The sequence below is a fragment of the Pseudomonas putida genome (assembly GCF_002025705.1).
GTDB lineage: Bacteria > Pseudomonadota > Gammaproteobacteria > Pseudomonadales > Pseudomonadaceae > Aquipseudomonas > Aquipseudomonas putida_J.
In genome coordinates, this window is the sequence record NZ_CP018846.1 from 1334382 (window position 1) to 1392052 (window position 57671).

Genomic DNA, 57671 nt, shown 5'->3' on the forward strand with positions numbered 1-57671 from the left:
CCCCAAGCTGCGTGAAGCCGGCTGGCAGGGTTACTGGATCGATGCCGCCTCGTCGCTGCGTATGCAGGATGACGCGGTCATCGTCCTCGACCCGGTCAACCGCAAGGTCATCGACCAGCAGCTCGACGCCGGTACCAAGAACTACATCGGCGGCAACTGCACCGTCAGCCTGATGCTGATGGGCCTGGGCGGCCTGTTCGAAGCCGGCCTGGTCGAGTGGATGAGCGCCATGACCTATCAGGCGGCCTCCGGTGCCGGCGCGCAGAACATGCGCGAGCTGATCAAGCAGATGGGCGCTACCCATGCGGCCGTTGCCGATGACCTGGCCAACCCGGCCAGCGCCATCCTCGACATCGACCGCAAGGTGGCTGAAACCATGCGCGGCGAAGCGTTCCCGACCGAGAACTTCGGCGTGCCGCTGGCCGGTAGCCTGATCCCGTGGATCGACAAGGAGCTGCCGAACGGGCAGAGCCGCGAAGAGTGGAAGGCCCAGGCCGAGACCAACAAGATCCTCGGCCGCTTCAAGAGCCCGATTCCGGTCGACGGTATCTGCGTGCGCATCGGCGCCATGCGCTGCCACAGCCAGGCGCTGACCATCAAGCTGAACAAGGATGTGCCACTGGCCGACATCGAAGGCATGATCAGCCAGCACAACCCGTGGGTGAAACTGGTGCCAAACCAGCGCGAGATCAGCATGCAAGAGCTGACCCCGACCAAGGTTACCGGCACCCTGAACATCCCGGTTGGCCGCCTGCGCAAGCTGAACATGGGTTCCCAGTACCTGGGCGCGTTCACCGTGGGTGACCAGCTGCTGTGGGGCGCCGCCGAACCGCTGCGCCGCATGCTGCGGATCCTGCTGGAGCGTTGATCGTTCTTGCTGCACCGAAAACCCGCGCTGGTGACAGCGCGGGTTTTTTTATGCCGTGCTGGCCTCTTCGCTGCGGTTCGACGCCTCGATAAACCCGCTCCCACAGATAAAGCGCGATCGTCTGGCGCTGTGATTTCCCTGTAGGCGCGAGTTCATCGAGGCGTCGAACCGCCGCGAAGAGGCCAGCACAGACAAAAGCCTACAATCCAAGTAAAGTGCCGCCCCCGCCGTTTCAGCAAAAGGATCTCTACCATGACCACTCCCCTGGACATCGCCATCGTTGGCGCCACCGGCAGCGTTGGTGAAACCCTCGTACAGATCCTCGAAGAACTGGCCTTCCCGGTCGGCACCCTGCACCTGCTGGCCAGCATGGAATCGGCGGGCAGCAGCGTGATGTTCGCCGGCAAGAAGATCAAAGTGCGTGAGGTCGACAGTTTCGATTTCGCCCAGGTCAAGCTGGCCTTCTTCGCCGCCAGCGCGGCCGTCAGCCGCAGCTTTGCCAGCAAGGCCGAGCAGGGCGGTTGCACGGTCATCGACCTTTCCGGTGGCCTGGAAGATGCCCTGGCCGTGGTGCCGGAAGCCAATGGTGACAGCGTTGCCACACTGAAACTGCCGGCGCGCATCACCAGCCCCAGTTGCGCAGCTGTTGCCTTGGCGGTTGCCCTGGCACCGCTCAAGGGTCAACTGGACATCGAGCGGGTGCAGGTCATGGCCGCCCTGGCGGTCTCTGCGCAAGGTCGCGAGGCGGTCAGCGAACTGGCAAGGCAAACCGCCGAGCTGCTCAATGCCCGCCCGCTGGAGCCAAGGTTCTTTGATCGGCAGATGGCATTCAACGTGCTGGCCCAGGTCGGCGCCGTCGACGAGCATGGCCATACTGCCGTGGAGCGCCGCCTGGTTGGCGAGCTGCGTGTGCTGCTGGGGCTGCCGGAACTGAAGATTTCCGTGAGCTGCATTCAAGTCCCGGTGTTTTTCGGCGATAGCTTCAGTGTGGCGGTGCAGAGCCGCAACCCGGTCGATCTGGCGCAGGTCAACCAGGCACTGGAACATGCCGATAGCGTCGAGCTGGTGGAAAACGATGATTATCCGACCCCGGTCGGTGACGCAGTCGGCCAAGACGTGGTCTATGTTGGTCGTGTACGCCATGGAATTGACGAAAACCAGCAGCTCAACCTCTGGTTGACCACCGACAATGTGCGCAAGGGCGCTGCGTTGAACGCCGTGCAGGTGGCGCAATTGTTGATTAAACACATGGCGTAAAAGATACTGGCGAGCACTTTTGTCCCGCGCCGCACGCAGGTTTTTGGGACGATTCATACAAGGGAAGAGGTCATGCTTCGAATTCGCAAACTGGTTCTGGCCATGGCGGCAGCGTCTGCGCTGACGTCGGGCATGGCGAATGCCCTGGGGTTGGGTGAACTGACATTGAAGTCGGCGCAGAACCAGCCTCTGGATGCAGAGATCGAACTGCTCGACGTGCGCGACCTCACCGCAGCCGAAGTGGCGCCGAGCCTGGCGCCACCGGAAGAGTTCAGCAAGGCCGGGGTGGAGTTTCCGAGCTACCTCGAAGACCTGACCTTCACCCCGGTGATCAACCCCAACGGCAAGAGTGTGCTGCGAGTCACTTCCAGCCAGCCGCTGCCCGGCACGGTGGTCAAGTTTCTGGTCCAGGTGATGTGGCCCCAGGGCCGCCTGTTGCGTGACTACAGCGTGCTGCTCGACCAGGCCAAGGCCCAGGGTCAGCAGCCCGCAGCAGGCAATGTCAATCCGGCCACCAGCAGCGCAGGCAGCTACACCACCAAGCGCCGCGACACCTTGTGGCAGATCGCCGCCCGCAATACCCAGGGCGGCGGTTCGGTGCAGCAGACCATGATCGCCATCCAGGCGCTCAACCCGGATGCCTTCATTGGCAACAACATCAACCAGCTGAAGGTTGGCCAGGTTTTGCGCCTGCCGGACCAGCAGCAGGTCCAGAACATTCCCCAGGGCGAAGCCAATCGTGAAGTGGCCGAGCAGTATGCGGCCTGGCGTGAAGGCCGGCGCTTGGGGCCGCGTGCGCGACAGCTCGATGCCACCCGCCGCGGTGCCGCCGACGCCGCGCCCGAGCGTATCGCCCAGGGCGATAACCTGCGCCTGGTCAGCCCCGGCAACCAGGCTGGCGGTAACAGCGCCAAGGCCATCAACGACAAGCTGGCCGTGGCCCAGGAAAGCCTGGATACCAGCCGCCGTGACAACGACGAGCTGAAGAGCCGGGTGAGCGACCTGCAGAGCCAGATGGACAAGCTGCAGAAGCTGATCCAGCTGAAGAATGACCAGTTGGCGCGCCTTGAAGCCCAAGGCGCGGCACCTGAGGCGCCGCCTGCGGCCGCCTTGCCTGGCGAGCCGGCCCCTGCACAGCCCCCAGCAGCCGATGCTGCCCCGGCCGAGCCTGCGGTCGCGCCAGCACCGGCAGCTGTCGATACCGCGCCTGCCGAGGCTCCCGCTGACGAGGCTGCTGCTGCGCAACAGCAGCCAAGCGCCCTGGACGAAATGCTGGGCAATCCGGTCGTATTGGGCCTGGTCGCCGGGTCCGCGTTCCTTGTGTTGTTGCTCCTGCTATTGCTGCTGGCGCGCAAGCGCAAGGCCCAGCAAGAGGCGGAAAAACACCTGCGCATGGCCCGAGCGCTGGCCGAGGAGGGCGAGCGCAGCCCGGATCTCGACTTGCCGCCAAGCAGCTTCGATCAGCTGGAAGTGTCCGCGCCGAGCGTGACCCTCTCGCCTGCCGTGGTGGCCGCCTCGGCCGCCGCCGCCGTGGCCGCAGAAAAACTGGATGCCCCTGCGTCGCCGATTGTCGAGCCCGAGCCGGTTCAGGACCCTAATGCCGAGTTGCTGGCCGAAGTCGACCTGAGTGTGTCGCGTGGTCGCCTGAACCACGCAGCTGACCTGTTGGAAACGGCCGTGGCGGCGCAGCCGGAAAATGACACCCTGCGCCTCAAGCTGATGGACGTCTATGCCCGTCAGGGCGACCACAGCGCCTTCGTCGAGCAAGAGCGCAAGCTGCCTGGTAGCGAAGCGAATACTGCTCAGGTCAGCAACCTCAAAGAGCGCTACCCGGCCATGTTGGGTCTCGCTGCCGTTGGCGTGGGTGCTGCGGCCCTGGCCGCCGAAATGGACGAGCAATATGTACAGGAGTTGCTTCAGGAAGAGCCGCAAGCGCCGGCTGTAGCCGAAGCCGAAGCCGAAGCCGAAGCCGAAGCTGAACCAGAGCCCGAAGCAGAATCAGAGCCGCAGGCGGTCGTCGAGCCAGTGGCAGAGCCAGCGCCTGAATCTGAGCCCGAGCTTGAAGCCGCCGCCGAGGCCTTCACCGAGACCTCGGTGCTCGATGACAACGAGTTGGACAGCGCCTTCGACCTGAGCCTGGGTGATGATCTGCCGGCTGATGATCAGCTCGAGCCGCCGATGCTGGGTGAGGTTCCGTTGGCCGAAGCACAGGCAGTGGCCGAACCTGAAACCGATGCCGATGACGATTTCGAAGCCTTGCTGGCCCAGGCCCAGGCCGAGCCGCAGAGTGTCGACGACCTGGCCGATTTCGACCTGTCCGATTTCGATCTGGATGGCGCTGAAGCGGCAGCCCCGGCAACCCCGGTTGTCGCGGATGAAGAGCCGGTGGATGTCGCCGCCGAGCTGGCAGCCTTCGACGCCATCCCGGAATTCGACCCGATTTCCGAGCTGGAGCTGCCTGAAGACTTCGACCTGTCGCTGTCGCTGGATGACGACTCACCGGCTGCCAAAAGCTTCGCCTCGGAGCTGAGCGACGTCAACGCCGAGCTCGACAAGCTGTCGCAGAGCCTGGAGTCGCCATCGCTGGAGCCGCACTTCACCGCTGAGGACGCCGCCGCCGAACCTGCACCACTGGACGACCTCGACTTCGACTTCTTCTCCGGTGCCGACGAGGTGGCAACCAAGCTTGACCTGGCACGTGCCTACATCGACATGGGCGACCACCAGGGCGCCCGCGACATCCTTGACGAAGTGGTCAAGGATGGTGATGACGGCCAGCGTCAGGAAGCCGAAGAGATGTTGTCGCGCCTGGTCTGAGGCTGCCCTCCCGGGGCTCTTCGCGGGTGAATCGGTTCGGCGCCCCGATTCACCCGCGAAGAGGCCATCGAAGCTCATGCAAAATCAATGGCAGCCCTACATGGCTGCCGTTGTCGTTATAATCCCCGCCAATCCGTACCACCCACAGGTTTCACGCTCTTGGACATCATCGACACTGCCGCCACCGAATCGGCCGCCGAAGGCTTCACCCGCATTGCCCTGGGTGTGGAATACAAAGGTTCACGCTATCGTGGCTGGCAGCGCCAGGCCAGTGGTGTGCCCAGTGTTCAGCAGGCCCTGGAGCAAGCGTTGTCGAAGGTGGCCGACGAACCGATCAGTGTCATCTGCGCCGGGCGCACCGATGCTGGCGTGCATGGCTGCGGGCAGATCGTGCATTTCGACACCCGTGCCGTGCGTGATGAGCGTGCCTGGACCCTGGGTACCAACTTCAACCTGCCCCACGACATCAGCGTGGTCTGGTCGCGGCCGATGCCGGCAGACTTCCATGCGCGTTTCAAGGCCTGTGCCCGGCGCTATCGCTATGTGATCTACAACGACCCGATCCGCCCCGCGCATCTGGCCGAAGAAGTCACCTGGAACCACCGCCCGCTGGACGTCGAGCGCATGGCCCAGGCCGCCCAGTACCTGCTTGGCACTCATGACTTCAGCGCTTTCCGTGCCAGCCAGTGCCAGGCCAAGTCGCCGATCAAGCACATCCACCACCTGCGCGTGACCCGCCATGGCCAGATGATCGTGCTGGACGTGCGTGCTACCGCTTTCCTGCACCACATGGTGCGCAACATCGCCGGTGTGCTGATGACCATCGGTGCCGGCGAACGCCCGGTCGAGTGGGCGCGCGAAGTGCTGGAGGGGCGCAACCGGCGAGAAGGCGGGGTTACCGCGCACCCCTATGGCCTGTACCTGGTGCAGGTGGAGTACCCGGAAGAATTCCAGCTGCCGCAGCGTTACATCGGCCCACACTTTTTGACCGGTTACGAGGCGCTGGCCGACTGACGCGTCGGTAGTCATTTGCTACCATCGGGCCTTTCACCACTCACTCAAGGTTTGCTGTCCATGAGCAACGTTCGCAGCAAGATCTGCGGGATCACCCGCATCGAAGACGCGCTGGCCGCCGCCGAGGCGGGGGCCGATGCCATCGGTTTCGTCTTCTATGCCAAAAGCCCGCGTGCCGTGGACGTGCGCCAGGCGCGGGCGATCATTGCCGAGCTGCCACCGTTCGTGACCACTGTGGGGTTGTTCGTCAACGCTTCGCGTTGCGAGCTGAACGAGATTATCGAGGCGGTGCCGCTGGACCTGCTACAGTTCCACGGCGACGAAACCCCGGCCGATTGCGAAGGCTATCACCGCCCCTGGATCAAGGCCCTGCGAGTGCGCCCGGGCGATGACCTGGAAGCGGCCTGCAAGCACTATGCCGGCGCTCGCGGCATTCTCCTCGACACCTACGTGGCCGGTGTGCCTGGCGGTACCGGCGAGGCCTTCGACTGGTCGTTGGTGCCGGCGCGTCTGAGTAAGCCGATCATCCTCGCGGGCGGGTTGTCGGCTGACAATGTCGGCCAGGCGATCGCCCAGGTGCAGCCGTATGCGGTCGATGTCAGTGGTGGTGTTGAGGAAGCCAAGGGCATCAAGGACGCGGCGAAGATCGAAGCCTTCATGCGTGCGGTGAAGCAGGCGTGACGGCAGATGTGACGGCTGGCGGCGCGCCATCGTCCATAGGTTTCGCAGCCCTGCGGGGCGGCCAGCGGCATGCCGTTTGGCCAAACGACAGATTGAAGACGGCGCGGCACGCAGGCAGCCCCTGTGGCCGGGCCGTCATCGTTTCATAGAAGAATTTGAGCTCAAGGGCAGGGCATGGCCGGCCAGTCCGGTCCCCGTCCGCCAATACTGGAGAAAGAAAGCATGAGCAACTGGTTAGTCGACAAACTGATCCCTTCGATCATGCGTTCCGAGGTGAAGAAGAGCTCGGTGCCGGAAGGCCTGTGGCACAAGTGCCCGGCCTGCGAGGCCGTGCTGTATCGTCCGGAGCTGGAAAAGACCCTGGATGTCTGCCCCAAGTGCAACCACCACATGCGCATCGGCGCACGTGCCCGCATCGACATCTTCCTCGACCCGGAAGGCCGCGCCGAGCTGGGTGCCGACCTGGAGCCGGTCGACCGCCTGAAGTTCCGTGACGGCAAGAAATACAAGGACCGCCTGGTCGGTGCGCAGAAGCAGACCGGCGAAAAAGACGCCCTGATCTCCATGAGCGGCACCTTGATGGGCATGCCGATCGTGGTCAGCGCCTTCGAGTTCTCGTTCATGGGCGGCTCCATGGGTGCCATCGTCGGTGAGCGCTTCGTGCGCGCCGCCAACTACGCCCTGGAAAACCGCTGCCCGATGGTCTGCTTCTCGGCTTCCGGCGGCGCGCGCATGCAGGAAGCGCTGATCTCGCTGATGCAGATGGCCAAGACTTCGGCCGTGCTGGCGCGCCTGCGCGAAGAAGGCATTCCGTTCATCTCGGTGCTGACCGACCCAGTCTACGGCGGCGTTTCCGCCAGCCTGGCAATGCTCGGCGACGTCATTGTCGGTGAGCCGAAGGCGCTGATCGGCTTCGCCGGCCCACGCGTGATCGAGCAGACCGTGCGCGAAAAACTGCCGGAAGGCTTCCAGCGCAGCGAGTTCCTGCTGGAGCACGGCGCCATCGACCTGATCATCTCCCGTGGCGACCTGCGCCCGCGCCTGGCTCGCCTGCTGGCACAGATGACCGGCCAGGAAACCCCTGAGCAGGCCCGTGAGGTCGCTGCGGTCGCGTGATGAAACAACGATCCCTGGGCGAGTGGCTCGCCTACCTCGAGCAGTTGCACCCCTCGGCCATCGACATGGGCCTGGAGCGGTCGCAGAAGGTGCTTGCCCGGCTGGCGCTGGGCAAGCTGGCGCCACGCGTGGTAACGGTGACTGGCACCAACGGCAAAGGCTCGACCTGCGCCTTCGTGGCCTCGCTGCTGCGCGCCCAGGGGCTGAAGGTGGGCGTGTACAGCTCGCCTCACCTGCTGCGCTACAACGAACGGGTAGTGATCGATGGCCGTGAAGCCAGCGATGAGCGCCTGTGCGAAGCCTTCGCCGCCGTCGAGGCGGCGCGGGGCGAAATTTCCCTGACCTACTTCGAGATGGGCACGCTGGCGGCGTTCTGGTTGTTCTACCAGTCGCAGCTGGATGCCGTGGTGCTCGAAGTGGGCCTCGGTGGCCGCCTGGACACCGTGAACGTGGTAGATGCCGACCTGGCGCTGGTGACCAGCATCGGCGTTGACCATGTCGACTACCTGGGCGATACCCGCGAGCTGGTGGCCTTCGAGAAGGCCGGCATCTTCCGCCAGGGCAAACCGGCATTGTGCGGTGATCTCGATCCACCACAACCGCTGCTGGACAAGGCCGCCGAACTGGCTGCGCCGCTGTTCCTGCGCGGCCGTGATTTCGATCTGGCAAGCAGCGAAGCTGGCTGGGACTGGCGCGGGGTCACGGTAGACGGCAAGCCGGTCGAGCTGCATGGCCTGCCGCTGCTCGACCTGCCTATGGAGAACGCTAGCCTGGCCTTGCAGGCCTACCTGCTGATGGGCTTGCCGTGGGATGCCCGGCAGATCCGCCAGGCCTTGCTCGACACCCGCATCACCGGGCGCCTCGATCGTCGTCAGTTGACCTGGCAGGGCCGGGCTGTGGAACTGCTGCTGGATGTCGGGCATAACCCGCATGCTGCGGAGTATCTGGCCCGGCGTCTGGCCGCGCGCCCGCTGAAAGGTCGTCGCCTGGCGGTGTTCGGCCTGCTTGCCGACAAGGACCTGCAGGGTGTCATCGCGCCGCTGCATGGGCTGGTCGACGACTGGGCGGTTGCGCCTCTGCACACGCCACGCAGCCGTCCGGCTGCCGAATTGGCCGCTGCCTTGACGAACCACGGCGCTGCGGTGAAGTCTTACGCCAGCGTCGACGCCGCCCTTGAAGGGCAATGCGCGCAGGCGACGGCGGATGACCAGATTCTGCTGTTCGGTTCGTTTTTCTGTGTCGCCGAGGCCCTGGAATGGCTGGAGCGGCAGGCCCTGGAGGGGTGACTAGATGGCAGTGCTGGACAAAGGGATGAAACAGCGCATGGTGGGTGCGTTGGTGCTGGTGGCGCTGGCGGTGATCTTCCTGCCGATGCTGTTCACCCGCCAGGACGAGATGCGCCAGGTGCGTGTCGACGCCCCGCAGGCGCCGGCCATGCCGAGCCTGCCGGAGGTCAAGGTCGAGCAGGTGGCAGTGCCTGAGCCGCAGCCGCTGCCGGAGGAGCCCCAGCAGCAGCCGGTGGTGGTCAACGAGTCGACAGCGCCGGTGAGGACGCCGAGCCAGCCGATCACGCCGTCGCCGCAGACCCAGCCTCAGCCCCAGGTGCAAGCTCAGCCCAAGCCGCAGACGCCTGTGCCGACGCCAGCGCCCGCGCCAGCACCTGCAGCCAAGGCGACTGCGCCGGTAGCGTCTGCACCTGCGCCGTCGAAGATCGACGTCAATGGCTTGCCGGTGAGCTGGTCGATCCAGCTGGCCAGCCTGTCCAGCCGGGCCGGCGCCGAGAACCTGCAGAAGACCCTGCGCAGCCAGGGCTACAACGCCTATATCCGCTCGGCTGGTGGCATGAACCGGGTGTATGTCGGCCCGCTGATCGAGCGAGCCGAAGCTGACAGGCTGAAAGACGTGATCAACCGCCAGCAGAAGCTCAATGGCTTCGTGACGCGATTCCAGCCTGAAAAAGGCTGAGGCTGCGCACTGCCGCCATTGTAGGAGCGGCCTTGCCGGGGCGCCGGACCGGTCGGAAAGGGGCGCGAAGCGGCCCCAGGATTTCAGCGAAAACTCGCGAATTGCCGGGGCTGCTTTGCAGCCCTTTCCGACCGGTCCGGCGCCCCGGCAAGGCCGCTCACAAAAGGGCGCCGCAGGCCTGAAAACCTGACCCGCCGATCCACCTGACATTCCGCTTACTCCCAGCCTTTCGCTCTGGTAAAATGCGCCGCCTCAAACGTCTGCAGGCAGCACCGTGGCCTTTACCCTGGTTGATTGGGCGATCATCGCGATCATCGCCGTCTCCACACTGATCAGTCTCAAGCGCGGCTTCGTCAAGGAGGCCTTGTCCCTGCTCATCTGGATCGTTGCGGGGGCGGTCGCCTGGATGTTCGGCGGGTCGCTTTCGGTGTACCTTGAAAGCTACATCCAGACACCGTCGATGCGCATCATCGCCGGCTGCGCCATTCTTTTCGTCGCCACCCTGCTGGTGGGGGCCATGCTCAACTTCCTCATCGGCGAGCTGATCCGCGTGACCGGGCTGTCCGGTACCGATCGTTTCCTCGGCATGGCCTTTGGCGCCGCGCGCGGGGGCTTGCTGGTGGTGGTGGCCGTCGGGCTGCTCAGCCTGGGGCCGGTGCAACAAGACACCTGGTGGCAGGAATCACGCCTGATACCACAGTTTCTATTGGTCGCTGACTGGTCGAAAAACCTGATCCTGGGTTTCACCGGGCAGTGGACTTCCAGTGGGCTGATCAGCGCTCCGGCTGATCTTCCATTCAAGGAGCAGTTGCTCGGGCCGGCAAAGCCCTGAGCGCTGTTCGTTCTAGTTTCATCAAAGTAGGGGTTGCGTCGCATGTGTGGCATCGTCGGTATCGTCGGTAAGTCGAACGTCAATCAGGCGCTGTATGACGCGCTTACGGTCCTCCAGCACCGCGGCCAGGACGCTGCCGGTATCGTGACCAGCCACGACGGCCGGTTGTTCCTGCGCAAGGATAATGGCCTGGTGCGCGACGTGTTCCAGCAGCGCCACATGCAGCGCCTGGTCGGCAGCATCGGCATCGGCCACGTGCGCTACCCGACCGCGGGCAGCTCGACTTCGGCCGAAGCCCAGCCGTTCTACGTCAACTCGCCATACGGCATCACCCTGGCGCACAACGGCAACCTGACCAACGTCGAGCAGCTGGCCAAGGAGATCTACGAGTCCGATCTGCGCCACGTCAACACCAATTCCGACTCGGAAGTGCTGCTGAACGTGTTCGCCCATGAGCTGGCCGTGCGTGGCAAGCTGCAGCCGACCGAAGAAGACGTGTTTGCGGCAGTCTCCCACGTGCACAGCCGCTGCGTCGGTGGCTATGCGGTGGTCGCGATGATCACCGGCTACGGTATCGTCGGTTTCCGTGACCCGCATGGCATTCGCCCGGTAGTGTTCGGCCAGCGCCACACCGACGAAGGCGTGGAGTACATGATCGCCTCGGAAAGCGTTGCCCTGGATGTGCTCGGTTTCACCCTGATCCGCGACCTGGCGCCAGGCGAAGCGGTATACATCACCGAAGAAGGCCAGCTGTTCACCAAGCAGTGTGCCGACGCGCCGAAGCTGCAGCCGTGCATCTTCGAGCACGTCTACCTGGCTCGCCCGGACTCGATCATCGACGGTATCTCGGTGTACAAGGCCCGTCTGCGCATGGGTGAAAAGCTCGCCGACAAGATCATGCGCGAGCGCCCGGAGCACGATATCGACGTGGTCATCCCGATTCCGGACACCAGCCGTACTGCCGCGCTGGAACTGGCCAACCGCCTGGGCGTGAAGTTCCGCGAAGGCTTCGTCAAGAACCGCTACATCGGCCGTACCTTCATCATGCCTGGCCAGGCTGCGCGCAAGAAGTCGGTGCGCCAGAAGCTCAACGCCATCGAGCTGGAGTTCCGCGGCAAGAACGTGATGCTGGTGGACGACTCGATCGTGCGCGGCACCACCTGCAAGCAGATCATCCAGATGGCCCGCGAAGCCGGCGCCAAGAACGTCTACTTCTGCTCCGCAGCCCCTGCGGTGCGCTACCCCAACGTCTACGGCATCGACATGCCGAGTGTTCACGAACTGATCGCCCACAACCGTACCACCGAACAGGTGGCCGAGTTGATCGGCGCCGACTGGCTGGTCTACCAGGACCTGCCAGACCTCATCGACTCGGTCGGTGGCGGCAAGATCAAGATCGATCACTTCGATTGCGCGGTGTTCAACGGTGAATACGTCACCGGCGACATCGATGAAGCCTACCTCGACCGCATCGAGCAGGCCCGTAACGACTTGGCCAAGGTCAAGAACCAGGCGGTCAGCGCGATCATCGACCTCTACAACAACTGATTTGGGAGCGACGGCATGACGGATCAATGGGATGCCGGACGACTGGACAGTGACCTCGAGGGTGTCGGTTTCGACACCCTGGCGGTGCGCGCCGGTCAAAACCGTACACCGGAGGCCGAGCACAGCGAAGCGCTGTTCCTGACCTCCAGCTATGTGTTCCGCACGGCGGCCGACGCCGCTGCGCGCTTTGCCGGCGAAACGCCGGGCAATGTCTACTCGCGCTATACCAACCCGACCGTGCGTGCGTTCGAAGAGCGCCTGGCGGCCATGGAGGGTGCAGAGCAGGCCGTGGGCACTTCCACCGGCATGGCGGCGATCCTTGCCGTGGTCATGTCTCTGTGCAGCGCTGGTGACCACGTGCTGGTGTCGCAGAGCGTGTTCGGCTCGACCATCAGCCTGTTCGAGAAGTACTTCAAGCGCTTCGGCGTGCAGGTGGACTACGTGCCACTGGTCGACCTCGCTGGCTGGGAAAAGGCCATCAAGGACAACACCAAGCTGCTGATCGTCGAATCGCCGTCCAACCCGCTGGCCGAACTGGTCGACATCCGTGCGCTGGCTGAAATTGCCCACGCCCGTGGCGCCATGCTGGTGGTAGACAACTGCTTCAGCACCCCGGCCTTGCAGCAACCGCTCAAGCTCGGTGCCGACATCGTGTTCCACTCGGCCACCAAGTTCATCGATGGCCAGGGCCGTTGCATGGGTGGCGTGGTTGCCGGCCGCGCCGAGCAGATGAAAGAAGTGGTGGGCTTCCTGCGTACCGCCGGGCCGACCCTCAGCCCGTTCAATGCCTGGATCTTCACCAAGGGCCTGGAAACCCTCAAGCTGCGCATGCGTGCGCACTGCGAGAGCGCCCAGCTGCTGGCCGAGTGGCTGGAGCAACAGGATGGCGTGGAGAAGGTGCATTACGCCGGCCTGCCGAGCCACCCGCAGCACGAACTGGCCAAGCGCCAGATGAGCGGCTTTGGTGCGGTGGTCAGCTTCGAGGTCAAAGGCGGCAAAGAGGGCGCCTGGCGCTTCATCGATGCGACCCGGGTGATTTCGATCACCACCAACCTCGGCGACAGCAAGACGACCATCGCCCACCCGGCCACCACCTCCCACGGCCGCCTTACGCCGCAAGAGCGTGAAGCGGCGGGCATTCGCGACAGCCTGATCCGGGTTGCCGTGGGCCTGGAAGACGTGGCTGACCTGCAGGCGGACCTCGCCCGTGGGTTGGCGGTGCTGTGATGGAAATCCGAGGCGGTGTGCCAGGCCATAACGGTCGGGTTGCCCTGGTCACCGGTGCCGCCCGCGGCATCGGCCTGGGCATTGCCGCCTGGCTTATCTGCGAAGGTTGGCAAGTGGTGCTCAGCGACCTTGACCGCCAGCGCGGCAACAAGGTTGCCAAGGCCTTGGGCGAGAACGCCTGGTTCATCACCATGGACGTGGCCGACGAAGCCCAGGTCAGTGCCGGTGTGTCCGAGGTGCTCGGCCAGTTCGGGCGGCTGGATGCGCTGGTGTGCAACGCGGCAATCGCCAACCCGCACAACCAGACCCTGGAAAGCCTGAGCCTGGCGCAGTGGAACCGGGTGCTGGCGGTCAACCTCAATGGCCCCATGCTGCTGGCCAAGCATTGTGCGCCGTACCTGCGTGCGCACAATGGCGCAATCGTCAACCTGACCTCGACCCGTGCCCGGCAGTCCGAGCCGGACACCGAGGCCTATGCGGCGAGCAAGGGCGGCCTGGTGGCCTTGACCCATGCCCTGGCCATGAGCCTGGGCCCGGAGATCCGCGTCAATGCGGTGAGCCCGGGCTGGATCGATGCGCGTGACCCTTCCCAGCGCCGTGCCGAGCCGTTGACCGATGCCGATCATGCCCAGCATCCGACCGGCAGGGTAGGGACCGTGGAAGATGTTGCGGCCATGGTCGCCTGGCTGCTGTCGCGCCAGGCCGGGTTCGTTACCGGCCAGGAGTTCGTGGTCGACGGCGGCATGACCCGCAAGATGATCTACACCTGAGCAGGCAGCCATAAGGCAAGGGGACCGAAAGGTCCCTTTTCCGTTTTTGCCTTTTTTGAAAAAAAATCAACGGGGCTATTGACTTAGCTTCGGTACCTGCGTAAATTTCGCGGCCTCAGCGAAGCAAACGCAACAAGCAACATCGCGAGGGTGATTAGCTCAGCCGGGAGAGCATCTGCCTTACAAGCAGAGGGTCGGCGGTTCGATCCCGTCATCACCCACCACTTCCTGAGATTGTTTCTAGCGCTGGACGCTTCTGATGAAGCCGATAGCCGGAGAGAAACGCACTGCGCAGCGGTAGTTCAGTCGGTTAGAATACCGGCCTGTCACGCCGGGGGTCGCGGGTTCGAGTCCCGTCCGCTGCGCCATTTTTCAGTAACAGATGGGTGCCTGGCACCGGTCTGAAGCCGAAGGCAAAACGCCTGAGGCTGATCCCAGTTTCAATCAGGCGCAAGCCTGAACGATACGCAGCGGTAGTTCAGTCGGTTAGAATACCGGCCTGTCACGCCGGGGGTCGCGGGTTCGAGTCCCGTCCGCTGCGCCATCTTCGTTTCGAGGTCCCTAGAACACCTTGAAGCAAACACAAATGAAGCGATCTGATGTCGCTTTTTTTGTGCCTGCCCTGAGGCCATCGCGCCGGAAGGGTAGACCCAGGTTTCAATCGGGCGCAAGCCTGAATGATACGCAGCGGTAGTTCAGCCGGTTAGAATACCGGCCTGTCACGCCGGGGGTCGCGGGTTCGAGTCCCGTCCGCTGCGCCATCTTCGTTTCAAGGCCCCTTGAACGCCTTGAAGCAACGAGAAAGCGACCTTCGGGTCGCTTTTTTCGTTTCTGGGCCTCGGCGATGACCAGATTTACACGAACCTGACAGACTCTTCACCGATCAACGGTTCCTGTGCTTGCCTGCTGTGATGCACAATAGGCCTCTTTTTGACTTACCCGGAATTCGCAATGACCAGATCATCCGTCTTTGGTGCGCTCGGGCTGGCCCTGGTGCTGGCGGGCGTGACCGGTTGCTCCTCGAAGAAAGCCGCCATCTACGAGCACGAGAACTTCGACGATTCGGGGACCTATTCGCGCAGCTTCCCGGTGACCGATGCCGGCTCCTGCGAAGCGGCCCGCCGTGCGTTGCTCAGCCAGGGTTACATCATCACCAGCAGTGGCGCCAACCAGGTAATGGGCAACAAGAGCTTCCAGCAGAACAGCGAAAACCACCTGCAGATCAGCTTCAACGTGACCTGTGCGCCAGATGTCAACGACGACAAGCGTTCGACCATGTTCGCCAACGCCCTGCAGGACCGCTACAGTCTGAAGAAGTCCAACAGCTCGGCCAGCCTGGGTGTCGGTGTGCTCGGCTCGGTATCCATGCCGATTGGCTCCAGCGACGACTCGATGGTCAAGGTCGCCAGCGAGACGGTGACGGCGGCCCAGTTCTACGACCGTTACTTCGCCCTTGTCGAAAGTTTCCTGCCCAAGCCGAAGAAGGTCGCCAAGGCCAAGGTCGAGGCGCCTGTCGTCAAGCCCGAAAAGCCCGCGCCAGACCTGGGCTTGCCGGAGCAGGCAGCGGTGGCGCCTGCAGCCGCACCGCCAACGGCTGCCCCCTTGGTTGAAACCACTCCCGCACCTGCGGCGGTTGCCCCTGCCAGTGAAGCAGTTGCCAAGCCGGTGGTCGATGACAGCCAGGGTTCGCAACCGGTGGCGCCGCCAGCGGAGGCTGCACCGATTCAGGTGCAGCAGGACGCGCAGCCTGCTGCGCCGGCACCGTCGTCGCTTTAATTAGCTGTTACAGATGAGCGGCGATAAGTTCCTGAACACCTGCTACGTTTACCACTCATGAGCTTGTCATCAATCCTTCACCCGGTTCCCTTAGGTTGAAGGCATGACCAACGAAGACAGATGAGTAGAGGACGCAGGGCGATGGATGATTATCAGGAAGAGCTGCTCGAATTTCAGGCTTACGAACTGGACCCGCCAGAACCGGCAGACGACGCCACAGAGCTCTAACCTGCCCGCCGCTGATTGCGGCGAAACTCCCCCGGCGTAAGGCCCGTCCAGCGCTTGAATGCGCGCTGGAAGGCCTCTGCCGATGCAAACCCCAACAGATAGGCAATTTCGCCAAAGGCCAGCTCTGTATCGCGGATATAGGCTTCGGCAAGGTCGCGCCGTGTGTCATTGAGCAGGTCGCGAAAACGCGTGCCTTCTTCAGCCAGTTTGCGCCGCAGTGTCCAGGTGGGCAGTTGCAGGTGCAATGCCACCTCTTCCAGGTCGGGTTCACGGCCGCCATTGAGCAACGGCCCGAGCAGATGGGTTATACGCTCGCCCAGGCTGCGTACCCGGGTGCGCTGGAGCATCTGCGCTTCACACAACTGCAGCAGGTGGGCGAAGGTGCTCGGGCAGTGCTGTGGGTTGGCCAGCTCGAGCGTGCTGCGGCTCAGGCGCAAGCGGTTGGCGCTGGCAGCGAACTGCACGGGTGTGCTGCAAAGGGGTTGATACCTGGCGGCGTAGCCGGGTGCATCGAATTCGACTTCCAGGCGCTCGGCCTGCAAAGGGGTGCCAGCCAGGGCGGCGAGCTGAGCCAGCCAGCCGGCCAGCAGCGAATCGACCACAAAGCGGTTGTAGTCGTTGTAGGGGCTGATCGAATAAAAGCGCAGCCATGCGCCCTGGGCGTCTTCCTGGTAGCTGGAATGGCCACGATAGTTGGCGGCGTAAAGTGGCTCGAAACGCAGCAGCGTGCGTGCAGCCTCTCCCAGGGTCGGTGCCTGACCTGCTGTGACGCCCGCCAAACCGGCCTGGGCCAGGCGACTGAGTTGCCCCATGCGCAAGCCCAGCGCAGGCTCGCCACACAGCGCGATGGCCGCATGCCCCAAGTGCATGTAGCGCGGGATCGACAGGCGCGCACCGGCTTCGGCCAGGCGTGCGGCATCAAGCCCGTACTGCTGCAACAGCGACTCCGGATCATGGCCCAGTTCGCGCAGCGCCTCGGCAAGAGGCTGGACGAAACCTACCGAAAGGTCGCCCAGGCGCACGCGGGGGCGGCTCATGTGCCTACAGCCACACGTTCAGCAGGCGCGCGCCGTGGCTGGGGGGGCCTGCCAGCAACTCACCTGACTGATGGGCGAAGCCCTGGCCGTCGCTGCCCTGTTCCCAGAACTGCCCACGCATGAACACGCTCATGCTGCTGACACTGTTACCTGCGGCCTGGGTCAGGCGTTGCCAGGCGGTCTGTTCGCTGACCTCGCCGCGTTGCAGGGCCAGCTCGGCAGCGGCGTCCTGGTGGCGATTGCCGCGCCAGGGGGCATCCCAGCTACCTTTGCCGCTGAGGAACACCGGGTTGGCGATCAGCTGGACCTGCTGCTGCTGCAATTGGCGCTGGTTCTCGGGGTACCAGCTGTCACTGCCGATCAGTACGCCGAGGCGGCCGGCGGGAGTCTGCACTACCTGCAACGGGTAATCCCGGCCAGGGTGGATGTAGCGCCGTGTTTCGCTGTCGGGGTATTGCTGGTGTTGGGGTTGGCCCAGCAGCGAGCCATCTGCAGCGAACACCATGCTGCTGTTGAACAGCGGCCCGTGGCCAATGTGCAGCACGCCCTGATCGACGTAGGGCGCAGGCAGTACGATCGAGCCTGCCACCAGGGTCACGCCGAACTCCTTTGCCAGGCCGCCGAACAGTAGCTGGTAATCGCTGGCCATCTGCTGGGCTTTCATGCGCAGGTGGGCATCGGCGCGCCGATCGTCGCCATTGGCGCTCAGCATCGCCAGGCCATAGCGCAACGGATTGCTCAGCTCCAGCCACTGCTCGGCGTCACGGTTGCGGGTGACCTGGTACAGCTCGTTTTTTTCGCCTCGCGCCCACAGCCAGGTACCGATGTGCTCGGGCAGCACCACGACCGTGCGTGGGCCAACCAGGCCCTGGGCGCGTGCCTGCTCCAGGTAGGCAGAAAGCTTGCGGTGCAGACGTTGCAGGTTCTGGTAGTCGCTGGGGAACAGCAACGGCTCGACACCCAGCAGATTGCCATGCTCGCCAGGCACGCCGTGGTTGAGCGCCAGTTCGATGCGCAAATCGGAGAGGTAGTGGCCTTCCGGGCGCTGTTGGGTCCAGAAGCCGTAACCGCAGAGCGCGGCAATCGTCACCAGCGCCAGGGCGCCTGCCAGGAGTTTTCGCATGAAGCGGTGCAGCGCCTTGGATAAGAGGGTTACCTAGGGTAGTACTGCTGTGCGTAAGGATCAATAAGTTGTCAGTTTCGATCATTGAGCGCGTTCAAACGGCTGTTTAATGTCGCAGGCAGACAAACGACGGGCACCCGCAGAGGTACTCGCATTCCGTGATCACGCCACCTGGGGAACCGTACCATGGCTGCCGACCGCTACCCGCATTTGCTGGCCCCGCTGGATCTGGGCTTCACCACCTTGCGCAACCGCACCCTGATGGGCTCGATGCACACCGGCCTCGAGGAGCGCCCGGGCGGTTTCGAGCGCATGGCGGCGTATTTTGCCGAGCGCGCCCGGGGTGGTGTCGGCCTGATGGTCACGGGTGGCATTGCCCCGAACGATGAAGGTGGGGTGTACTCCGGCGCTGCCAAGCTCAGCACTGAGGAAGAAGCTGACAAGCATCGCATCGTCACCGAGGCCGTGCATGCCGCGGGTGGCAAGATCTGCCTGCAGATCCTGCATGCCGGGCGCTACGCCTACAGCCCGCGCCAGGTGGCGCCGAGCGCGATCCAGGCACCGATCAACCCGTTCAAACCCAAGGAACTGGACGAAGCGGGTATCGAGAAGCAGATCGCCGACTTCGTCAATTGCGCCGTGCTGGCCCAGCGCGCGGGCTACGACGGTGTCGAGATCATGGGCTCGGAAGGCTACTTCATCAACCAGTTCCTCGCCGCCCACACCAACCACCGCACTGATCGCTGGGGCGGCAGCTACGAAAACCGCATGCGCCTGGCGGTGCAGATCGTCACCCGTGTGCGCGATGCGGTGGGGCCGAACTTCATTATCATCTTCCGCCTGTCGATGCTTGACCTGGTCGAGGGTGGCAGCACCTGGGACGAGATCGAGCTGCTGGCCAAGGCCATCGAGCAGGCCGGCGCAACATTGATCAACACCGGCATCGGCTGGCATGAGGCGCGCATCCCGACCATCGCCACCAAAGTGCCGCGTGCGGCGTTCAGCAAGGTCACCGCCAAGCTGCGCGGCGTGGTGAGCATTCCGCTGATCACCACCAACCGCATCAATACCCCGGAAGTGGCCGAAGCGGTGCTGGCCGAGGGTGACGCGGACATGGTGTCGATGGCCCGGCCGTTCCTGGCCGACCCGGACTTCGTCAACAAGGCTTCAGAAGGGCGTGCCGACGAAATCAACACCTGCATCGGCTGCAACCAGGCGTGCCTGGACCACACCTTCGGCGGCAAGCTGACCAGTTGCCTGGTCAACCCGCGGGCCTGCCACGAGACCGAGCTCAACTACCTGCCGGTGCGCGCCGTGAAGCGCATCGCCGTGGTTGGCGCCGGCCCGGCAGGCCTGGCAGCGGCCACTGTGGCGGCCGAGCGTGGCCATGAGGTGACGTTGTTCGATGCCGCCAGCGAGATTGGTGGGCAGTTCAACGTGGCCAAACGGGTGCCGGGCAAGGAGGAATTCCACGAGACCTTGCGCTATTTCCGCAACAAGGTGAAAAGCACCGGTGTCGACCTGCGCCTGAATACCCGGGTCGACGTGCAGGCGCTGGTAAGCGGTGGTTACGACGAGATCATCCTGGCCAGTGGTATTGCGCCGCGTACCCCGGCCATTCCCGGTGTCGAGCATGCCAAGGTGCTGAGCTACCTGGACGTGCTGCTCGAGCGCAAACCGGTCGGCAAATCGGTCGCGGTGATTGGCGCGGGCGGCATCGGCTTCGACGTTTCCGAGTATCTGGTGCATCAGGGCGTGGCCAGCAGCCAGGACCGCGAAGCGTTCTGGAAAGAGTGGGGGATCGATACCCACCTGGAGGCGCGCGGTGGGGTTGCCGGTGTCAAGGCCGAGCCACACGCGCCGGCGCGGCAGGTGTACCTGTTGCAGCGCAAGAAGTCCAAGGTCGGCGATGGCCTGGGCAAGACCACTGGCTGGATTCACCGTACCGGGTTGAAAAACAAACAGGTGCAGATGCTCAACAGTGTCGAGTACCTGCAGATTGACGACGCCGGCCTGCATATTCGTGTTGGCGACGGCGAGCCGCAGGTGCTGGCAGTGGACAACGTGGTGATCTGCGCCGGGCAGGAGCCGTTGCGTGAGCTTCATGAAGGGCTGCTGGCGGCAGGGCAGTCGGTGCACCTGATCGGCGGCGCCGATGTGGCAGCCGAGCTGGATGCCAAGCGGGCCATCAACCAAGGGTCTCGATTGGCCGCTGAACTTTGAGATCACCGGGGCCGCACAGCGGCCCTTTCCGACCGGTCCGGCAAGGCCGCTCCTACAGGCGACACGTTCCCTTGTAGGAGCGGCCTTGCCGGGGCGCCGGACCGGTCGGAAAGGGGCGCACAGCGCCCCCAGGATTTCACTGATAGACTCCGCACCATGTACCTGCCTCTACCCCAAGCCCCGCTCCAGCATCTGGCTCTGCCTTGGCTCCAGCAAGCTGAAATCCAAGCCGCGATTCTGCGCCTGGACCTGATCGACCCACTGATCAGCGGCAACAAGTGGTTCAAGCTTCGCCACCACCTGCAGCAAGCCCATCAGTCCAGTGCCCCCGGCCTGATCAGCCTGGGCGGCAATCATTCCAACCACCTCCACGCCCTGGCTGCAGCCGGCAAACGCTTCGGCTTCGCCACTGCCGGGCTGTTGCGCGGCCACCCTCAGGACACCCCCACGGTACGCGACCTGCAAGCATTGGGCATGGAACTGCACTGGCTGGGTTATGGAGGCTATCGGGCACGCCATGAGGCGGGATTCTGGCAGCCTTGGCAGGCGCGTTATCCAGGCTGGCACTGCATTCCCGAGGGCGGTGGCGGTGCAGCAGGCGCCGAGGGTTGTGCGCTGATCGTCGAGCAGGCGCGTGCGCAACTTGCGACACAGGGCTGGCCGGGCTACGACGCCTGGTGGCTGGCCGCAGGCACCGGCACCACGCTGGCAGGGCTGGTGCTGGCTGAGGCAGGGGCGCATGCAGTGCATGGCGCGTTGGCGGTGCCGATGGATCATGGCGTGCCGGAGACAGTCGCTGAACTGGCCGGCACGCAGGGCTACCAGTTGCACGATGCCTGCCGTGGCGGCTTCGGCAAGTTCGATGATGAGTTGCTGGCCTTCGTCGCCGAGAGTGAGCAGCACACTGGCGTGCCACTCGAGGCTCTGTACACCGGCAAGGCCTTGCTGGCCCTGCGCGATCAGGTCGAGGCCGGGCTGTTCGCGCCCGGTACCCGCCTGATCTTCCTGCACACGGGCGGCCTGCAGGGCCGTCGTGGTTACTTGTAGGGCAGCATGCGCAGCAGCGTGTTGTCGCGCTGCACGTAGTGGTGGTAGAGCCCGGCCAGCGCATGCAGGCCGATCAGCCAGTAACCCCAGGTCGCCACCCGCTCATGCCAGCCCTTGATGAACTTGGCCTGGTCCGGGTTTGGGCCGATCAGGTGCGGCAGTTCCAGGCCGAAGAACGGCACCGGTTTGTCGGCGGCACTGAGAATCAGCCAGCCGGCCAGGGGCAGGCCGATCATCAGCAGGTACAGCGCCAGGTGCATCAGGTGCGCAAGGCCGGTCTGCCAGGCTGGCGGCTTGGGCACGATAGGCGGGGTCGGGCGGCTCAGGCGCACGGCCAGGCGCAGCCAGACCAGCACGAACACACTCAGGCCGAGCATGAAGTGCAGGTCCTTCATCAGGTTGCGTTCTGCGCTGTCCTTGGGGAACAGGCCGCGGAACTCGATGCAGGCGTAAACAGCGGCCAGCAGTACCAGCATCAGCCAATGCAGGGCGATGGACAGGCGTGCGTAATGGGGCGCGGGGGTGGATGAAACCATGATCGGTCCTCGTCATCAGGTCGGAATGGCGCTCTTGCTGGCGCTCTGGGGTAACTGTAATCGCAATCTGGGAAGAAAGTTTTGCGCCAGGTCGGTGAAATTTGTGTTGTCAGTCTCGGCCCTTTCGCGTCGAACCGCCGCGAAAGGGCCGGTGCAGGCAACCTCAATTTCCGGGTAGGTGTGGCCAGCTGTCAGCCACCAGAAACACGCGCTCGGCTTCCTGCCAGGCACCATCGCCACCCAACTCCAACCTCACCAGCAGTTGCGCCGGTGTATGTTCGTCCAGCTGCTCCAGCCAGTCTGCAAACAGCTGCACCGTCCAGCATTCATCCGTCTCGACCCGCGCGGGCGCCAGCCAGGCATGCCGCGCCAGTGGTTGCCAGTGTTCATCCGCTGCAACGCGCCAATCGCTTCGCCGTACCCAGCGCCCGCGCAAATGCCGGGGGTTGGCACCTGCAGGCGGCTCGGCATGCCCTGGCCATGGGTAGAACAGATAGCCGCTCAGCCACAGGTGCGCCTGCACCTGGGCAACCCCCAAAGCAGCCAGTGCTTCGCGGCTCTGTGCGTCTGCCGACATGGGCAGCTGGTGCCCGGCGACGTGGGCCAGCTTGCTCCCCAGGCGGTCATGGCAGCCTGGCCCGAGCCATTGCACCGGGTCGCGCCCGTCGTCCACGGTCGGCCCAAGGTAGAGCTTGATCGCCAGCTCCAGATGATGAGTGCCTTCGCCATCACGCATCAGAATGTCCAGCTCGCCCAAGGTTCGCCCGCCTGCACGAATCGCCAGGTTGGACGCCAGCAACTCGACCCCGGGCGCTTGCGCCAGGGCAAACTGCCACAGACCTTCGTAGTACAACCCCAGGCGCCGGCTGGTGAGCTTGGCCAACCAGTCGCGCAAGGGCCGGTCATCTGCATCCAGGGCACGCAGCCAGTCCTGCAGGCGTTGCGGATCACCCGACCAGGCACTGCCCGCCAGCGGGTGGCGCTGGGGGCAGGGCGGGGCGCTGAGCAGCGCAGGCGACAGCAGGGTCCAGGCCAGGTCGCGCACGGCAGGGCGGCGCAAGTGGCGGGGCAGCTCATGGAGCTCGGCAAATGGCATCATGTTGCGAGCATAGCCGGTTTGCCGCTGCCCGGTCGTTTCGCCCATAATCGCGACATCGTCACCCCGCCGCAGAGCCTCGCAGGAGCCCCATGGAGCAATTTCGCAATATCGGTATCATCGGCCGCCTTGGCAGCTCGCAGGTGCTCGACACCATTCGCCGACTGAAAAAATTCCTCCTCGAGCGCCACCTGCACGTGATTCTCGAGGACACCATCGCCGAAGTGTTGCCTGGCCACGGCCTGCAAACCTCGACGCGCAAGCTGCTCGGTGAGGTCTGCGACCTGGTCATCGTCGTCGGTGGCGACGGCAGCCTGCTCGGCGCTGCCCGCGCCTTGGCCCGGCATAATGTTCCGGTGCTGGGTATCAACCGCGGCAACCTGGGCTTTCTGACCGACATCCGCCCGGACGAGCTGGAGCAGAAAGTCGCCGAAGTGCTCGACGGCCACTACCTGGTGGAAAACCGCTTCCTGCTGCAGGCCGAGGTGCGCCGCCATCACGAAGCCATCGGCCAGGGCGACGCGCTCAACGACGTGGTCCTGCACCCGGGCAAGTCGACGCGGATGATCGAATTCGAGATCTACATCGACGGCCAGTTCGTCTGCAGCCAGAAGGCCGACGGCCTGATCGTCGCCACCCCGACCGGCTCCACCGCCTACGCGCTGTCGGCCGGCGGCCCGATCATGCACCCCAAGCTCGACGCCATCGTCATCGTGCCGATGTACCCGCACACCCTGTCGGGCCGGCCGATCGTGGTCGACGGCAACAGCGAGCTGAAGATCGTGGTGTCCAAGGACCTGCAGATCTACCCGCAAGTGTCGTGCGACGGCCAGAACCACTTCACCTGCGCCCCGGGCGACACCATCACGGTCAGCAAGAAGCCGCAGAAGCTGCGCCTGATCCACCCGCTCGATCACAACTACTATGAGGTGTGTCGCACCAAACTCGGCTGGGGCAGCCGCCTGGGAGGCAGGGACGACTGATGCTCGATCCGGCGCGCAGTTTCGACATCATCGGCGACGTGCACGGCTGTGCACTGACCCTCGAACGCCTGCTCGACGCCCTCGGCTACAAACGCGTCGCTGGCGTGTGGCGCCACCCGCGGCGGCAGGCATTGTTCCTTGGCGACATCGTCGACCGCGGCCCGCGTATTCGCGAGGCGCTGCATATCGTTCATGACATGGTCGAGGCCGGCCAGGCGTTCTGCATCATGGGCAACCACGAGTACAACGCGTTGGGCTGGGTCACCCCGGCACTGCCCGGCAGCGGCAAGTCGTTCGTGCGCGAACACACGCCGCGCCACGCCCGGCTGATCGACGAAACCCTGACCCAGTTCGCCCACCACCCCGGCGACTGGCACGACTTCGTGCAGTGGTTCTACGACATGCCGCTGTTCGTCGACGCCGGGCGCTTCCGCCTGGTGCATGCCTGCTGGGACCCGCAGTTGATCGCACCGCTGCGCCAGCAGTATCCGGACGGGCGCATCGACGAGCACTTCATCCAGGCTTCGGCGGTTTCCGGCAGCTTTGCCGCTACCGTGTGCAACCGTCTGCTGCGGGGCACCGACATGCGCCTGCCGGATGGCCTGACCCTCACCGGCGGCGATGGCCTGACCCGAGCCTTCTTCCGTACCAAGTTCTGGGAAGAAGACCCGCAGACCTACGGCGACATCGTCTTCCAGCCCGATGCGCTGCCCGATGACGTTGCCCGCACGCCACTGAGCCACACCGAAAAGAACGCCCTGCTGCGCTATGCCGAGGGTGAACCGATGCTGTTCGTCGGCCACTACTGGCGCAGCGGCCGCCCGGCGCCGATCCGCGCCAACCTGGCCTGCCTGGACTACAGCGCGGTGCTGTATGGCAAGCTGGCGGCCTACCGGCTGGATGATGAAACCCGCATCGACCCGCACAAGTTCGTCTGGGTCGACGTCGAACGCCCACAGGCCAACCAATGAATATCATCGAAGTAATGCGCCTGCCGCTGTCGGTCGACCTCAGCGGCTTCGTCCACCTGCTGCAGCGCCTGAAATTGCCGCACCGGGTCAGCGAAGAGGGCGATGAGCAAGTGCTCTGGGCCCCCGACAGCCTGGCCGCTGACGTGCGCGAGCTCTACCAGCGTTTCCCCGATGGCAACGCGGATGTGCAGCTTGCGCAGGCCCCTGTAGGCGCGGATTCATCCGCGATAGCCCCCACACAGCCCTCCCTGGCCGATCAGGCCAAAGCCTGCAAAGTCACCGCCACCATCCTCGTCCTCTGCCTGGTCGTCGCCGGCCTCACCAGCCTGGGCGACAACCTCAACGCCATCAGCTGGTTCACCTTCCTCGACTTCCGCGTCCAGGGGGAATACCTGCATTTCACCCCGCTGGCCCAGGGCCTGGCCGAGGGCCAGTGGTGGCGCCTGGTGTCGCCCATGCTGTTGCACTTTGGCGTGCTGCACCTGGCCATGAATGGCATGTGGTACTGGGAGCTTGGCAAGCGCATCGAACTGCGCCAGGGCCCTTGGCTACTGCTGGGCCTGACCCTGCTGTTCAGCCTGGTGTCCAACCTGGCCCAGCACTACACCAGTGGCCCTAGCCTGTTCGGCGGCCTGTCCGGCGTGCTCTACGGCTTGCTCGGCCACGTCTGGCTGTACCAGTGGCTGGCGCCCAACCCTCACTTCAACCTGCCCAAGGGCGTGCTGGTGATGATGCTGATCTGGCTGGTGATCTGCCTGACCGGCGTGGTCGGCCAGCTCGGCTTCGGCCAGATCGCCAACGCCGCCCATGTCGGCGGGCTGCTCATCGGATGCCTGACCGGGCTCTTGGGCGGGGCGCTGGCCCGGCGTAAACTGTCGGCTTGAACCAGGAGACACTATGTCCACTTTCGCGCAAATGATCGAAAACATTACCCCGGAAATCTACGAGAGCCTGAAACTGGCCGTGGAAATCGGCAAATGGTCGGACGGGCGCAAGCTCACCGCCGAGCAGAAAGAACTGTCGCTGCAGGCGGTAATCGCCTGGGAGATGAAAAACCTGCCCGAAGAGCAGCGCACCGGTTACATGGGCCCGCAGGAATGCGCGTCCAAGTCCGCACCCATCGCCAACATTCTGTTCAAGTCGGACTCGGTACATTGATCGAACTCGCTCGTGGCTCTTTGAGCAAGATGGCGGTCAGCCTGCAGGCGCCGGTGGTGCAATACAGCTTCCGCCTGGACGACACCCAGGTGCCGGTCAACCCGCTGATCGGCCAGCGCCTGCGCCTGGAATACCTCGGCGCCATTCACTGCAGCCATTGCGGCAAGCGCACCAAGACCAGCTTCAGCCAGGGTTACTGCTACCCGTGCATGACCAAGCTGGCCCAGTGTGACGTGTGCATCATGGCCCCGGAAAAATGCCACTACGACGCTGGCACCTGCCGCGAGCCGTCGTGGGGTGAGCAGTTCTGCATGACCGACCATGTGGTGTACCTGGCCAACTCGTCGGGGATCAAGGTCGGCATCACCCGCGCCACCCAGCTGCCCACCCGCTGGCTCGACCAGGGCGCCAGCCAGGCGCTGCCGATCATGCGCGTGGCCACCCGCCAGCAATCGGGCCTGGTCGAGGACGTGCTGCGCAGCCAGGTGCCGGACCGCACCAACTGGCGCACGCTGCTCAAGGGCGACGCCGAAGTGCTCGACCTGCCGGCCATTCGCGAGCAGATCTTCGAGGCCTGTGCCGACGGGCTGCGCGAGCTGCAGGGCCGTTTCGGCCTGCAGGCGATCCAGCCGCTGCCTGACGCCGAGGTGGTGGAGATGCGCTACCCGGTCGAGGCCTATCCGAAAAAGATCGTCAGCTTCAACCTCGACAAGGACCCGGTGGCCGAAGGCACGCTGCTGGGTATCAAGGGCCAGTACCTGATCTTTGACACCGGCGTGATCAATATTCGCAAGTACACGGCCTACCAGTTGGCCGTGCTCCAGTAAAAAGGACCTGCACATGCGTACCGAACAACCGCAAGTGATCTACCTCAAGGATTACCAGGCGCCCGAGTACCTGATCGACGAGACGAACCTGACCTTCGAGCTGTTCGAGGACCACACCCTGGTTCACGCGCAACTGGTCATGCGCCGCAACCCGGCACGCGGTGCCGGCCTGCCGCCACTGGAGCTCGACGGTCAGCAGCTGGAGCTGCTGCGCGCCTCGTTGGACGACCAGGAACTGCAATCAGGCGAGTACCAGCTCTACGCCGACAGCCTGACCGTGCAACCCAAGGCGGAGCGCTTCACCCTCGACACCAGCGTGAAGATCCACCCGGAGAGCAACACCGCGCTGGAAGGCCTGTACAAGTCCGGCAAGATGTTCTGCACCCAGTGCGAGGCCGAGGGCTTCCGCAAGATCACCTACTACCTCGACCGCCCGGACGTGATGAGCACGTTCACCACCACGGTGATCGCCGAGCAGCATCGCTACCCGGTATTGCTGTCGAACGGCAACCCGATCGGCAGCGGGCCGGCCGAAGACGGCCGCCACTGGGCGACCTGGGAAGACCCGTTCATGAAGCCGGCCTACCTGTTCGCGCTGGTGGCCGGTGACCTGTGGTGCGTGGAGGACAACTTCGTCCGCCAATCCGGCCGCGACGTGACCCTGCGCATCTATGTCGAGCCCGAGAACATCGACAAGTGCGACCACGCCATGGTCAGCCTGAAGAAGTCCATGCGCTGGGATGAAGAAGTCTACGGCCGTGAATACGACCTGGACATCTTCATGATTGTCGCGGTCAACGACTTCAACATGGGCGCCATGGAAAACAAGGGCCTGAACATCTTCAACTCGAGCTGCGTGCTGGCCCGCGCCGAAACCGCCACCGACGCCGCTCACCAGCGCGTCGAGGGCGTTGTCGCCCACGAGTACTTCCACAACTGGTCGGGCAACCGCGTGACCTGCCGCGACTGGTTCCAGCTGTCGCTCAAGGAAGGCTTCACGGTGTTCCGCGATGCCGAGTTCAGCGCCGACATGAACTCGCGCACGGTCAAGCGCATCGAGGACGTCGCCTACCTGCGCACCCACCAGTTCGCCGAAGATGCTGGCCCCATGGCCCACCCGGTGCGCCCGGACAGCTTTATCGAAATCTCCAACTTCTACACCCTGACGGTGTACGAGAAGGGCGCCGAAGTGGTACGCATGGTACGTACCTTGCTGGGCGCCGAAGGCTTCCGCAAGGGCAGCGACCTGTACTTCGAGCGCCACGATGGCCAGGCGGTGACCACCGACGATTTCATCAAGGCCATGGAAGACGCCAACGGCGTCGACCTGGCTCAGTTCAAGCGTTGGTACACCCAGGCCGGTACCCCGCGCCTGGACGTCAGCGAAGCCTATGACGCAGCTGCGCAGGCCTACAGCCTGACCTTCCGCCAGAGCTGCCCGCAGACCCCGGACAAGGCCGAGAAGCTGCCGTTCGTGATCCCGGTGGAACTGGGCTTGCTCGACGCTCAAGGCAACGACCTGCCGCTGCAACTGGCCGGTGAGGCCACTGGCGCTGGTACCAGCCGGGTGCTGTCGGTGACCGAAGCCGAGCAAACCTTCACCTTCCAGGGTATCGCCGCCAAGCCGTTGCCTTCGCTGCTGCGTGGTTTCAGTGCGCCAGTGAAGCTGAGCTTCCCGTATGACCGCGACCAGCTGATGTTCCTCATGCAGCACGACAGCGACGGCTTCAACCGCTGGGAAGCGGGCCAGCAGCTGTCGGTGCAAGTGCTGCAGGAACTGATCGGCCAGCATCAGCGCGGTGAAGCGCTGAAGCTCGACCAGCGCCTGATCACTGCCCTCGGTACTGTGCTGGGCAACGAGTCGCTGGACCCCGCCATGGTCGCCGAGATGCTCTCGCTGCCAGGCGAAGCCTACCTGACCGAGATCAGCCAGGTGGCCGATGTGGATGCCATCCACGCCGCCCGTGAGTTCGCCCGGCAACAGATCGCCGAGCAGCTGTTCGACGCCCTGTGGGCGCGTTACCAGGCCAACCGCGAGGTGTCGCGTAACACCCCTTACGTGGCCGCCGCCGAGCACTTCGCCCGCCGCAGCCTGCAGAACATTGCCCTGTCGTACCTGATGCAAAGCGGCAGGCCGCAGGTGTTGGAGGCGACCCTGGAGCAGTTCGAAAAGTGCGACAACATGACCGAGCGCCTGACCGCGCTGGCCGTGCTGGTCAACTCGCCGTTCGAAGCCGAGCGCGCCAAGGCGCTGGAAAGCTTTGCCGAGCACTTCAAGGACAACCCGCTGGTCATGGACCAGTGGTTCAGCGTGCAGGCAGCCAGCACGCTGCCGGGCGGGCTGGCGCGGGTCAAGGCGCTGATGCAGCACCCGGCGTTCACCCTGAAAAACCCGAACAAGGTGCGGGCGCTGATCGGTGCCTTTGCCGGGCAGAACCTGGTCAATTTCCATGCGGCCGATGGTTCGGGCTATCGCTTCCTGGCGGACCTGGTGATCGAGTTGAATGCGCTGAATCCGCAGATCGCTTCGCGTCAACTCGCACCGCTGACCCGCTGGCGCAAGTATGACGATGCGCGGCAGGTGCTGATGAAGGGCGAGCTGGAGCGGATTCTCGCGTCCGGTGAGCTGTCCAGCGATGTCTATGAAGTGGTGAGCAAGAGCCTGGCGTAAGCTGGGTAGATCCTGGGGCTGCTGTGCAGCCCTTTCGCGACACAAGGCCGCTCCCACATGGAAATGCAAATCCCTGTAGGAGCGGCCTTGCGTCGCGAAAGGGCCGCACAGCGGCCCCGGTTTTTTCCGGTTAACAAAACATAACGCAGCGTGCGTTGTGTTCGCGCAACCTTCCCCGATACGATCCCCACAAGCCTCTAACACAGGCGTTCCACAGCACAGACCCACCAAAAAGAACACAATAGGGGATGGTCATGAAGGAGCGGGTGATGACGCAGGCCAGGCGTGGTGCCTGGCCGTTGGCGGCCGGCGCGATGCTGGCGCTGGCACTGGGCATGTGGGCTGACAGCGCGCAGGCCGCTGCTGCCGATGAATACTCGACCGAATCAGCCAAGGCCAGCCAGAGCCTGCTGATCGGCGCCGCCCATGCCGGCAAGCGCCTGGTGGTGGTCGGTGATCGCGGCCACATTCTGTTCTCCGACGACCAGGGCAGCACCTGGACTCAGGCCCGGGTGCCCACCCGGCAACTGCTCACCGCCGTGTTCTTCCTTGACGACAAGCGCGGCTGGGCGGTCGGCCACGATGCGCAAATCCTCGCCAGCAGCGACGGTGGCGCCACCTGGAGCAAGCAATTCGAAGACCTGTCCCGCGAAGCGCCCTTGCTCGATGTCACCTTCCTTGACGCCCAGCACGGCTTTGCCGTGGGCGCCTATGGCGCGTTGCTGGAGACCAGCGACGGCGGCCAGCATTGGCAGGACATCGCCGAACGCCTGGACAACCCCGACCAGCTGCACCTCAACGGCATCGCCCGGGTGCGCGACGCTGGCCTGTTCATCGTCGGCGAGCAGGGTGGCATGTACCGCTCCAGCGACAACGGCCAGACCTGGGCCAAGGTCCAGGGCCCTTACGAGGGCTCGCTGTTCGGCGTGATCGGCACTGCCAAGGCAAATACCCTGCTGGCTTACGGGCTGCGCGGCAACCTGTTCCGCTCCAGCGACTTCGGTGACAGCTGGCAGCCGATCGAACTCAAGGCCGCGCGCGGCGACCTCGAATTCGGCCTGGCAGGCGCTACGCTTGTCGAAGATGGCAGCCTGGTACTGGTCGGCAATGGTGGCAGCGTGCTGCGCAGCACCGATGATGGCCAGACCTTCAGCGTCTACAACCGCAGCGACCGCATCGCCCTGGCCGGTGTCACTGGCCTGGCCGACGGTGGCTTGCTGCTGGTGGGGCAGGGCGGCGTACACCTGGCCAGCGCCGAAGGCGCCGAGCAAGCAGCCAGGGAGGTGCGTCCATGACCAGCAGGGAGAGCATTACCATGCACCCGCATCATCAGGACAAGGCCACGCTGCTCGAACGCCTGATCTTCAACAACCGGCCGGTGGTCATTGCCCTGTGCCTGCTGGTCAGCATTTTCCTGTTCTGGCAGGCCACGCAGATCCGCCCCTCCACCAGCTTCGAGAAGATGATCCCGCTGCAGCATCCGTTCATCGAGCAGATGATGGAGCACCGCAACGACCTGGCCAACCTGGGCAACACCGTGCGTATCTCGGTCGAAGCGGTCAATGGCGACATCTTCGACAAGGACTACATGGAAACGCTGCGGCAGATCCATGACGAGGTGTTCTACATTCCGGGTGTCGACCGGGCCGGGTTGAAGTCGCTGTGGAGCCCCAGCGTGCGCTGGAGCGAGGTCACCGAAGAAGGCTTCTCCGGCGGTGAAGTCATCCCCAACACCTACAACGGCTCCCAGGACAGCCTCGACACCCTGCGCGATAACGTGCTCAAGTCTGGCCAGGTCGGGCGCCTGGTGGGCAACAACTTCAAGTCCAGCATCGTCGACGTGCCACTGCTGGAAAGCTTCCCTGACCCGCAGGACCCCGGCAAGCAGGTCAAACTGGATTACCAGCAGTTCTCGCACCAGCTGGAAGAGAAGATCCGCGACAAGTTCCAGGCGCAGAACCCCAACGTGAAGATCCACATCATCGGCTTCGCCAAGAAGGTCGGTGACCTGATCGACGGCCTGGTGATGGTGGCGATGTTCTTCGGCGTGGCCCTGGTGATCACCTGGGCCCTGCTGTACTGGTTCACCTGGTGCATCCGCAGCACCATCGCCGTGCTCATCACCACCCTGGTGGCGGTGGTCTGGCAGCTAGGCCTGATGCATGCGGTGGGTTTCGGCCTGGACCCGTACTCCATGCTGGTGCCGTTCCTGATCTTCGCCATCGGTATTTCCCACGGCGTGCAGAAGATCAACGGCATCGCCTTGCAGTCCAGTGACGCCGACAATGCGTTGACCGCCGCCCGGCGCACCTTCCGCCAGTTGTTCCTGCCGGGGATGATCGCCATCCTCGCCGACGCCGTGGGCTTCATCACCCTGCTGATCATCGACATTGGCGTAATCCGCGAGCTGGCCATCGGCGCATCGATCGGTGTGGCGGTGATCGTGTTCACCAACCTGATCCTGCTGCCGGTGGCGATTTCCTATGTCGGCATCAGCAAGAAGGCCATCGAACGCAGCAAGAAGGACGCGACCCGCGAGCACCCGTTCTGGCGCCTGCTGTCGAACTTCGCCAGCGCCAAGGTGGCTCCGGTATCCATCACCCTGGCACTGATCGCCTTTGCCGGCGGCCTGTGGTACAGCCAGAACCTGAAGATCGGCGACCTCGACCAGGGTGCGCCGGAACTGCGCCCGGACTCGCGCTACAACCAGGACAACAACTTCATCATCAGCAACTACTCGACCAGTTCCGATGTGCTGGTGATCATGGTCAAGACCCCGGCGGAAAGCTGCTCGATCCACTCGACCATGGCGCCGATCGACGAGTTGATGTGGACCATGCACAACACCCCCGGCGTGCAGTCGGCGATCTCCCTGGTGACCGTGTCCAAGCAGGTGATCAAGGGCATGAACGAGGGCAGCCTGAAGTGGGAGACCTTGTCGCGCAACCCGGACATCCTCAACAACTCCATCGCGCGCGCCGACGGCCTGTACAACGCCGACTGCTCGCTGGCACCGGTGCTGGTGTTCCTCAACGACCACAAGGCCGAGACCCTGGAACGTGTCACCGCTGTGGCCAAGGCGTTCGCCGACAGCCATGACAAGGAAGGCCTGCAGTTCCTGCTGGCGGCGGGCAACGCCGGGATCGAGGCGGCTACCAACGAGGTGATCAAGTCGGCCGAGCTGACCATCCTGATTCTGGTCTACCTGTGCGTGGCGGTGATGTGCATGATCACTTTCCGTTCATTCGCCGCGACCCTGTGCATTGTCCTGCCGCTGGTGCTGACATCGGTACTGGGTAATGCGCTTATGGCGTTCATGGGGATTGGCGTGAAGGTCGCCACCCTGCCGGTGGTGGCCTTGGGTGTGGGCATCGGCGTGGACTACGGCATCTACATCTACAGCCGGCTGGAAAGCTTCCTGCGTGCCGGCCTGCCGTTGCAGGAGGCTTACTACCAGACCTTGCGCTCGACCGGTAAGGCCGTACTGTTCACCGGCCTGTGCCTGGCGATCGGCGTGTGCACCTGGATCTTCTCGGCGATCAAGTTCCAGGCCGACATGGGGCTGATGCTGACCTTCATGTTGCTTTGGAACATGTTTGGCGCGTTGTGGCTGCTGCCGGCGCTGGCGCGGTTCCTGATCAAGCCGGAGAAAATGGTGGGTAAGCAGGGCGGCTCCATTTTCGCCCATTGAATCGCCGGGGGCCGCTTTGCGGCCCATCGCGACACAAGGCCGCTCCTACAGGGAAACGCGAACCCCTGTAGGAGCGGCCTTGTGTCGCGATGGGCTGCAAAGCAGCCCCAGAGGTTATAATGCCGGCTCATTCAAAACCGGTATCCCCATGTCCCCCCTCGCCACCGCCCTCGCTTCCTGCGACATGCTCCTGATCGACGGCCTGCACGCCTTCGATTTCACCTGCGACGAATCCGGCCTGACCATCGAATGCATGGATGGCCGCCAGCACCGCCGCTGGTCCTTCACCCCCGAGCAGCTTGCTGCCGCTGTCGGCGCCGGTGATGAGTGGCAACTCAGCGATGCCCAGGGCGAGCATCGTCTAGTCTGTATGAGTGCCTTTCGCGCCCCGGATGAAGACGACGATGAACCGGATCTGGACGAGCCTGCTGACCGCTAGCCTGATGAGCCTGACTATCACCGCCCACGCTGCCACCTTGCTGGTGGGCAGCTACACCGATGGCCAGAGCCAGGGCATCTATCGTTACCAGTTCGACAGCAAGGCGGGGAAAATCGACCCCACGCCGCAGCAGGTGGTCAAGAGCGTCAGCCCGTCGTGGCTGGTGCTGTCAGCCGACCAGCGCCAGTTGTTCACTGTCAATGAAACCCCCAATGGCCATGTCAGCAGCTTCAGCGTCAGCACCAAGGGCGAGATCAAGCCGCTGAACCAGGTGAGCAGCCGTGGCGATGAGCCCACCCACGCCAGCCTCAGCCGCGACCAGCGTTACCTGTTCGTCGCCAACTACGCCGTCGCCCCCGACCCGGGTGGCAGCCTGGTGGTGATTCCGGTGGCCAAGGACGGCAAGCTCAAGGACGTGATCCAGCAGCTGCGGCACAAGCCCAGTGGCGTCAACCCCGAGCGCCAGGCCGGGGCCCATGTGCATTCGCTGGTGCTGTCGCCGGATGGCCAGCATGTGTATGCCTGCGACCTGGGAGCCGACAAGGTATTCATCTATCGCTACGATGGCGCCAGCGCCGATCACCCGCTGACCCCGGCAATCCCGGCGTCGGTGGACCTGCCGCCTGGCAGCGGGCCGCGTCATCTGCTGTTCGATGCCAAGGGCCGGCATGCCTACCTGACACTGGAGATGAGTGGCGAAGTGGTGATGTTCGACGTCAAGGACGATGCCTTGCTGGAGCGTCAGCGCCTGCCGCTCACCGAACAGCAGGATGCCGCCGCCAAGGCCTCGGGTGGCCTGCATCTGTCGGCAGACGGGCGCTTCCTGTATGTCAGCAACCGCGGCACGGCGAACGAGATCGTGGTGTTCAGCGTGGGCAAGGACGATGGCCAGCTGACCTTCCTGCAACGCCGTTCGGTGGAAGGCGACCACCCGCGCGAATTCGCCCTGGACCCGAGCGACAACTTCCTGCTGGTGGCCAACCAGAAGAGCAACCAGATTGTGGTCATGCGCCGCGACCCGCGCAGTGGCAAGCTCGGCGAGACAGTGCAGACCTTCACTCAGGATGCGCCTTCGGACCTCAAGTTCATCAAGTGAGGCTCGCTGGAGGGACTATCGATACGGGTAATAATCCTTACCAGCGCAATGAATTTCTGCGGGCGACCTCGGCGGCGTAAGTTTGACCCAAGGCCCAAGCGGCTGAACGTCAAACCACTCAAGTCGAGGTCAGCCACCATGAACTTCAATCTCTTCCCCGTGATTGCCGCATCCGCCATTTCCGCTTCCGTCGTGCTGCCGGCCCATGCCCATGCCGACAGCAGCAAGCCCACGGCCACCCACAGCTACACCGAGCAGTACCTGCGCCAGAGCGCCAACTTCCATGCGGCCTTGAGTGGCAAGCACAGCCACTGAACGGTACTCGGTCTTGTAGGAGCGGCCTTGCGTCGCGAAAGGGCCGCGAAGCGGCCCCGGCAATCTCGGCGGTGACGCAAAATACCGGGTCCGCTACGCGGCCCTTTCGCGACGCAAGGCCGCTCCTACAAGGGACCGCGCACGCTACTTGGCCATCACTGACTTGAACAGGTCCGAAGCCAACCATCCCTCCAGCCAGCTCCGCAGCCGCGGATAAGCTGCCTCGGCGAACCACTGCGGTTCGACCCCGGCAAACTGGCGCATCAGGGGCAACAGGGCGGCATCGGCCAGGCTCGGGTGGGTGGCCAGCAAGTACGGCCGGCCTTCGAGCAACTGCTCAAGCTCTGCCAGCCAGGCTTCAGCCTGCTGGCGATAGTGCTCGCGTGAGTGTTCGGGGTAACGCTCGGCGTACTTGTACAGGTTCACCTGCGCCTTGAACGTGCTGTCGTTGCGGGCCATCAGGGCTTCGGCGTGCTGTGCTGCGGCCGGGTCGGCCTGCAGGCGCCAGTCCTGCGGGTCGTGCTGTTCAAGCGCCCAGCGCATGATGTCCAGGCTCTCTTCCAGTACGCCGGCACCGGTATCCAGCACCGGTACCGTACCCTTGGGCGACAAGGCCAGCAGTTCTGCCGGCTTGTTCTTCATCGCCACCTCGACGATTTCCACCGCACAGCCGGCATAGCGCAACGCCAGGCGCGCACGCATCGCCCATGGGCAGCGGCGGAACGAGTAGAGGATCACCCGCACACCTCCACGTCGCTCAAGCCATTGCCCTGGCGGCGTACCTGGATCTGCACCGGGATGCGTTCGTGCATTTCCTGCACGTGGGAGATCACCGCGACCTTGCGACCCTGCGCCTGCAGGCCGTCGAGGGCATCCATGGCCAGTTGCAGCGACTCTGGATCGAGGCTACCGAACCCTTCGTCGATGAACAACGACTCGATGCGCAAGGTGCTTGAGGCCATCGACGCCAGGCCCAGGGCCAATGCCAGCGAGACCAGGAAAGTTTCACCGCCTGACAGCGAATGCACCGAGCGCAGCTCGTCACCCATTTCGGTGTCCAGCACCAGCAGGCCCAGGGCGCTGCCACCGCGCTTGAGGCGATAGCGACGCGCCAGCTGGCGCAGTTGGGTGTTGGCGTGGTGCAGCAGCAGGTCAAGGTTGTAGCCTTGGGCGATCTTGCGGAACACGTCGCCCGAGGCCGAGCCGATCAGCGCATTCAGCCGCGCCCAGCGCTGCCATTGCTGGTAGGCCTGCTCGATCTCCCCGCTCAGGGCCTGGCTCGCCTGCTGGCGGCGCTGGTCGTCGGCCTGCTGCGCGCGCAGTTCGGCGCATTGCTGTTCATGCCCGGTCAGCCGTTCGCGCAGCTCGCCCAGCGCTTGCTCAAGGTCTTCGACCGAAGCCTCGACGCTCATCTGCCCGGCGTGTTGCTGCAGGCGCTGTGCGCGTTCCTGGAGCAACACGCGGCTCTGTTCGATGGCCTTTTCGGCGCTTTGCAGGCGCTGGCGCAGCGCATTCAACTGGGCATCGTCGATGGCCAGCAGACGATCCAGCCCGGCGTCGTCCAGCTCCGGATGTTCGGCGCGCCACTGGGCGATGTCGCCTTGCAGCTGCTGGTACTCATGCTCCAGCGCCTGTTGCTGCTGGATATTGGCCTTGAGTTCGCTGGCCAGTTGCACGCCCTGGGTGCGCAGGTCTTGCAGCTGCTGGGCAGTGTCTGCATCCGCGGCGCGGGCCTGTTCCAGCTGGTTGTCCATGTGCTGCTGCCAGGCTTCGGCGCTGGCCTGCTCGCCGAGCAACTCGGCCAGCGCGGCCTGGGCTTGCTGGCGCTGCGTGTCGAGTGCAGCGAGCTGTTGCTGCGCCTGCGCCAGGGCCTGCACGCGCGCCTGTTGCTGGTCACGCAGCTTGTCCAGTTGCAGCTGGCGCGCCTGCTGTTCTTCCTGTTCGTCCTTGCGCTGTTCCAGTTGCTGCAGGCGCTGGGCGATCTGCTGGTCGAGGGCGAGGAAGGCATTGGCCGGGTCATCGCCGAGGGCTTTGAGTACATCGCCCGGGAGTACATTGGCCAGGTCATTGAGACCTTGCTCCAGTTGCTGCTCATCATTGGCCAGCGCCTGGTGTTGCTGGTCGAGATGGCGCTGGGCCTGCTGCTGGGCATCCTGCGCCGCCTGTAGTTGCTGGTTGAGGCGAGCAGCATCCTTCTGCAGGGCGAGCAGGGCACTCTGGCGTTTCTCGTCCTTGCCGATTTCTTCGTCCAGGCGCCGCAGCTGGCTGTCGAGCCAGGCACTGCGGGCCTTGTCATCCTGCGGGGCGAGGGCGGGCCAGAGGCTGTGCGCCTGCACCTGTGCCACCAGCGGCTGCAGCTGCTCGCCCAGGTGCTGCTGTTGCTGCTGGTAGTCCTTGAGCTGGGCATTGACCACGCCGAGCTGGGTGCGCAGTTCGACCAGCTTGCCGTTGAGGGTTTCGACCTGTTTCTGCGCCGCTTCCTCTTCGGCCTGGTCATGGCGACCGAGGCTCTGCAACAGTGCTTCGGGTTGGTGGAACGGGTGTTCGGCGCTGCCGCAGACCGGGCAGGGCTCGCCATCGCGCAACTGGCCGCGCAGTTCTTCAACGCTGGTGTTGCGCGCCAGGCGCTGGCGTTGCAGCAACTGGCGGGTGAGGTTGAGCGCCTGTTCGGCGGCTTCCAGTTCAGCCTTGGCCGCAGTCCCTTCGCCGATCAGTTGCTGGCGTTGCTGCATGGCTTGCAGCTGGCGCTCACGCAGGGCATCGAGCTGCTGGCGCAGTTCCAGTTCGCGGCCGTGCAGGCGTGACAGTTCCTCGACGGCGCGTTGCTGTTTGCGGTTATCCTGCAGCATGTTGCCGAGCAAGTCGATCTGCTCGGCCAGGGCCTGGGGCTCGGCCTTGGCTTCGCGGAACAGCAGCTCGAAGTTGTCGCGCTGGGCCTGCAGCTGGGCATTGGCCTGGCTGGCCTGGGCCTGCAGGCCTGGCAGCTCTTCACGCCCCTTGGCCAGGCGGCCACCGATCAGCATCACCTGCTTGAGTTGCGGCAGGTAGGCCTGCCAGGCATTGGCCAGGCCGGCCAGGTGCTGGCTGTCGGCCAGGGCGGTGTCGATCTGGGCCAGTTGCTGCTGGCTGCGCTGCTGGTTGTGTTCCGTTTGCTGTAGTTGCTGCTGACCTTCGGCAACTTGCTGTTCGGCTTGCTGGCAGGCCGTTTGCTGTTCCACCTGTTGCTGGTCGAGGCGCGCCAGGTTGTCCTGGCCGGCGAAGGCCTGGCGCAGGCGCGGCGCATTTTCGCTGTGCAGGGTCTGGCTTTGTGCCAAGGCTTCGCGAGATGCCAGCAGCGCCTGTTCCAGCGCTGCGGTGCGCGTTTGCAATGCGTCTTGCTGGCGCTGTTGCTCGGCGATCTGCGCCGCGACTGGTGCCAGTTGCGCGGCGAGCATCTGCTGGCGGTGGAACTGGTGGCGCTGCGGCGCCAGGCGTTCCAGGCGCTGCAGGTCGAGGCGTTGCTCGGCCAGTTGCTGCCATTCCTGTTCGGCGGCTTGCAGGGTGGCGCCGGCTTCGGCGTGCTGGGTTTGCAGCTGGCGTTGTTCATCGAGCCAGTTGCGCTGCTGCTCCAGCTGACGCTCGCCGGCCTGGTCGGCCTTGAACTGCTGCAACGCCTGTTCCAGGCGCTGGTCGAGCTCGGCGCGGGCTTCGCTGGCCATTGGCAGCAAGTGACTGGCGCGATCCTTGAGGGTGTTGTGGGTTTCGGCAGTTTCCCGCGCCTTGCTGAACGCGCGCTGGCCGAGGCGGGTGTAGATGGCGGTGTTGGTGAGCTTTTCCAGCAGCTCGCTGCGCTCTTTGTCGTCGGCCTTCAGGAAGGCGCCGAACTCGCTCTGGGCCAGCATCACCGCACGGGTGAACTGCTCGAAATTCAAGCCCAGGCGGGCTTCGATCAGTTGCTTGTATTCGCTTTTGCCGCTGCCCAGCACTTGCTCGCTGTCCAGGTCATACAGGCTCTGGCGGCTGAATTGCAGCTTGCCGTTGGCCTTGTCGCGGGCGCGGTTGGCTTCCCAGCGGGCGCGGTAGCGGTGGCCGTCGATACCGACGAAATCGACTTCGGCAAAACCGCTGCCGGTGCCGCGGCGCAGCAGGTTGCGCGGGTCGGATGTGGGAATCTCACCGTCGGCGTCTGGCACTTTGGCTTCGCGGCCGATGTCGTTCAGGCGCGGCACGGTGCCGAACAGGGCCAGGCACAGGGCATCGAGCAACGTGCTTTTGCCGGCGCCGGTCGGCCCGGTGATGGCGAACAGGCCGGCGCTGGCCAAGGGCTCGGCGGTGAAGTCGATGTCGACCGGGCCGGCCAGGGATGCCAGGTTCTTCAGGCGGATGGCGAGAATCTTCATGGCTGTTCCTCTTCCAGCTGAACGTCCTGCAGCAGCAGGGCGAAGTCGGCCAGGGCCTGTTCGTCGACGGGGTTGCCGTAGGCCTGTTCCCAGGCACGGCTGAACAGGTCCTGCGGGGTCATTTGCGACAGCTCGACGAATGCCAGGTCATCGTCTTCGCCACGGCCAGCGCCGGCATACTCGGCGCTGATGCGGATCAACCGCACCGCCTTGCCGTGCAGGGCGGCTTCGATCTGCTGGCGCAGGTCCGGTTGCGGTTCGTCCAGGTGTACCCGCACTTCCAGCCAGGGCTGGCGGTTAGGGTCTTCGAGCAGGTCGATCACGGGCAGCTCGGCCAGTTGTTCGAGCAGTTCACCCAGCGGCGCCGGGCCGACCCGCTGCAGGGCCACCGCACGCGGTACCGGGCGAGGCTCGACGCTGACCAGCTCGCTGCCGTCGAGCTCGACTTCCAGCACCTGGTGCGGGTAGTTGATTTCGGCGAACGACAGCGGGATCGGCGAGCCACTGTAGCGGATGCGGCTTTCGCGGTTGACCTTCTGCGGCTTGTGCAGGTGACCGAGCGCCACGTAGCTGATCGACTTGTCGAACAGCTTGGCCGGCAAGGCCTCGGCATTGCCGATGATCAGGCTGCGCTCGGAGTCTTCGGACACCGCGCCACCGGCCATGTGCGCATGGCTGATGGCAATCAGCGCCTGGTCCTTCTTGCGCTTTTTCTGCGCCGCGCCAATCAGCTGCTGATGCACCTGGGTGATACCCTGCAGGTAGTCGTCACCCAGCTGCGGGCCGGTCACTTCGGCCGGGCGCAGGAAGGGCAGGGCCAGGCACCAGGCGGCGACCTTGCCACGGCCGTTGGTCAGCGGAATGAGCAGGCGCTCGGCATCCAGCTGGCCTTCGTCGAGCCAGTGCACCCGGCCCAGCGCGTGGGTGCGCAGGCGGCGCATGAGCGCGGCGGGCAGCTCGATGCGCGAGCCGGAGTCGTGGTTGCCGGCGATCATCACGATGTCCAGCTTCGGCTGCTGCTCGTGGGCCTGGACGATGAAATCGTAGAGCCGTTCCTGGGCTTTGACCGGCGGGTTGACCGTGTCGAAGATGTCGCCAGCGATCAGCAGCGCATCCGGCTGGCGCAGGCGCAGCTGGCCGAGCAGCCAGTCGAGGAAGCAGGCGTGTTCGAAGTCGCGTTCCTGGCCGTGCAGGCTTTGGCCCAGGTGCCAGTCGGAGGTGTGAAACAGACGCATGGATGACCTGTTGGTGTCGAGTCAGCAAGCCGGGGGCTTGGCGTGAATGATGGGCTTCGCGGAGCCGGGTATGGTAACCCAACCCCGGGTTACACGGCAGTCACGCCTACTATGACTGCGCCAGGCCAGGCGTTTTGCCCATTCCGTGACTTGGTTCGCGCTCTGCCGGCATTTCTGGAGTTGATGGCAAGCCAATGCTGACCTACCCTCCGAACCGGCCAAACTCATGGCCATTTAACACCCACGGACGATCATCACGGAGCTCCCCATGGAAGGCATCCCGCAATCCCAATCTACCTCTGGCAACCTCAAGCCTAAATGGCAAGAGCGTTTCGCCTTCTTCGATCAGTACGGCGCCCCAACTTCCGAGGCTTACAAAGCCGCTTTCCGCGCCTTGCCATTTCGCAAGAAGCTGCTGATCAACAATAACTTCATCGGCTTTTTCTTCGGCCCGATCTACTGGTTCGTGCTGGGGTTGTGGAAGAAGAACCTGGTCATGCTGGCGATCATGATTGCCCTAGGGTTGCTGCTGGGCGTCGTCGAGGCGGTGACCGGGAGTGAGATCCCGCGGCCGGTGGATAACGGGCTCAGCATGGCGTTTGCATTTCTTTATAGTTTCCTGAGCAACCGGGCTTACTACCTGAAGCAGACCAAAGGGCTGAATGGCTGGAACCCGTTTGAGGGGCAGCGGTTTATTTGAGTTGGTGATTGTCTGAGGGCCGCTATGGGCCTGGCGTGAGGTATTCAGCGCCTGTGAGAACGAGCGCCGCCCGCGCGGCGCATCGCGGATAAATCCGCTCCTACATCTGTTGCAACGTGCCGAACCTGTTATGCCATGGTCGCCTGCCTTGGTGCATGACTTGAGCCGTGCAAACCGGCTGACAACTATGGCCTTACAGGCATGGTCACGTTGCAACAAATGTAGGAGCGGATTTATCCGCGATGCGCCGCGCGGGCGGCGCTCGGTCTCAAGGGCGCTGAAAATCCAAAGGCATGCACCTCTCGGCCACACCCCTCACTTCGGATAAAGCGGCGGCAAACTCCCACTTTCCCCTGCCGGCAACAACACCTGTTCCGCCGGCGGAATCGTCCCGATCGCCCGCCACAGATCCTCACCCTGCCAATACTGCCCGCTCTCGCTGTACAACGCCCCGTTCAACCCATCCAGCGCATCCGACAACGGCACGAAACGCGCCGCCATCTCGGCCAGGGTTTCCGGCTGCTGGCGTGCCCAGGCATCGAGCGCCTGGCGTGTAGCCTGCGGGTCGTTGGCCAGGCATGCGCGCTTGAGGTCGTCCAGCAAGGTGCGCGGGCTAGGACCGTTCTGGGCGGCGCGCAGCACTGCCGGTTGCGAGCGGGCGCGCCACCACAGGGCGAAGCCGAGCACCGTGGTCAGGGCAAACAGCAGGGTGGCCAACTGCCAAGGCCAGAGCAGCTGGCTGGCGCCACTGCTGTCACTGACCGGGGTGTCCGCGCTCAGCGCCGGGTTGTCCTGAACGTCCAACATACGCGCCGGCAGGCTGCTGTGTTCCAGGTGGTCTTCGCGGGTGTTCCACCAGGTGACTTCCACCGCCGGCAGGGCCAGATTGCCGCTGTGGGTCGGCACCAGGGCTTCGCGCTCCTCGCGGTTGGCGGTCATGCCGCGTTCGCTGATTTCGTTGCGCAGCACCGGTTGGTCCGGGTAACGGCGCAGGCCGACGATCTCGGTGGCGGGCAGCTGCGGCAGCTGGGTGCTCGACAGGCCCTCGGCGCGCAGGGTGATGCTGCGCGTCAGCGAGTCGCCGATCTGCGGCTGCTGGCTGGCCGGGTCGGGGTTCCAGTGTTCTTCCAAGGTCAGGCTGCGTGCCGGTAACCAGGGTACGTTGGCAGGCCAGGCGCCAGGGATGGGGCGCACGGCCAGGCGCAGCGGCAGCGAGCTGACCTGCACCTGGCGGCCGGCCCGGGTGGTAGCGGCGGGTTGCTGACCATTATCGGCGGCGGTGGCGGTAAAGGTCAGCGGTGGAATCCCCAGGCTGCCGCTTTGCTGCGGGTACACCGCGTAGCGGGTTTCGATCACCCCGTGGCGCACGCCGTTGATTTCTTTCTCGTAGGTGCGCGATTCACCGAGCGGTTCGACCTTGGCGTTTTCCAGCTGCAGCGGGCTCAGGCTGCTGTCGTCGTACAGCGACACCGAATGGTAGATGCGCAGGGTCAGCACGGCCTGGGCCTGGACGTACACCTCGTTGCTGTCCAGGGTGGCTTCGACGAAGACTTGCGAGGCGATCTCCGGGCGACTGGCGTCGGCCTGCAGCACTTGCAGGTCGATGGCCTGGCTCTGCGATTGGCCCAGTTGCAGCTCGGGGATGCGCAGGCTGCCGCTGCGCCTTGGCAGCAGGGTGATGATCCAGCGGGTGCTGGCGCGGGTCTCGCCGTCGAGGGTGTGCAGGCTGTTCAGCTGGCGTGTGCCGCGCACTTCGAAGTCGCTTTCCAGGGCGCGCAGGTCGGGCTTGCCAAACTGGGTCACGTCCTGGCTTTCGAGGGTCAGCTCAAGGGTTTCGCCGGCCTCCAGGCGCGTGCGGTCGACGCTGGCCTGCAGCGTGGGTAGGGCTTGGGCCATGGCGGCCCACAACAGGCCGAGAAGCAAGACGCCGAAGCGACTCATCGTGTTTTTTCCTGATGCAATTGCTGTTCATACCAGAATTTGCGCCGCAACAGCTCCGCCGGGTTGTCGGGGATCTCGCGCAGCCATTGTTCCAGGGCCTGGCGCTGCTCGGCATCGAGGCTGGTCGATACCGGGCGCTGCGGCGGCTGGGTGATGCTGTCGTCATCGCCACCCTGGTTGCCAGGCGCTGCCTGGCTGTTGTTGCTGCCTTCACCGGGTTGTTCGGCGTTGGCCTGTTCTTCACTGCCTGGCGTGCCTTGGGCGGGGCTGCTGGCCGAGCTGCTGTTGCCTTCGGTTTCGCTGCCGGGGGGGCCTTGGGCATCGCTGTTGGCCGGTTGTTCCTCGGCCTGGGCATCACGTTGCTGCAGCAATTGCTGCACCAGCGCCTGGTTGGCCAGCGCCGGTTGCAGGTCGGGCTGGCGCTCCAGTGCCTGTTCGTAGGCGTCCAGAGCGGCTTCCAGCTCGCCGCTGCGGGCCAGGGCATTGCCTCGATTGTAGTGGGCCGCGGCGCTGTCGCCCTGGGCGAAGGCTTCGGCGGCACCGGCGTAGTCGCCGGCCTGGTACAGCGCCATGCCGCGCCACTGCGGGTCCTGGAAGTGCCGGGCGGCATCTGCCGGGTGTTGCTTGCGCAGCAACATCTGGCCCTGTTGGTCGGGGCGCAGCCACAGGTCGTTGAACTCGAAGGCCTGGCTGGGTTGCGGCAAGGCCAGCAACAGCGGCAGGCAGAACAGCCAGCCGCGGCGCCCGGCACAGGCGGCCAGCAGCAACAGCGGAAGCAACAACCAGTAACCCTGGTCAGCCCAGCTGTCCAGTTGCAGGGTCTGGCCGGCGTCGCGCAGATGGCGCGGGTTGTCGAACAGGCCAAGGCCGCGCAGGTCGAGGTCGTCGATGCGGGCATGGCGGTAGCGCCCGCCGGTACCACTGACGAAGGCCTTGAGGCTGGCACTGTCGAGCCGCGGCAGGAGGATGCCGCCCTGGTCATCCTTGAGGTATTCGCCATTGGCCTGGCGCACCGGGGCGCCGTCGCTGGTGCCGATGCCGAGCATCAGCAGGCTCGGGCCCTGGCGGCCGAGGGCCTGGGTGATGCCCTGGCGTTCTGCTGCACTCAGTGCCGAACCGACGAGCAGCAGGCGACCCTGGCCGAGGCCGCTCTGGGCCAGCAGGGCCAGGCCTTTCTGTACGGCCAGGTCGGCGCGCTGGCCGGGTTTGGGCATGATCGACGGGTCGATGGCCTCCAGCAGATTACGCGTGGTGCCCAGGTCATCTGACAGCGGTACCAGGGTGTGCGCGCTGCCGGCATAGACGATCAGCGCGGTCTGGCTGTCGTTGCGGTGTTCGAGCAGGTCGAGGATCTTGCGCCGGGCCTGCTCCAGGCGATTGGGGGTAACGTCCTCGGCGAGCATCTGCGGGGTCAGTTCGAGCAGGATCACCAGCGGGTCGGCCGGGCGCTGGCGGGTTTCCTCCAGGCGCTGCCAGCTCGGCCCGAGCAGGGCCAGCACCACCAGCAGCCAGGCCAGGCCGAGGGCTACCCAAGGCAGCTTGCTGTTGCTGCCGCTGCCACCGCCGAGCAGCACCGGGTGGAAGGCCGCTGGCAATATCATCTGCCAGCGCCCGGCGCGCTTGCGCCGGTGCCACAGTTTGAACAGCAGCCAGCCGAGCAGGGGGACGACAAGCAGCCAGAGCGGGCGCAGCCATTGAGGCCAGAGATCGATCATCGCCGTTTCCTCAGGCGCAGGCGTTTCAGGCGTTGGCGCCATTCCGGATGGGGCTGCAGGAAACGCGGTTTGCGCAGCACCTTGTGCAGCAGGTTGTCGGGCCATTGCACCGCCACCACCAGCAACACGCTGAGCAGCAGGGCCAGGGCCAGCGGCCAGGCATACAAGGCCTTGGCCGTGCGCGCCTGGGTTGGTTGCTGGGCCACCGGCTCCAGCTGGTCGAGGGTGTCGCCGATGGCGTTCAGCTCGGCGCCGTCATGGGCGCGGAAGTAGGCGCCGTGGGTGATGTCGGCAATTTCCTTGAGCGACGCTTCGTCGAGGTCCAGGCTCGGGTTCAGGCCAAGCAGGCCGGGCGTGCCGCTGGCCTCGGGGTTGGCGCCGATGCCGATGGTGTAGATGCGCACGCCTTCCTGGGCGGCCAGGCGGGCGGCGGTCAGCGGGTGGATCTGCCCGCCGTTGTTGGCGCCATCGGTGACCAGCACCAGCACCCGGCTTTGTGCCGGGCGTTGGCGCAGGCGCTTGACCGCCAGGCCGATGGCGTCGCCGATGGCGGTGTTCTTGCCGGCGATGCCGATTTGCGCCTCGTCGAGGAAGGTGCGCACGGTGCGCCGGTCGAAGGTCAGCGGCGCTTGCAGGTAGGCCTGGCTGCCGAACAGGATCAGGCCTACACGGTCGCCTTCGCGGTCCTGCAGGAAGTCGCCGAGCAGTGCCTTGACCAGGTCGAGGCGGCTGATGTCTTCGTCTTTCCATTGCATGTCGGGGAAGTCCATCGACCCCGAGACATCCACCGCCACCAGCAGGTCGCGGCCGCTGGCGGCCACCGGTACCGGCTCGCCGAGCCATTGCGGGCGCGCGGCGGCCAACAGCAGCAACAGCCAGATCAGCACGTACGGCGCCTGTTGGCGAAGGGTTGGCAGGTTCAGGCGTGCGCGGCGCCCGGCCAGGCCTTCCAGTTCGTCGAGGAAGCCGACCTTGAGCACCGGCTCGCCACTGTCGGCGGCGGGCAGCAGCAGGCGCGCCAGCCACGGCAGCGGCAGCAGCACGAAGATCCACGGCCAGGCCAGTTCAAACATGTTTGCGAATCCAGGTTTCGACAGCCTGGCTGAGCCCGACGATGGCCTTGTCGTCGAGCTTGCACTCGGGCTTGTAGGCACCTTCGACCAGCACCATCCAGCGGGTCAGGCCGGCAGCCGGGCAACGGTTGTCGAGAAAGGCCAGCCACTGGCGGCCGTTCAGGGTATGGCTGTTGGCGCCGGGGTAATGGTTGCGGCACAGGCGCTTGAGCAGGGCGTTGATCTGCTGCAGCCAGGCGCCGGCCGGCGCGCCGTCATAGGGGCGCGGCAGGCGGGCGAGTTCGGCCAGGGCTTCCAGGCGCACCGGGTCGAGCGGCAGCTCGGCGCGCACCACCGGACGCTTGCCCGGGCGCCAGCGGCGCAACCGCCACAGGCCCCAGACCAGCAGCGGCAGCAGTGCGAGCAGCAGCCACCAGCCCGGCGCTGGCGGCCACAGGCCGATCGCCGGTGGCGCGATCAGCGGTTGCAGCTGATCCAAAGGGTTCATTGACCACTCCCGGGGCGCTGAGCGTTCAGGTATTCGCGCAATTGCTCGATCATCTCGCTCTGGGTGCTCAATGGCATCAGCACTACGCGAAGCTTCTGCGCCATCAGCTCCCAGCGCTCGATGCGCGCTTCGGCTTGTTGACGGTAGGCCTGGCGCAGGTTGGCGTCGAGGGTGTCGAGCTCCAACTGCGCGCTGCGCTGGGCAAAACGCAGCAGGCCGGCAGCGGGCAGGGCGTGGTCGAGCGGGTCGGACACCGGCATCAGCAGCAGGTCGCAATGGCGTGAGAGCATGGCCAGGTGTTGCTCGGCCTGGGGGCTGAGTGACCGTTCGTCGCAGATGACGATGGCCAGGCTGCCGGGGCGCAGCACTTCACGGGCGCGGCGCAGGGCCAGGCCGAGGCTGTCGGCCTGGGGCGCGGCTTCGGTGTGCAGGGCCTGGTTGACCTTGGCCAGGCGGTTGAGCAGCTGCAGCAGGCTCTGCTTGCTGCGCCTGGGTTTGATCTCGTGGTGCTCGTTGTCGCCGAACACCAGCCCGCCGATGCGGTCGTTGTGGCCTAGCGCGGCCCAGCCGAACAGCGCGGCCGCCTCGGCGGCGAGCACCGACTTGAACATCAGGCCCGAGCCAAAGAACAGCCGCTGGCTCTGTTCGACGAGGATGAAGATCGGCCGCTCGCGTTCTTCGTGAAACAGCTTGGTGTGCGGCTCCTGGGTGCGTGCGGTCACGCGCCAGTCGATGTTGCGCACATCGTCACCGGCCTGGTACACGCGCACCTGGTCGAAGTCCACGCCACGCCCGCGCAGCTTGGAATGGTGCAGGCCGACCAGCGGGCTGCGCTGGCCAGGGCGGGAAAACAGCTGAATCTCGCGCACGCGGTGGCGCATGTCGATCAATTCGGCGAGGCCGATGCGAATGCCGGGTTCGGCCTGCTGCGTGGTGGGCATGGGTCAGGCGACGGCTACGACGTCGAGGATGCGCTGGACCACGCGGTCCTGGTCGATCCCCGCAGCTTCGGCTTCGAACGACAGGATGATGCGGTGGCGCAGAACATCGAACAGCACCGCCTGGATGTCTTCGGGGCTGACGAAGTCGCGCCCGGCCAGCCAGGCATGGGCGCGGGCGCAGCGGTCGAGGGCGATCGAGCCGCGGGGGCTGGCGCCATAGGCGATCCAGTCGGCCAGCTCGGCGTCGAACTTGGCAGGGGTGCGGGTGGCCATGACCAGCTGTACCAGGTATTCCTCCACGGCGTCGGCCATGTACAGGCCGAGGATTTCCTTGCGCGCGGCAAAGATCGCCTGCTGGCTGACCCGGCGTTCGGGTTTCACTTCGCCGCCCAGCGCCTCGCCACGGGCCTGGGCGAGGATGCGGCGCTCCACGGCGGCATCGGGGAAGCCGATTTTCACGTGCATCAGGAAGCGGTCGAGCTGGGCTTCGGGCAGCGGGTAGGTGCCTTCTTGCTCGATCGGGTTCTGCGTGGCCATCACCAGAAACAGTGGCGACAGGTCGTAGGTGCTGCGGCCCACGCTGACCTGGCGCTCGGCCATGGCTTCAAGCAGTGCCGACTGCACTTTGGCCGGGGCGCGGTTGATTTCGTCGGCCAGCACCAGGTTGTGGAAGATCGGCCCCTGCTGGAACACGAAACTGCCGGTTTCCGGGCGATAGATTTCGGTGCCGGTGATGTCGGCCGGAAGCAGGTCGGGGGTGAACTGGATGCGATGGAACTGCGCCTCGATGCCTTCGGCCAGCTCTTTGATGGCCTTGGTCTTGGCCAAGCCCGGTGCACCTTCGACCAGCATGTGGCCGTCGGCCAACAACACGATCAACAGCCGTTCGACAAGCTTTTCCTGGCCTAGGATCTGGGAGGAAAGAAAGGTGCGTAGCGCGATCAGCGCTTCACGGTGTTCCATCGGTGGCGGTTCCTGGGTCTGGGCCAAGGCGCGGGCGACCTGGCTGGGGGGGATACTTTAATCTATCCGTGATGCCGCGTCGAAATCTGCGCAGTGACTTTGCGTGATTGCTGATTTGCCGGCGCTGCGATCTGTTGCCTGCTCAATACCTTCCAAAGTGAAGGAGCAGGGGCATGAACGAGCAGTGTGGTAGTTGGCATATAGGTGTTTTTTTCGACGGTACTGGCAACAACGCGAGCAATGCGGCCGCGCCCTGTGGGGGCATTGCCACCGCCACAGGCAGCTATGGCAATGTGCACAGCAACGTGGCGCTGCTGCATGGGCTCTATCCCAGCGGGGTGGTGCAGGGCCGGGTGTACTTCAAGCACTATGCGCAAGGCATTGGCACGACCGCAGGGGCGCCAGATTCGGTATTCGGCCAGGCCACGGGAAGAGGTGAGACAGGCGTGCTGGCGCGTGTCGAAGAGGCACTGGCAGTGATCGCAGGGCAGTTGCGCGATCACCTGGCCGCTCAGGCCCAGACGATGCCTGGGCGCATCGAGTTCGACCTGTTCGGTTTTAGCCGCGGGGCGGCGGCGGCCAGGCACCTGGCCAATCGGCTGGGGGCCGGGGAGCAGGGCCTGCCGGCCGAACTGCAGGGCGAGCGGGTGATCAACTTCATTGGCCTTTTCGATTCGGTGGCGGCGATGGTTGCCCCCCTGCGGGGAAACTTCGACCCGGCAAATGCCCAGTATGCCGGCTTGCGCCTTGGCTTGGGCCCGAAGGTGGCGCGGCAGGTGGTGCAACTGGTGGCTGCCGATGAGCGGCGGCACAATTTTGCCTTGGTGCGTAGCGGCAACGATATCGTGGTGCCGGGTGTGCACTCCAACATCGGAGGCGGTTATCCGCCTTGCATGCGTGAGCAGGTGATGCTGTGCAAGCCCTTTTCGAACCAGGTGCCGCAATGCACGCCTGTAGAGCGGACGGCGGCCTATGCGGCTGCAAAGGCTTTGCTGGCGTCGGCGTCGGCAGCTGATGGCGAGCGATGCCTGCGGGTGGTGACCTGGGAGGAGCCGGTGGCGGGAGGGCGGGCGCAGCGAGACACCCCGCAGAAAACGGTCTACGCCGCTGTGCTCAGCGAGCGCGAGGTGCTTGGGCATCTGTCTCGGGTGTACCTGAGCATCATGCGTGAACTGGGGGTTCGGGCCGGGGTGCCTTTCCTGCCGCTGGGCGATGACGAGGGCCATCGGCTACCGCCGGCATTGCTGGGGATCAGTGACAAGCTGCACGACTATGTGTTGGGCGGGGGAGAGTCGGCGGCGCTTTCTGCCGAAGAGCAGGCTTTGTTGCGGGCCAGGTATGTGCATGCATCAGCCCACTGGAATGCCTTGAAGGGCATGCGCAACAGCAGGCTGGATGTTTTGTTCGTCGATAGGCCTGAGGAGGGGGGCAGGGTACTGCATGACAACCCGGTTTGATTGTGGCGGCCGCTTCGCGTCAAACCGCAGCGAAGAGGCCGTATCCTTCGGGTATCAGTTTTTTGCGCTGGAGTGTTTGCGCCCTTGGTCGCATAGGGCGAACACCACCACCAGCACCCCGGCAATCGCCAGGATCAGCGCCACGCCATCGGTGGAATGGGTCGCAGACCCGGCCACCAGGGCCAACCCGCCCAGCGGCGCCAGGCCACCGGCTACCGCCGTGCCGATTTCGCGGCCGGTGCCAAAGCCCGACGAGCGTGTCTGGGTCGGGAACTGACGGCTGAGGAACGAACCCTGTGGGGCGAACATCATCGGCGCGAGGATGCCGGTGCCGATAGCGATGGCGATGTAGATCTGGGTGGGCTCACCGGTGCTCAACAGTTGCAGGAACGGGTAGGCGAACAGCGCCGACAGCACCCCGCCGAGCATCAGTACGGTCTTGCTGCTCCAGCGGTCGCACAGCCAGCCGAAGAACGGTACGGCGAAGATCGCCACCAGGCTTGCGATGGTCACCGACAGCGACGTGACATGCGCCTGCACGCCCTTGAACTGGGTCAGGTAGGCCAGCGAGAAGGTCTTGAAGATGTAGCTCAGGGCGTTGTAGCCGATGGCCACGAAGAACACCACGGCCAGGCCCTTGAGGTCGTTCTTGAACAGCAGCTTCAACGGCGACACCTGCGGCTTGCTGCTGTCGGCCTGGTCCAGCTCCTTGAAGTCTGGTGTCTCGGGGATGCTCTTGCGCACCCACAGGCCGACCGCCACCAGGGCGATGCTGGCAATGAACGGGATGCGCCAGCCACCGGCGAGCAGGAAGTCGTTGCCATTCATGGTCAGCAGGTACACGGTCAGCGACGACAGCAGCAGCCCCAGGTTCAGCCCCAGCGCCGGCCACGCACCCTGGCTCCCGCGCTTGCCTTCACTGGCATGTTCGTAGGAGGTGACTGCTGCGCCGGACAGCTCGGCGCCCGCGCCCAGGCCCTGGATGATGCGGATTACCACCAGCAGGATCGGTGCCCAGATGCCGATGCTGGCATAGCTGGGGATCAAGCCGATCAGCGCCGTGCACACGCCCATCATGCAGAAGGTGATCACCAGCACATGCTTGCGCCCGAAGCGGTCACCCAGGTAGCCGAACAGGATGCCGCCGAAGGGGCGGGCGATGAAGCCGATGGCGAAGGTGGAGAAGGCCAGCAGCGAGGCCACCGCCGGGTTGCTGGCATCGAAGAAGATCTTCGAGAACACGATCGCCGCCATGGTCGCGTAGAGGTAGAAGTCGTACCACTCCAGCATCGAGCCGAAGATGGTCGCCGCTGCCACCTTGCGCAGGCGCTTGCGTTGCTGTTGCGGGGTCTCGTGCGCGGCCGGGGCCGCCTCATGTACCGACATGGGGGGTTCCTTATTGTCTTTGTAGTTGTGGGTGCTGCAGGTTTCAGCGGGCCTTGAGGATCTTTTCGGCGATCATCTGGCCGATGGGAATGGCCGAGGTGGCAGCCGGCGACGGTGCATTGCAGACATGCACCATGCGCGGGGTTTCGGCGAACAGGAAATCGTGCACCAGGGTGCCATCGCGCATCACCGCCTGGGCCCGAATGCCCGCTTCGTAAGGCAGCAGGTCTGCCACTTCCAGCGATGGGCAGTATTTGCGGCATTGCTCCAGGTAACCGCGCTTGAACAGCGAGTTCTTCATCTCGGTGGTGCCGGAGCCGAGGTTGTTCCAGATTGTCTTCCAGAAGCCCGGGAAGCTGGCGTACTCGGCCACGTCGCGCCAATTGACCGAAAACTTGCGGTAGTTCTCGCGGCCGAAGCCGAGCACGGCATTCGGGCCGACGGTGACGCTGCCGTCGATCATGCGGGTCAGGTGCACGCCGAGGAACGGCAGTTCCGGGTCGGGGATCGGGTAGATCAGGTGGTTGACGATCTGGTTCTTGCTGGCAGGCAGGCGGTAGTACTCGCCGCGGAATGGGATGATCTGGTGGTCGATCTTCACCCCGGCCAGGCGCGCCAGGCGGTCGGACTGCAGGCCGGCACAGGCGACCAGCTGGCGGGCACGCCAGGTGTGGCTGTCGGTGCCGATGGCGACGTGGTCGGCATGCTCCTGGATTGCGCGCACGCTGGTCGAAAGGTGCACCTCGCCGCCGGCCTGGCGGATCACCTTGGCCATGGCGTTGCACACCTGGGTGTAGTCGACGATGCCGGTGGCATCGAGGAACAGCGCGCCCTTGCCGACGATGTTCGGTTCACGTTCAGCCAGTGCGGCGGCGTTCAGGCGCTCGACTTTCAGGCCGTTCTGCTGCGAACGCTCATACAGCGCCTGCATGCGCTGCACTTCCAGGTCGTTGGAAGCCACCAGCAACTTGCCGCAGACCTCGAAGGCGATACCGTGCTCGCTGCAGAAATCCTTGGTCGCCTGGGCGCCACGCTTGCACAGTTCGGCCTTGAGGCTGCCGGGTGCGTAATAGATGCCTGCATGGATCACGCCGCTGTTGTGGCCGGTCTGGTGACGGCCGAGGCTGGCTTCCTTTTCCAGGATCAGCAGGGATGCGCCCGGGCGCTGTTCGAGCAGGGCCATCGCAGTGGCGAGGCCGACGATGCCGCCGCCGATGATGCAGTAGTCGTAAGTCATGCAGGGGTACCTTGGTGTTCTTGTCGGTGGATCTGCTTATCAGGTTGTCAGACTAAGTAGTGCGTAAAAAGGCCCGCGTCAGGCCGCGTCGGTATCTCCGGGGTCAGTCGAGGGCGGGGAGGTCGATCTTCAGGCGCCTGGCCGAGGCGCGCAGGTGTGCTTCGGCGCAGGCTGCGGCAGCTTGGCGGTCACCAGCTGCGATGGCCTGGTACAGCGCCTGGTGTTCGCGGTTGGCATCGGCCGAGCCCCCCACCGAGTGGGCGGCGGAGTTCTCCCAGGCGGTGCGCCGGGCGCTGGCCAGCTGGCCGCCGAGGAAGTCGTGAAAAGCCACGAAGTAATCGTTCTTGCTGGCTTCGGCAATTGCCCGGTGGAACGCCACGTCGGCAGCCGAAGCGGTGGCGAAGTCGCTGCGCTTGTCGAGCATTTCCTGCAGGGCCTTGGCCATGTGGGCCAGGTCTTGTTCATCACGGCGGCGGGCGGCGATGGCGGCGGCCTGGGTTTCGATCCACAGGCGCATCTCGAACATCTGCACCAGGTCCGGCTTGCGGCCATTGCTGCCGGGGAAGCGGAACACGGTGCCGGCGGGTGTTTGCGAAATGTAGGAACCGAGCCCGCGACGGGCGATCAGAACGCCGTCGGCCTTGAGCTGCGCCACGGCCTCGCGCACCACCGAGCGGCTGACGTTCAGCTGTTCGGCCAGTTGCTGTTCGGTGGGCAGGCGCGATTCGGCGGCCAGGCGGCCGGAATCGATCTCGGCGCGAATGGCGCTGACGACCCGCTCGACCAGGGTGTCGGGGCGCTGGAGCTCTAGCATGGAAACGGTTGCCTAGTTATCAGGTTGTCAGACAATGCCTGTGTGGGGATGGGCTGTCAATGGTGCGTTGGGGCTGGAGTGCATGTCTGGAGAGATTCATTGCCTTTGAGATCGAGCGCCGCCCGCGCGGCGCATCGCGGATGAATCCGCTCCTACATTTGTTGCAACGTGGCCATGCCTGTGAGGCCATGGTTGTCAGCCTTGTTTGCAATACTCGAGACATGCGCCAAGGCTGGCGACCATGGCGTAACAGGTTCGGCACGTTGCAACAAATGTAGGAGCGGATTCATCCGCGATGCGCCGTGCGGGCGGCGCTCGATCTCCCACGCGCTGAGAATCTATCGGCATACACCCCGCAGCCCCAATATCTCAGAGCTCGCTGACGAAGGTGCCAGTGCCATCAAGGATATTGCGCAGGGTCAGCGCCACTTCCTCAAGGTCGGTCCCCGCCGAAGTCAGCACGATCTCCAGCGCCTCATCCCCTTTCAGCGCATCGCGATCCCCGGCCGCCACCTCGATCAGCAAGCGCTGCGCACTCAAGGTCACCTTCAGCCCATCCAGGGTCGACGGCTCGTCATCCAGGGTCAGGTCGACGGTGTCTTCATCCGGGTAGCGGGTCAGCAGAAACATCTGCCCCTTGTCGCTGTGGCAGCACAGGGTCGCCATGTTGTCTTCCTCGTCATCGCAAGGGGTGGCGAACAGCAAGGCGGTGTGGATTTGCATGGCTACGACTCGGGTCAAGGGAAATGAGAGGGAATTCTGACAGCCTTGCAAACATCCATAAACGTAAAGTTGCCAGCCCTTGACCGAAATTGTCGCAGCCTCGCAAGCGGCAATGACCGCTCAGTCGTTAAGCTTCGGCGAGCCCTGAGCGTGCCTGCCACGTTCAACGTCTGGTTTTTACCGTCCGGCTTGCCACGGGTTGGCTATCGTTGATCCGTACATGGCGGACGTGCGCGACGCTTCAACTAATACAAAGCCCAAGCGGAGTACCACAGATGGCGTTCTTCACCGCAGCCAGCAAAGCCGACTTCCAGCATCAACTGCAAGCGGCCCTGGCGCAGCACATCAGCGAACAGTCCCTGCCACAAGTGGCGCTATTCGCCGAGCAGTTCTTCGGCATCATCTCTCTGGACGAACTTACCCAGCGCCGGCTTTCCGACCTGGCCGGCTGCACCCTGTCGGCGTGGCGGATCATCGAGCGCTTCGACCCCGAGTACCCGCAAGTGCGGGTGTACAACCCCGATTACGAACGCAATGGCTGGCAATCGACCCACACCGTGGTCGAAGTGCTGCACCACGACCTGCCGTTCCTGGTCGACTCGGTGCGCACCGAGCTCAACCGCCGCGGCTACAGCATCCATACCTTGCAGACCACGGTGCTGAGCGTGCGCCGGGGCGCCAAGGGCGAACTGCTCGAACTGCTGCCCAAGGGTACCCAGGGCGAGGGCGTGCGCCACGAATCGCTGATGTACCTGGAAATCGACCGCTGCGCCAATGCCGCCGAGCTCAACGTGCTTACACGCGAGATCGAGCAGGTGCTGGCCGAAGTGCGCGTGGCAGTGGCCGATTTCGAACCGATGAAAGCCAAGCTGCGTGAAGTCGTCGCCGAGGTGGAAAACACCGCTTATGGCCCGGTCCAGCATGAAAAGGGCGAGGTCAAGGCCTTCCTCGAATGGCTGCTGGACAACCACTTCACCTTCCTCGGCTATGAAGAATTCACCGTCCAGGCCGACAGCTCCGGCGGCCAGATGACCTACGACGAGCAGTCGTTCCTCGGTCTGCCGCGCCGCCTGCGGGTGGGCCTGACAGCAGAAGAACTGCGCATCGAAGACTACGCCGTGGCCTACCTCAACGAGCCGCTGCTGCTGTCGTTCGCCAAGGCCGCGCTGCCCAGCCGCGTGCATCGCCCGGCTTACCCGGACTACGTGTCGATCCGCCAGCTGGGCGCTGACGGCAAGGTCATCAAGGAACACCGGTTCATGGGCCTGTACACCTCGTCGGTGTATGGCGAGAGCGTGCATGCCATCCCTTACATCCGCGTGAAGGTTGCCGAGGTCGAGCGCCGTTCCGGCTTCGACCCGAAAGCGCACCTGGGCAAGGAACTGGCCCAGGTGCTCGAAGTGCTGCCGCGCGACGACCTGTTCCAGACCCCGGTCGATGAGCTGTTCAGCACCGTGATGTCGATCGTGCAGATCCAGGAGCGCAACAAGATCCGCGTGTTCCTGCGCAAGGACCCGTACGGGCGCTTCTGCTACTGCCTGGCCTACGTGCCGCGCGAGATCTACTCCACCGAAGTGCGGCAGAAGATCCAGCAGGTGCTGATGGAGCGCCTGAAGGCCAGTGACTGTGAGTTCTGGACCTTCTTCTCCGAGTCGGTGCTGGCGCGCGTGCAGCTGATTCTGCGGGTCGACCCGAAGAACCGCATCGACATCGACCCGCAGCAACTGGAAAACGAAGTGATCCAGGCCTGCCGCTCGTGGCATGACGACTACTCGGCACTGGTCATCGAGAACTTCGGCGAAGCCCAGGGCACCAACATCCTCGCGGACTTCCCCAAGGGCTTCCCGGCGGGCTACCGCGAGCGCTTCCCGGCGCACTCGGCCGTGGTCGACCTGCAGCACGTGGTGGCGTTGTCCGAAAGCAAGCCATTGGCGATGAGCTTCTACCAGCCCCTGACGCGCTTGGGCGACCGCCTGTTGCACTGCAAGCTGTACCACGCCGACACCCCGCTGGCGCTATCGGACGTGCTGCCGATCCTGGAAAACCTCGGCCTGCGCGTGCTCGGCGAATTCCCTTACCGCCTGCGCCATGCCAGTGGGCGTGAGTTCTGGATCCACGACTTTGCCTTCACCTACAGCGAAGGCCTGAACCTGGACATCCAGCAGCTCAACGACACCCTGCAGGATGCCTTTGTCCACATCGTCAACGGCGACGCCGAGAACGACGCCTTCAACCGCCTGGTGCTCACCGCCGGCCTGCCATGGCGTGACGTGGCGCTGTTGCGCGCCTATGCCCGCTATCTCAAGCAGATCCGCCTGGGCTTCGACCTTGGCTACATCGCCAGCACCCTGAACAACCACACCGACATCGCCCGCGAGCTGACGCGGTTGTTCAAGACCCGCTTCTACCTGGCGCGCAAGCTCACCATCGAGGACCTGGACGACAAGCAGCAGCGCCTGGAGCAGGCGATTCTCACTGCCCTGGACGAGGTCCAGGTGCTCAACGAGGACCGCATCCTGCGGCGCTACCTGGACTTGATCAAGGCCACCCTGCGCACCAACTTCTACCAGCCGGATGCCAACGGCCAGAACAAGTCGTACTTCAGCTTCAAGTTCAACCCCAAGCTGATTCCCGAACTGCCCAAACCGGTGCCGAAGTTCGAAATCTTCGTCTATTCGCCACGGGTCGAGGGCGTGCACCTGCGTTTCGGCAATGTCGCCCGCGGCGGCCTGCGCTGGTCGGACCGCGAAGAAGACTTCCGCACCGAAGTACTGGGCCTGGTGAAAGCCCAGCAAGTGAAGAACTCGGTGATCGTGCCGGTCGGCGCCAAGGGTGGCTTCCTGCCGCGCCGTCTGCCGCTGGGCGGCACGCGCGACGAAATCGCCGCCGAAGGCGTGGCCTGCTACCGCATCTTCATTTCCGGCCTGCTCGACATCACTGACAACCTCAAGGACGGTGGCGTGGTGCCGCCGGCCAACGTGGTGCGTCATGACGATGACGACCCGTACCTGGTGGTGGCGGCCGACAAGGGCACGGCGACCTTCTCTGATATCGCCAACGGCATCGCCATCGACTACGGCTTCTGGCTCGGCGATGCGTTCGCTTCGGGTGGCTCGGCCGGTTACGACCACAAGAAGATGGGCATCACTGCCCGTGGCGCCTGGGTCGGCGTGCAGCGCCACTTCCGCGAGCGCGGCATCAACGTGCAGCAGGACCCGATCACCGTGATTGGCGTCGGCGACATGGCCGGTGACGTATTCGGCAACGGCCTGCTGATGTCTGAAAAGCTGCAACTGGTGGCGGCGTTC

Annotated in this window: 46 protein-coding genes and 4 tRNA genes (2 of these 50 cut by a window edge); 33 read left to right on the forward strand and 17 right to left on the reverse strand. The window is 64.6% G+C overall.

Going from position 1 to position 57671, the window contains the following annotated elements:
- The 17 genes from asd to BUQ73_RS06245 all read left to right on the forward strand — a co-directional run.
- A protein-coding gene (asd, locus tag BUQ73_RS06165; protein WP_079227077.1) for an aspartate-semialdehyde dehydrogenase crosses the window boundary here: on the forward strand, nucleotides 1-868 show its 3' portion. Its footprint begins 245 nt before the window's first position; only the last 868 of its 1113 coding nucleotides appear in the window; its start codon lies off the left edge, out of view; the stop codon is at nucleotides 866-868.
- Nucleotides 869-1120: 252 nt separating this feature from the next.
- A complete protein-coding gene (locus BUQ73_RS06170) occupies nucleotides 1121-2125 on the forward strand; it encodes an aspartate-semialdehyde dehydrogenase (protein ID WP_079227078.1) in 1005 nt (334 codons plus the stop codon).
- Nucleotides 2126-2197: 72 nt separating this feature from the next.
- Nucleotides 2198-4942: a FimV/HubP family polar landmark protein gene (locus BUQ73_RS06175; RefSeq protein WP_079227079.1), complete on the forward strand. Its 2745-nt coding sequence runs from the start codon at nucleotides 2198-2200 to the stop codon at nucleotides 4940-4942.
- Between the two features lie 159 nt (nucleotides 4943-5101).
- Nucleotides 5102-5956 carry a tRNA pseudouridine(38-40) synthase TruA gene (gene truA, locus BUQ73_RS06180; RefSeq protein WP_027919148.1) on the forward strand — a complete coding sequence of 285 codons (855 nt, stop codon included), beginning with the start codon at nucleotides 5102-5104 and terminating at the stop codon, nucleotides 5954-5956.
- Nucleotides 5957-6016: 60 nt separating this feature from the next.
- Nucleotides 6017-6637: a phosphoribosylanthranilate isomerase gene (locus BUQ73_RS06185; RefSeq protein ID WP_079227080.1), complete on the forward strand. Its 621-nt coding sequence runs from the start codon at nucleotides 6017-6019 to the stop codon at nucleotides 6635-6637.
- A gap of 222 nt (nucleotides 6638-6859) precedes the next feature.
- The gene (gene accD, locus BUQ73_RS06190) at nucleotides 6860-7753 is read left to right on the forward strand and encodes an acetyl-CoA carboxylase, carboxyltransferase subunit beta (RefSeq protein ID WP_079227081.1); all 894 of its coding nucleotides are present in this window, start codon (nucleotides 6860-6862) and stop codon (nucleotides 7751-7753) included.
- A complete protein-coding gene (folC, locus tag BUQ73_RS06195; RefSeq protein WP_079227082.1) occupies nucleotides 7753-9039 on the forward strand; it encodes a bifunctional tetrahydrofolate synthase/dihydrofolate synthase in 1287 nt (428 codons plus the stop codon). The genes accD and folC overlap by 1 nt, the downstream gene beginning before the upstream one ends.
- Nucleotides 9040-9043: 4 nt before the next feature.
- Nucleotides 9044-9718 (forward strand): SPOR domain-containing protein, encoded by a 675-nt coding sequence (locus BUQ73_RS06200; protein WP_079227083.1) that lies wholly within the window; start codon nucleotides 9044-9046, stop codon nucleotides 9716-9718.
- 274 nt (nucleotides 9719-9992) lie between these two features.
- Nucleotides 9993-10550: a CvpA family protein gene (locus BUQ73_RS06205; RefSeq protein WP_027919143.1), complete on the forward strand. Its 558-nt coding sequence runs from the start codon at nucleotides 9993-9995 to the stop codon at nucleotides 10548-10550.
- Nucleotides 10551-10592: 42 nt separating this feature from the next.
- Entirely contained in the window at nucleotides 10593-12098 is a 1506-nt protein-coding gene (gene purF, locus BUQ73_RS06210) for an amidophosphoribosyltransferase (protein ID WP_079227084.1), read from the forward strand.
- A 15-nt stretch (nucleotides 12099-12113) separates the two neighbouring features.
- Complete coding sequence (locus tag BUQ73_RS06215; RefSeq protein WP_079227085.1) at nucleotides 12114-13325, forward strand: O-succinylhomoserine sulfhydrylase; 1212 nt, start codon at nucleotides 12114-12116, stop codon at nucleotides 13323-13325.
- Nucleotides 13325-14095, forward strand: coding sequence for an SDR family oxidoreductase (locus BUQ73_RS06220; protein WP_177326700.1), 771 nt, complete (start codon nucleotides 13325-13327; stop codon nucleotides 14093-14095). Before BUQ73_RS06215 ends, BUQ73_RS06220 begins: the two co-directional genes overlap by 1 nt.
- A gap of 148 nt (nucleotides 14096-14243) precedes the next feature.
- A tRNA-Val gene (locus BUQ73_RS06225) sits at nucleotides 14244-14319 on the forward strand.
- Between the two features lie 67 nt (nucleotides 14320-14386).
- A tRNA-Asp gene (locus BUQ73_RS06230) sits at nucleotides 14387-14463 on the forward strand.
- A gap of 99 nt (nucleotides 14464-14562) precedes the next feature.
- Nucleotides 14563-14639: transfer RNA gene (locus BUQ73_RS06235), tRNA-Asp, on the forward strand.
- Between the two features lie 140 nt (nucleotides 14640-14779).
- Nucleotides 14780-14856: transfer RNA gene (locus tag BUQ73_RS06240), tRNA-Asp, on the forward strand.
- Nucleotides 14857-15046: 190 nt separating this feature from the next.
- Nucleotides 15047-15871 (forward strand): DUF2242 domain-containing protein, encoded by an 825-nt coding sequence (locus BUQ73_RS06245; RefSeq protein WP_079227086.1) that lies wholly within the window; start codon nucleotides 15047-15049, stop codon nucleotides 15869-15871.
- Nucleotides 15872-16095: 224 nt separating this feature from the next.
- Here BUQ73_RS06245 and BUQ73_RS06250 read toward each other — a convergent pair whose 3' ends face one another.
- Nucleotides 16096-17136, reverse strand: a complete 1041-nt coding sequence (locus BUQ73_RS06250; RefSeq protein WP_079227087.1) for an AraC family transcriptional regulator — start codon at nucleotides 17134-17136, stop codon at nucleotides 16096-16098.
- A gap of 4 nt (nucleotides 17137-17140) precedes the next feature.
- The gene (locus BUQ73_RS06255) at nucleotides 17141-18259 is read right to left on the reverse strand and encodes a nitrilase-related carbon-nitrogen hydrolase (RefSeq protein ID WP_079227088.1); all 1119 of its coding nucleotides are present in this window, start codon (nucleotides 18257-18259) and stop codon (nucleotides 17141-17143) included.
- 186 nt (nucleotides 18260-18445) lie between these two features.
- Here BUQ73_RS06255 and BUQ73_RS06260 point away from each other — a divergent pair, with 186 nt between their 5' ends.
- Nucleotides 18446-20482 (forward strand): NADPH-dependent 2,4-dienoyl-CoA reductase, encoded by a 2037-nt coding sequence (locus BUQ73_RS06260; protein ID WP_079227089.1) that lies wholly within the window; start codon nucleotides 18446-18448, stop codon nucleotides 20480-20482.
- 156 nt (nucleotides 20483-20638) lie between these two features.
- Complete coding sequence (locus tag BUQ73_RS06265; protein ID WP_079227090.1) at nucleotides 20639-21529, forward strand: 1-aminocyclopropane-1-carboxylate deaminase/D-cysteine desulfhydrase; 891 nt, start codon at nucleotides 20639-20641, stop codon at nucleotides 21527-21529.
- Here BUQ73_RS06265 and cybB read toward each other — a convergent pair.
- Nucleotides 21520-22065 carry a cytochrome b561 gene (gene cybB, locus BUQ73_RS06270; protein WP_027919134.1) on the reverse strand — a complete coding sequence of 182 codons (546 nt, stop codon included), beginning with the start codon at nucleotides 22063-22065 and terminating at the stop codon, nucleotides 21520-21522. The two genes, BUQ73_RS06265 and cybB, sit on opposite strands and share 10 nt — an antisense overlap.
- A 163-nt stretch (nucleotides 22066-22228) precedes the next feature.
- Nucleotides 22229-23209 carry a DUF1853 family protein gene (locus BUQ73_RS06275; protein ID WP_079227091.1) on the reverse strand — a complete coding sequence of 327 codons (981 nt, stop codon included), beginning with the start codon at nucleotides 23207-23209 and terminating at the stop codon, nucleotides 22229-22231.
- A 44-nt stretch (nucleotides 23210-23253) separates the two neighbouring features.
- Here BUQ73_RS06275 and BUQ73_RS06280 point away from each other — a divergent pair, with 44 nt between their 5' ends.
- The 11 genes from BUQ73_RS06280 (at nucleotide 23254) to BUQ73_RS28460 (ending at nucleotide 35312) form a co-directional block, all read left to right on the forward strand.
- On the forward strand, nucleotides 23254-24144 hold the full coding sequence (locus BUQ73_RS06280) for an NAD(+) kinase (protein ID WP_027919132.1): 891 nt from the start codon (nucleotides 23254-23256) through the stop codon (nucleotides 24142-24144).
- Entirely contained in the window at nucleotides 24144-25115 is a 972-nt protein-coding gene (locus tag BUQ73_RS06285) for a metallophosphoesterase (protein ID WP_079227092.1), read from the forward strand. The genes BUQ73_RS06280 and BUQ73_RS06285 overlap by 1 nt, the downstream gene beginning before the upstream one ends.
- Nucleotides 25112-25999, forward strand: coding sequence for a rhomboid family intramembrane serine protease (locus BUQ73_RS06290; protein ID WP_079227093.1), 888 nt, complete (start codon nucleotides 25112-25114; stop codon nucleotides 25997-25999). The genes BUQ73_RS06285 and BUQ73_RS06290 overlap by 4 nt, the downstream gene beginning before the upstream one ends.
- 13 nt (nucleotides 26000-26012) lie before the next feature.
- Complete coding sequence (locus tag BUQ73_RS06295; RefSeq protein WP_016485539.1) at nucleotides 26013-26273, forward strand: YeaC family protein; 261 nt, start codon at nucleotides 26013-26015, stop codon at nucleotides 26271-26273.
- The gene (locus BUQ73_RS06300) at nucleotides 26270-27100 is read left to right on the forward strand and encodes a DUF2797 domain-containing protein (RefSeq protein WP_079227094.1); all 831 of its coding nucleotides are present in this window, start codon (nucleotides 26270-26272) and stop codon (nucleotides 27098-27100) included. Before BUQ73_RS06295 ends, BUQ73_RS06300 begins: the two co-directional genes overlap by 4 nt.
- A gap of 13 nt (nucleotides 27101-27113) precedes the next feature.
- Nucleotides 27114-29771, forward strand: coding sequence for an aminopeptidase N (gene pepN, locus BUQ73_RS06305; protein ID WP_079227095.1), 2658 nt, complete (start codon nucleotides 27114-27116; stop codon nucleotides 29769-29771).
- Between the two features lie 269 nt (nucleotides 29772-30040).
- Complete coding sequence (locus BUQ73_RS06310; RefSeq protein WP_416171807.1) at nucleotides 30041-31066, forward strand: WD40/YVTN/BNR-like repeat-containing protein; 1026 nt, start codon at nucleotides 30041-30043, stop codon at nucleotides 31064-31066.
- A 20-nt stretch (nucleotides 31067-31086) separates the two neighbouring features.
- On the forward strand, nucleotides 31087-33462 hold the full coding sequence (locus BUQ73_RS06315; RefSeq protein WP_079230493.1) for an efflux RND transporter permease subunit: 2376 nt from the start codon (nucleotides 31087-31089) through the stop codon (nucleotides 33460-33462).
- 148 nt (nucleotides 33463-33610) lie between these two features.
- Nucleotides 33611-33901, forward strand: a complete 291-nt coding sequence (locus BUQ73_RS06320; RefSeq protein ID WP_079227096.1) for a DUF5629 family protein — start codon at nucleotides 33611-33613, stop codon at nucleotides 33899-33901.
- Nucleotides 33867-34997 (forward strand): lactonase family protein, encoded by a 1131-nt coding sequence (locus tag BUQ73_RS06325; protein ID WP_192858688.1) that lies wholly within the window; start codon nucleotides 33867-33869, stop codon nucleotides 34995-34997. Before BUQ73_RS06320 ends, BUQ73_RS06325 begins: the two co-directional genes overlap by 35 nt.
- A gap of 138 nt (nucleotides 34998-35135) precedes the next feature.
- Nucleotides 35136-35312, forward strand: coding sequence for a hypothetical protein (locus BUQ73_RS28460; protein WP_177331676.1), 177 nt, complete (start codon nucleotides 35136-35138; stop codon nucleotides 35310-35312).
- Between the two features lie 144 nt (nucleotides 35313-35456).
- Here BUQ73_RS28460 and BUQ73_RS06330 read toward each other — a convergent pair whose 3' ends face one another.
- Genes BUQ73_RS06330 through BUQ73_RS06340 form a run of 3 tightly spaced genes read right to left on the reverse strand, consistent with a single transcriptional unit; the run spans nucleotide 35457 to nucleotide 40926 of the window.
- Entirely contained in the window at nucleotides 35457-36050 is a 594-nt protein-coding gene (locus BUQ73_RS06330) for a glutathione S-transferase (protein WP_079227098.1), read from the reverse strand.
- Nucleotides 36047-39691, reverse strand: coding sequence for an AAA family ATPase (locus BUQ73_RS06335; RefSeq protein WP_079227099.1), 3645 nt, complete (start codon nucleotides 39689-39691; stop codon nucleotides 36047-36049). The genes BUQ73_RS06330 and BUQ73_RS06335 overlap by 4 nt, the downstream gene beginning before the upstream one ends.
- Entirely contained in the window at nucleotides 39688-40926 is a 1239-nt protein-coding gene (locus BUQ73_RS06340; protein WP_027919121.1) for an exonuclease SbcCD subunit D C-terminal domain-containing protein, read from the reverse strand. Before BUQ73_RS06340 ends, BUQ73_RS06335 begins: the two co-directional genes overlap by 4 nt.
- Before the next feature lie 268 nt (nucleotides 40927-41194).
- Between BUQ73_RS06340 and BUQ73_RS06345 the strand changes: the two genes are divergently transcribed.
- Nucleotides 41195-41626 carry a DUF2628 domain-containing protein gene (locus BUQ73_RS06345; protein ID WP_079227100.1) on the forward strand — a complete coding sequence of 144 codons (432 nt, stop codon included), beginning with the start codon at nucleotides 41195-41197 and terminating at the stop codon, nucleotides 41624-41626.
- A 315-nt stretch (nucleotides 41627-41941) separates the two neighbouring features.
- Here BUQ73_RS06345 and BUQ73_RS06350 read toward each other — a convergent pair whose 3' ends face one another.
- From BUQ73_RS06350 to BUQ73_RS06375, 6 genes are read right to left on the reverse strand one after another with little or no spacing between them, the layout of a single operon-like run.
- On the reverse strand, nucleotides 41942-43567 hold the full coding sequence (locus BUQ73_RS06350) for a BatD family protein (RefSeq protein WP_079227101.1): 1626 nt from the start codon (nucleotides 43565-43567) through the stop codon (nucleotides 41942-41944).
- Nucleotides 43564-45282: a tetratricopeptide repeat protein gene (locus tag BUQ73_RS06355; RefSeq protein ID WP_079227102.1), complete on the reverse strand. Its 1719-nt coding sequence runs from the start codon at nucleotides 45280-45282 to the stop codon at nucleotides 43564-43566. The genes BUQ73_RS06350 and BUQ73_RS06355 overlap by 4 nt, the downstream gene beginning before the upstream one ends.
- Nucleotides 45279-46355 carry a vWA domain-containing protein gene (locus tag BUQ73_RS06360; protein WP_079227103.1) on the reverse strand — a complete coding sequence of 359 codons (1077 nt, stop codon included), beginning with the start codon at nucleotides 46353-46355 and terminating at the stop codon, nucleotides 45279-45281. Before BUQ73_RS06360 ends, BUQ73_RS06355 begins: the two co-directional genes overlap by 4 nt.
- Entirely contained in the window at nucleotides 46348-46842 is a 495-nt protein-coding gene (locus BUQ73_RS06365) for a DUF4381 domain-containing protein (protein WP_027919336.1), read from the reverse strand. Before BUQ73_RS06365 ends, BUQ73_RS06360 begins: the two co-directional genes overlap by 8 nt.
- Complete coding sequence (locus tag BUQ73_RS06370) at nucleotides 46839-47783, reverse strand: DUF58 domain-containing protein (protein ID WP_079227104.1); 945 nt, start codon at nucleotides 47781-47783, stop codon at nucleotides 46839-46841. The genes BUQ73_RS06365 and BUQ73_RS06370 overlap by 4 nt, the downstream gene beginning before the upstream one ends.
- Nucleotides 47784-47786: 3 nt before the next feature.
- Complete coding sequence (locus tag BUQ73_RS06375) at nucleotides 47787-48746, reverse strand: AAA family ATPase (protein WP_027919334.1); 960 nt, start codon at nucleotides 48744-48746, stop codon at nucleotides 47787-47789.
- Nucleotides 48747-48919: 173 nt separating this feature from the next.
- Between BUQ73_RS06375 and BUQ73_RS06380 the strand changes: the two genes are divergently transcribed.
- Nucleotides 48920-50203, forward strand: coding sequence for a T6SS phospholipase effector Tle1-like catalytic domain-containing protein (locus tag BUQ73_RS06380; RefSeq protein WP_079227105.1), 1284 nt, complete (start codon nucleotides 48920-48922; stop codon nucleotides 50201-50203).
- Between the two features lie 54 nt (nucleotides 50204-50257).
- Here the strand turns inward: BUQ73_RS06380 and BUQ73_RS06385 are convergent, their stop codons facing one another.
- The 4 genes from BUQ73_RS06385 to BUQ73_RS06400 form a co-directional block, all read right to left on the reverse strand.
- Entirely contained in the window at nucleotides 50258-51589 is a 1332-nt protein-coding gene (locus BUQ73_RS06385; RefSeq protein ID WP_079227106.1) for an MFS transporter, read from the reverse strand.
- A gap of 43 nt (nucleotides 51590-51632) precedes the next feature.
- Nucleotides 51633-52826, reverse strand: coding sequence for an L-2-hydroxyglutarate oxidase (lhgO, locus tag BUQ73_RS06390; protein ID WP_079227107.1), 1194 nt, complete (start codon nucleotides 52824-52826; stop codon nucleotides 51633-51635).
- Between the two features lie 103 nt (nucleotides 52827-52929).
- Nucleotides 52930-53640 (reverse strand): FadR/GntR family transcriptional regulator, encoded by a 711-nt coding sequence (locus tag BUQ73_RS06395; protein ID WP_027919330.1) that lies wholly within the window; start codon nucleotides 53638-53640, stop codon nucleotides 52930-52932.
- Between the two features lie 369 nt (nucleotides 53641-54009).
- Nucleotides 54010-54363: a hypothetical protein gene (locus BUQ73_RS06400; RefSeq protein WP_079227108.1), complete on the reverse strand. Its 354-nt coding sequence runs from the start codon at nucleotides 54361-54363 to the stop codon at nucleotides 54010-54012.
- 275 nt (nucleotides 54364-54638) lie between these two features.
- Between BUQ73_RS06400 and BUQ73_RS06405 the strand changes: the two genes are divergently transcribed.
- Nucleotides 54639-57671: the 5' portion of an NAD-glutamate dehydrogenase gene (locus tag BUQ73_RS06405; protein WP_079227109.1), read on the forward strand. Its footprint extends 1833 nt past the window's final position; only the first 3033 of its 4866 coding nucleotides appear in the window; it begins with the start codon at nucleotides 54639-54641; its stop codon lies beyond the right edge, outside the window.

Coding starts and splice junctions, on each gene's coding strand:
- BUQ73_RS06170 (WP_079227078.1), top strand. CDS start 1,121: ATGACCACTCCCCTGGACATCGCCATCGTTGGCGCCACCGGCAGCGTT.
- BUQ73_RS06175 (WP_079227079.1), top strand. CDS start 2,198: ATGCTTCGAATTCGCAAACTGGTTCTGGCCATGGCGGCAGCGTCTGCG.
- BUQ73_RS06185 (WP_079227080.1), top strand. CDS start 6,017: ATGAGCAACGTTCGCAGCAAGATCTGCGGGATCACCCGCATCGAAGAC.
- accD (WP_079227081.1), top strand. CDS start 6,860: ATGAGCAACTGGTTAGTCGACAAACTGATCCCTTCGATCATGCGTTCC.
- folC (WP_079227082.1), top strand. CDS start 7,753: ATGAAACAACGATCCCTGGGCGAGTGGCTCGCCTACCTCGAGCAGTTG.
- BUQ73_RS06200 (WP_079227083.1), top strand. CDS start 9,044: ATGGCAGTGCTGGACAAAGGGATGAAACAGCGCATGGTGGGTGCGTTG.
- purF (WP_079227084.1), top strand. CDS start 10,593: ATGTGTGGCATCGTCGGTATCGTCGGTAAGTCGAACGTCAATCAGGCG.
- BUQ73_RS06215 (WP_079227085.1), top strand. CDS start 12,114: ATGACGGATCAATGGGATGCCGGACGACTGGACAGTGACCTCGAGGGT.
- BUQ73_RS06220 (WP_177326700.1), top strand. CDS start 13,325: ATGGAAATCCGAGGCGGTGTGCCAGGCCATAACGGTCGGGTTGCCCTG.
- BUQ73_RS06245 (WP_079227086.1), top strand. CDS start 15,047: ATGACCAGATCATCCGTCTTTGGTGCGCTCGGGCTGGCCCTGGTGCTG.
- BUQ73_RS06250 (WP_079227087.1), bottom strand. CDS start 17,136: ATGAGCCGCCCCCGCGTGCGCCTGGGCGACCTTTCGGTAGGTTTCGTC.
- BUQ73_RS06255 (WP_079227088.1), bottom strand. CDS start 18,259: ATGCGAAAACTCCTGGCAGGCGCCCTGGCGCTGGTGACGATTGCCGCG.
- BUQ73_RS06260 (WP_079227089.1), top strand. CDS start 18,446: ATGGCTGCCGACCGCTACCCGCATTTGCTGGCCCCGCTGGATCTGGGC.
- BUQ73_RS06265 (WP_079227090.1), top strand. CDS start 20,639: ATGTACCTGCCTCTACCCCAAGCCCCGCTCCAGCATCTGGCTCTGCCT.
- cybB (WP_027919134.1), bottom strand. CDS start 22,065: ATGGTTTCATCCACCCCCGCGCCCCATTACGCACGCCTGTCCATCGCC.
- BUQ73_RS06275 (WP_079227091.1), bottom strand. CDS start 23,209: ATGGGCGAAACGACCGGGCAGCGGCAAACCGGCTATGCTCGCAACATG.
- BUQ73_RS06280 (WP_027919132.1), top strand. CDS start 23,254: ATGGAGCAATTTCGCAATATCGGTATCATCGGCCGCCTTGGCAGCTCG.
- BUQ73_RS06285 (WP_079227092.1), top strand. CDS start 24,144: ATGCTCGATCCGGCGCGCAGTTTCGACATCATCGGCGACGTGCACGGC.
- BUQ73_RS06290 (WP_079227093.1), top strand. CDS start 25,112: ATGAATATCATCGAAGTAATGCGCCTGCCGCTGTCGGTCGACCTCAGC.
- BUQ73_RS06295 (WP_016485539.1), top strand. CDS start 26,013: ATGTCCACTTTCGCGCAAATGATCGAAAACATTACCCCGGAAATCTAC.
- pepN (WP_079227095.1), top strand. CDS start 27,114: ATGCGTACCGAACAACCGCAAGTGATCTACCTCAAGGATTACCAGGCG.
- BUQ73_RS06310 (WP_416171807.1), top strand. CDS start 30,041: ATGACGCAGGCCAGGCGTGGTGCCTGGCCGTTGGCGGCCGGCGCGATG.
- BUQ73_RS06315 (WP_079230493.1), top strand. CDS start 31,087: ATGCACCCGCATCATCAGGACAAGGCCACGCTGCTCGAACGCCTGATC.
- BUQ73_RS06320 (WP_079227096.1), top strand. CDS start 33,611: ATGTCCCCCCTCGCCACCGCCCTCGCTTCCTGCGACATGCTCCTGATC.
- BUQ73_RS06325 (WP_192858688.1), top strand. CDS start 33,867: ATGAACCGGATCTGGACGAGCCTGCTGACCGCTAGCCTGATGAGCCTG.
- BUQ73_RS28460 (WP_177331676.1), top strand. CDS start 35,136: ATGAACTTCAATCTCTTCCCCGTGATTGCCGCATCCGCCATTTCCGCT.
- BUQ73_RS06335 (WP_079227099.1), bottom strand. CDS start 39,691: ATGAAGATTCTCGCCATCCGCCTGAAGAACCTGGCATCCCTGGCCGGC.
- BUQ73_RS06340 (WP_027919121.1), bottom strand. CDS start 40,926: ATGCGTCTGTTTCACACCTCCGACTGGCACCTGGGCCAAAGCCTGCAC.
- BUQ73_RS06345 (WP_079227100.1), top strand. CDS start 41,195: ATGGAAGGCATCCCGCAATCCCAATCTACCTCTGGCAACCTCAAGCCT.
- BUQ73_RS06350 (WP_079227101.1), bottom strand. CDS start 43,567: ATGAGTCGCTTCGGCGTCTTGCTTCTCGGCCTGTTGTGGGCCGCCATG.
- BUQ73_RS06355 (WP_079227102.1), bottom strand. CDS start 45,282: ATGATCGATCTCTGGCCTCAATGGCTGCGCCCGCTCTGGCTGCTTGTC.
- BUQ73_RS06360 (WP_079227103.1), bottom strand. CDS start 46,355: ATGTTTGAACTGGCCTGGCCGTGGATCTTCGTGCTGCTGCCGCTGCCG.
- BUQ73_RS06365 (WP_027919336.1), bottom strand. CDS start 46,842: ATGAACCCTTTGGATCAGCTGCAACCGCTGATCGCGCCACCGGCGATC.
- BUQ73_RS06370 (WP_079227104.1), bottom strand. CDS start 47,783: ATGCCCACCACGCAGCAGGCCGAACCCGGCATTCGCATCGGCCTCGCC.
- BUQ73_RS06375 (WP_027919334.1), bottom strand. CDS start 48,746: ATGGAACACCGTGAAGCGCTGATCGCGCTACGCACCTTTCTTTCCTCC.
- BUQ73_RS06380 (WP_079227105.1), top strand. CDS start 48,920: ATGAACGAGCAGTGTGGTAGTTGGCATATAGGTGTTTTTTTCGACGGT.
- BUQ73_RS06385 (WP_079227106.1), bottom strand. CDS start 51,589: ATGTCGGTACATGAGGCGGCCCCGGCCGCGCACGAGACCCCGCAACAG.
- lhgO (WP_079227107.1), bottom strand. CDS start 52,826: ATGACTTACGACTACTGCATCATCGGCGGCGGCATCGTCGGCCTCGCC.
- BUQ73_RS06395 (WP_027919330.1), bottom strand. CDS start 53,640: ATGCTAGAGCTCCAGCGCCCCGACACCCTGGTCGAGCGGGTCGTCAGC.
- BUQ73_RS06400 (WP_079227108.1), bottom strand. CDS start 54,363: ATGCAAATCCACACCGCCTTGCTGTTCGCCACCCCTTGCGATGACGAG.